We start from the raw sequence: 57,671 nt of genomic DNA, 5'->3' as shown, positions 1-57,671 counted from the left end.
TAACTTCAAAGACATTTGCGCGCGTCTGGAACAGGCGAGCGGTCTTATCACCGTTACCGATGCCGAAAGCCTTGAAAAAGAGGTTTCCTCTTTGCTGGGCGACGCGGATTACCGCAGTTTCTATGGCCGTCATGCCGTTGAGGTCCTGTATCAGAACCAGGGCGCGCTGCAGCGCTTGCTACAACTCCTGGAGCCGTACCTGCCACCGAAAACGCATTGAGGATGATTATGCAAAAACGGGCAATTTATCCGGGCACTTTCGATCCCTTCACTAACGGTCACCTTGATATCGTGACCCGCGCAGCCTGCATGTTCGATCGGGTGATCCTCGCCATTGCGGCCAGCCCCAGCAAAAAACCGATGTTCGACTTAAACGAACGCGTTGCCCTGGCCCAGCAGGCTACCGCGCACCTGGGCAACGTCGAGGTACTCGGGTTCAGCGATTTGATGGCCAATTTTGCCCGCAGCCAGCAGGCCAATATTCTGATTCGCGGCCTGCGCGCCGTGGCCGACTTTGAATACGAAATGCAGCTAGCGCACATGAACCGCCACCTGATGCCTGAACTGGAAAGCGTCTTCCTGATGCCGTCAAAAGAGTGGTCGTTTATTTCATCGTCGCTGGTGAAAGAGGTCGCGCGCCACGCCGGTGACGTGACGCACTTCCTGCCACAGCACGTGCATCAGGCGCTGATGGAAAAGCTTAAGTAACAACGCGTCAACGCTGGCCGGGCATCGCCCCGGCGGGCGCTACTTCTGACACTGTCGACAATAAAACGTCGCCCGCTGCGCATGTTTACTGGCAATAATTGGCGTACCGCACACCCGACACGGCTCGCCTTTCCGTCCGTACACCTGTAGCTCCTGTGCAAAATAGCCCGGCTTACCGTCGCTTTGCAGGAAATCCTTCAGCGTGGTTCCGCCCTGCTCAATCGATCGTTGCAGCACGGCTTTGATCGCCGCGACCAGCCGCTCGCACTCTTCCGCCGATAACGAACAGGCCAGCCGATCAGGATGGATCCGTGCGGCAAACAGCGATTCGCTGGCGTAAATATTACCCACGCCCACCACCAGCTTGTTATCCATCAGCCAGGGCTTAATCGCCGTTTTCTTCTTCGCGCACTTCGCCAGCAGGTAGCCCGCGTTAAATTCGTCGCTGAGCGGCTCAGGGCCCAGATGAGCGAGCGCGCTGTGGCCTTCCAGCACCGGCGTCCATAGCCAGGCGCCAAAACGGCGCGGGTCGGTGTAACGCAGCACTTTGCCGTTACTCAACACCAGGTCTACATGATCGTGTTTTTCTGCCGGTAGCTCGTGCGTCAAAATTCGCAGGCTCCCCGACATCCCCAGATGGATAATAATCCAGCCGTCAGGCAACTCCAGCAGCAGGTACTTGGCGCGTCGCTGGACGCTGAGTACGGGTTTATCGCTCAGGCGGTAGATTTCATCGGAGACGGGCCAGCGCAGGCGACCGTTGCGAATGACAGCATACTGGATGGTCGCACCGACCAGGTGAGGCTCAATACCCCGGCGGCTGGTTTCTACTTCGGGTAATTCAGGCATAGCGTCTCCGTCACAAATACAGATGCTTCTATTATGGGGACGCGCAGAAAACAAAAAACCCCGCCGAAGCGAGGTTTTTCGTGACATCGAAACTAAAATTATTTGATTTTAGCTTCTTTGTACAGAACGTGCTGACGGACAACTGGATCGAACTTTTTCAGTTCCAGTTTTTCCGGTTTAGTACGTTTGTTCTTCGTGGTGGTATAGAAGTGACCAGTACCAGCAGAAGAAACCAGCTTGATTTTCTCACGAATACCTTTAGCCATGATTTATTTCCTCTAAGTACTTAGTACTTTTCGCCACGGGCACGCAGTTCAGCCAGGACTGAATCGATGCCTTTTTTATCGATTACACGCATACCTTTAGCAGATACGCGCAGGGTGACAAAACGCTTCTCGCTCTCAACCCAGAAACGGTGAGAGTGCAGGTTCGGCAGGAAACGGCGTTTAGTCGCGTTCAGTGCGTGGGAACGGTTGTTACCGGTCACCGGACGCTTGCCAGTAACTTGGCAGACTCGGGACATGTCTATTCTCCAAAAATCAAATTAGCTCGAGCTTCGTATGGGGTATCGGCGCCTCGTCAGGCTGTAAAGCCCGGTCACGACGGTTCTAAGTGAACCCCCGATTGCCAGGCCCAAATGCCAAACCCGAGATTCTCAAAGGTGGCGTAGTATACGCTGACCCGGCGATATGCTCAAGTCCCGAACAGACAAAGATCCCGGTGGATCGCGTAATAATCCGCTAAATCCAGCCGCGTTCGGCAAAAGAAACGTATTCACCGCGGCCAATAACCAGATGGTCCAGCACACGTACATCCATGAATTGGCAACATTTTACCACCCTTTCGGTAATAAGTCTGTCTGATTTACTGGGTTCTGCATTACCCGATGGATGATTATGTGCAAGGATCACCGCCGCCGCGTTCACTTTGATGGCTTCTCGTACAATTTCGCGCGGATGCACCTCAACATGGCTCAAGGTGCCAGAAAAAAGTCGGCAGTGCTTGAGCACCTTATGCTGGTTATCGAGGAAGATAACCACAAAAATTTCTCGTTCTTCGTCGGCAAGCTGGCTTTGCAGAAACTCGCGGGTCATCTCCGGGCTCAACAGCGACTCCTCTGACAGCACGCGCAGGCTAAAGTAGCGGCGCGCCAGTTCGGCAATGCCCTTCAACTGAGCATACTTGGCAATCCCCATACCATCGATATGCGTTATCTCTTTTTCCGACGCCGAAAGCAGGCCGTACAGCGATCCAAAATGGCGCAGCAGGTCATGAGAGTAGCGCATGACGCTTTTTTCACGCGTGCCGGTGCGTAAAAAAAGCGCTAATAATTCAACATCCGTCAGCGTCTCAATACCGTATCGCTGCATTTTCTCGCGCGGCATCATGGTCGTAAGCTCTCCATTTCAATAGGGCTGCCTTCATCCTGACATCGCAGGGCCAACGCGGCGAGGCGAAGATTCCGGCCTTGCGTAACGCCTCGCAAAGTGTCGTTGCCGTAAGCGCACGACCCCGCCAGGATTGTGATAAAATGCGCGAATTCTGGTGTCCCTCTAACAGGAAAGAATCATGATGAGCCTGGCCGGTAAGAAAATTGTTCTTGGCGTCAGCGGCGGTATTGCTGCTTATAAAACGCCAGAACTGGTGCGTCGCCTGCGCGAACGCGGCGCAGATGTGCGCGTTGCCATGACCGACGCGGCGAAAGCCTTCATCACCCCGCTGAGCCTGCAGGCGGTTTCCGGCTACCCGGTCTCCGACAGCCTGCTCGATACGGCCGCAGAAGCCGCAATGGGCCATATTGAGCTGGGCAAATGGGCGGACCTCGTCATCCTCGCCCCCGCCACGGCCGACCTGATTGCCCGCGTCGCCGTCGGGATGGCGAACGACCTGGTATCGACCATCTGCCTTGCCACGCCATCGCCGGTGGCGGTAGTGCCGGCAATGAACCAGCAGATGTACCGCGCCGCAGCAACGCAGCACAACCTTAGCGTACTCGCCTCGCGCAATTTGCTTATCTGGGGGCCGGATAGCGGCAGCCAGGCCTGTGGTGATATCGGCCCCGGCCGAATGCTCGACCCGATGACCATCGTCGACATGGCCGCCGCCCATTTTGCCCCCGTCAAAGATCTGCAACATCTGCATATCATGATTACCGCCGGCCCGACTCGCGAGCCGCTGGACCCGGTGCGATACATCACCAACCACAGCTCCGGCAAGATGGGGTTTGCGATTGCCGAAGCCGCCGCCCAACGCGGGGCGAACGTTACGCTGGTCAGCGGGCCGGTGTCGCTGCCGACGCCAGCCTTCGTGCAACGTATTGATGTGACAACGGCTGAAGAGATGAACGCCGCCGTCCAGGCTGGCGTTACGCAGCAGCAGATTTTTATCGGCTGTGCCGCCGTTGCAGACTATCGTGCGGCGGTCATTGCAGAAGAAAAAATTAAGAAACAAGATACCCAGGGTGATGAATTCACAATAAAAATGGTGAAAAACCCGGATATCGTCGCCGGCGTTGCAGCGCTGAAAGAGCACCGTCCCTATGTCGTAGGGTTTGCCGCCGAAACGCATAATGTGGAAGAATATGCGCGGCAAAAGCGTAGCCGCAAGAACCTTGATCTGATTTGCGCCAATGATGTATCGCAGTCAAATCAAGGCTTTAATAGCGATAACAATGCATTGCACCTTTTCTGGCAGGACGGCGAGAAGCGTTTACCGCTCGCCAGTAAGTCACTCCTGGGCCAACTATTATTGGACGAGATCGTTACCCGTTATGATGAAAAAAATCGACGTTAAGATTCTGGACTCGCGTATTGGCCAGCAGTTCCCGCTGCCGACCTATGCCACCGCTGGCTCAGCAGGCCTCGACCTGCGCGCCTGTCTTGATGACGCCGTAGAGCTGGCGCCGGGTGAAACCACCTTACTGCCGACCGGTCTGGCGATTCACATTGCCGACCCGTCTCTGGCAGCAGTAATGCTGCCGCGCTCCGGCCTGGGTCACAAGCACGGTATCGTGCTGGGTAACCTGGTGGGGCTTATTGACTCTGACTACCAGGGTCAGCTGATGGTGTCTATCTGGAACCGCGGTCAGACGACTTTCACCATCGAGCCGGGCGAGCGCGTCGCGCAAATGGTATTTGTTCCTGTCGTACAGGCCGAGTTTAATCTGGTCGAATCGTTTGAAGCCACCGACCGTGGCGAAGGTGGCTTCGGCCACTCCGGGCGTCAGTAAACCGCCCTCAGGCGCATCACGCAGGATGTGATGCGCCCGTTTTTTACGTATCTCACGGCGTCATAATGTAAAAACAACACTGCACGTTATGGTTGCGGTCACCGTGTGGATGCTCGCCTGACAAGTGTTTTATTTTCAGGGGTATTTTAGAACATGGCAGAAAAGCAAACTGCGAAAAGGAATCGTCGCGAGGAAATACTTCAATCCCTGGCGTTGATGCTGGAGTCCAGCGATGGTAGCCAGCGCATCACGACGGCAAAACTGGCCGCTTCCGTAGGCGTTTCCGAAGCGGCGCTATACCGGCATTTCCCAAGCAAGACCCGCATGTTCGATAGCCTTATCGAGTTTATCGAAGATAGCCTGATTACCCGTATCAACCTGATTCTGAAAGATGAAAAAGACACCACTGCGCGCTTGCGGCTGATTGTGCTGTTGATTCTGGGCTTCGGTGAACGCAACCCTGGACTCACCCGCATCCTGACCGGCCACGCGCTCATGTTCGAGCAGGATCGCTTACAGGGCCGCATTAATCAGCTCTTTGAGCGCATTGAGGCGCAGCTGCGCCAGGTACTGCGCGAGCGGAGAATGCGCGAAGGGGAAGGCTATGAAACCGATGAAACGCTGCTGGCAAGCCAGCTGCTGGCCTTCTGTGAAGGGATGCTGTCGCGCTTTGTGCGCAGCGAATTTAAATACCGGCCCACGGATGATTTTGACGCCCGCTGGCCGCTGATTGTCGCTCAGCTGCAATAGCGCAAAATGGCCCGCGCAGTGCCGGATGGCGTCGCAAGCGACTTATTCGGCCTACAAAGGATGTCGATTTCAATCAGTTAGGCAGTCCGCGTAGGCCCGATAAGCGTAGCGCCATCGGGCATTTCGGGCTTTGTCATCAGTCTCAAAAAAATAGCCCGGCCTGCGCCGGGCTATTTTTTTACACGCCGTATGCTTCGCGATAGGCGCGCACGGACGCCAGATGCGCCGCCATTTCTGGCTTCTCTTCCAGATAGGCAATCAGATCTTTCAGGGTGATTATCGAGATGACCTCACAGCCATAGTCGCGCTCCACTTCCTGAATGGCTGAAATGTCGCCGCGGCCGCGTTCCTGACGATCTAACGAGATCAGCACGCCAGCGAGCTGCGCACCGTTAGCCTGAATAATTTCCATCGATTCGCGGATTGCCGTCCCGGCGGTGATCACGTCATCCACCAGCATCACGCGGCCGGTCAGCGTGCTGCCCACCAGATTGCCGCCTTCACCGTGGTCTTTGGCCTCTTTACGATTGAAGCAGTACGGATAATCACGATCGTGGTGTTCCGCCAGCGCGACGGCGGTCGTGGTGGCAATCGGAATGCCTTTATACGCCGGTCCAAACAGCAGATCGAACTCGATACCGGAATCCACCAGCGCTTCGGCATAAAAACGGCCTAACAGTGCCAGATCGCGCCCGGTATTAAACAGCCCGGCGTTGAAGAAATAGGGGCTCTTGCGCCCGGATTTCAGCGTAAATTCGCCAAACTTAAGTACCTGCTTGTTAAGCGCAAACTCAATAAACTGGCGCTGATACGGTTTCATGGATTCGCTCCTCATCTCACTTATTTCAGACAAAAAAAAGGGCGACTACGTCGCCCTTAAAAATCAGTTTTCTAACGCCGCCTTCTGCGTCGCAATAATAGATTCGATTCCCCCTCTGGCGAGGGCCAATAGGGTGAGTAGCTCTTCGTGGCTGAACGGCTCGCCTTCGGCGGTGCCCTGCACTTCAATAATGCGGCCGTCTTCGGTCATCACCACGTTCATGTCGGTTTCTGCCGCAGAATCTTCGACGTATTCCAGGTCACACAGCGCTTCACCACCCACAATGCCCACGGAAACCGCCGCGACCATCCCTTTCATCGGATTGGTTTTCAGCTTGCCCGCAGCAACCAGTTTACCCAACGCATCCGCCAGCGCCACGCAGGCACCGGTAATGGACGCGGTGCGGGTGCCGCCGTCGGCCTGAATAACGTCACAATCCAGCGTAATGGTGAATTCGCCCAGCGCTTTCAGGTCAACTGCGGCGCGCAGCGCGCGCGCAATCAGGCGCTGAATCTCCATGGTGCGGCCGCCCTGCTTGCCTTTTGCCGCTTCGCGGGCGTTACGGGTGTGAGTCGCGCGCGGCAGCATGCCGTATTCCGCGGTGATCCAGCCCTGGCCCTGGCCTTTCAGGAAACGCGGTACGCCTTCGTCAATCGAGGCGGTGCACAGCACTTTGGTATCACCAAATTCGACCAGCACGGAGCCTTCAGCGTGTTTTGTATAATTACGGGTCAGGGTGACGGGACGCACCTGGTTGGCACTACGACCTGCTGGACGCATGATAGAAATCTCCGGCTTGAAACGAATGTGGCTGCGCATTATACACAAAATCATTCCCGCTGTATCAGGGCAGCAGGGGAGCAACGAATTCATCGGGCGCGAGCCGTGCGAAGCGTGCAGGAATGGTGAAAAGGATGGCGCATCACGGGTATTAAAGGTGCTTATTCCTATCCTGATAAGCCCTCGAAGGCTATAATCCCCCCATCTCTCCTTTAGAAACAGGAACGTCTATGATCCGCAGTATGACCGCCTATGCCCGCCGTGAAATCAAGGGCTCGTGGGGCAGCGCCGCCTGGGAACTGCGCTCGGTTAACCAGCGTTATCTCGAAACTTATTTTCGTCTGCCGGAACAGTTTCGCAGCCTCGAGCCTGTTGTGCGCGAGCGCCTGCGTACCCGTCTTACGCGCGGGAAAGTAGAGTGTACTTTGCGCTTTGAGCCCGATGCGAGCGCGCAGGGCGAGATGATCCTTAACGAAACGCTGGCTAAACAGCTGGTTAATGCCGCGAACTGGGTCAAAATGCAAAGCGACGAAGGTGAAATTAATCCGGTCGATATTCTGCGCTGGCCGGGCGTCATGGCCGCTCAGGAACAAGATCTGGACGCCATTGCTGCCGAAATCCTGACCGCGCTCGATGCGACGCTGGACGACTTTATCGTTGCTCGCGAAACCGAAGGCCAGGCGCTGAAAGCGCTGATTGAGCAGCGCCTCGCAGGCGTCAGCGATGAAGTAGCGAAAGTGCGCGCACATATGCCGGAAATTCTGCAATGGCAGCGCGACCGCCTTGTCGCCAAGCTGGAAGACGCAGAGGTGCAGCTGGAAAACAACCGTCTGGAACAAGAGCTGGTGCTGATGGCGCAGCGTATCGACGTGGCCGAAGAGCTGGACCGCCTGGAAGCTCATGTAAAAGAAACCTATAACATCCTGAAGAAAAAAGAGGCTGTGGGTCGCCGTCTGGACTTCATGATGCAGGAATTTAACCGTGAGTCGAACACCCTGGCATCAAAATCGATCAATGCCGATGTCACAAATTCCGCCATTGAGCTGAAGGTGTTGATCGAGCAAATGCGCGAACAGATTCAGAATATCGAATAAAAGCAGACGGTTAAACTGAAACACCATGCCCGCCACGTTGCGGGCATTTTTATATCAGGTAGTTTCTTTTTTTTCACCGTCATTGCATGATGAGCCACCCTTCCAGGAAGGGCGATTATGGAAAAGATACGATATTGCAGAACGGTATTGCTCAGATAATTTCGCCGCACCTTTATCCCTTTAGATAATGGGCTTATCTGTTTTTACGCCCTGATATCGATCTAATTATATCTTAAGCATTGGTCGCTAAACTGGCCGCCTTTACTGCAAATAAAGTTAAACTTATGCAATTCACGACTACTCAGAGTACGCCAGCTTTCAGTTGGAAAGCCCTTGGCTGGGCCGTATTGTATTTTTGCTTCTTTTCTACCGCCTTACAGGTTGTCATCTATGCCACAGGCTACAGCGGTTCCACCGGCCTGAGAGATTCCATTCTCTTTAGCCTGTTATGGCTGGCGCCGGTATTCCTCTTCCCGAATAAAACCCGCCTTATTGGTGCGGTTATTGGCGTCATACTGTGGGCCGCATCACTTGCCGCAATCAGCTATTACGTCATTTATGGGCAGGAGTTCTCGCAAAGCGTTTTATTTGTGATGTTTGAAACCAACACCAATGAAGCCGGAGAATTCTTCAGCCAGTATTTCAGCCTCAAGATTGTGCTGGTTGCGCTGGTGTATACGGCGGCTGCCATTTTGCTTTGGACACGTCTGCGCCCGGTGTACATCCCAACGCCCTGGCGCTGGCTGGTCTCCTTTGCACTGGTGTATGGTCTGATTCTGAACCCCATTGTTAACGGGGTCGTGATGAAAGATAAGCCCCTTGCCGACGTTCTGGACGGCGTATCAACGCGTCTGGCACCTGCTGCACCGTGGCAATTTATTACCGGCTACTATCAGTATCGCCATCAGTTGAATAGCCTGACGCAGTTGCTGAACGACAACCACGCTCTGCCGCCGCTGGCAAATTTAAAAGACAGCACTGGCGATGCGCCGCGTACGCTGGTATTGGTGATTGGCGAATCAACACAGCGTGGCCATATGAGCCTTTACGGCTATCCTCGTGAAACCACGCCGGAGCTGGATGCGCTGCATAAATCAGATCCGAACTTCACGGTCTTCAATGACGTCGTGACGTCTCGTCCTTATACCATTGAGATTCTGCAACAGGCACTGACCTTCGCTAACGAGCAGAACCCGGATCTGTACCTGACTAAACCGTCGCTGATGAACCTGATGAAACAAGCGGGCTATAAGACCTTCTGGATCACCAACCAGCAGACGATGACCTCGCGCAATACCATGCTGACGGTCTTCTCACGGCAGACGGATCAGCAGTTCTACATGAACCAGCAGCGTACCCAGAGCGCCCGCGAATACGATACCAACGTCCTGGCACCGTTCAAGCAGGTACTGGCCGACCCGGCACCGAAGAAGTTTATTATCGTTCACCTGCTGGGCACGCATATTAACTACGAGTACCGCTACCCTGAAAGCTGGAACAAGTTCGCGGGTCGAACTGACGGCATGCCGGCTGGGTTGAGTAAGGATCAGCAAGATACCTACAACAACTACGACAACGCCAACTTGTATAATGACTTTGTCGTTTCCAGCCTGATTAAGGACTACAAGGCGACAGATCCAAACGGCTTCCTGCTGTACTTCTCCGATCACGGGGAAGAGGTTTACGACACGCCGCCGCATAAAACGCAGGGTCGTAATGAGCAAGATCCTACGCGCCACATGTACACCATTCCGTTCCTGCTGTGGACATCAGAAAAGTGGCATGCCGCGCACCCGCGTGATTTCTCACAGGACGTCAACCGCAAATACAGCAGTTCAGAGCTGATCCACACCTGGTCCGATCTGGCCGGTCTGAGCTACGACGGTTTTGATCCAACCCGCGCGCTGACCAGCCCGCAATTTGTAGAAAGCACCCGCTGGATTGGCAACCCTTACAACAAGAAAGCGTTGACGGATTACGACAAGCTGCCGTACGGCGAGCAAACCGGTAATCAGTAATCTTCATTCAGGCCACTTCAACAGAAGTGGCCTTTTCATCTCGCCGGCGCAATGAAAACTTATATTTTCTAATGATGAAAATCATCATACAAGAACACAAAACCCCATACCACAACGCCAACCAAGCCAGCATGAATTAGTTTTACTAATCTAAATTAACTCACCTTAGAAAATCTCAATCGTGACCAAGCGCACAAATCGCTACTCTCCGCTCGTTCATTTTGGGAGCCTCTATGTTACTGCATATCCTTTATTTGATTGGCATCACCGCCGAAGCCATGACCGGCGCACTGGCTGCCGGACGTCGCCGCATGGACACGTTTGGCGTCATTATCATTGCCACAGCCACCGCTCTGGGCGGCGGGTCGGTACGCGATATGCTGCTGGGGCACTATCCGCTCGGCTGGGTACAACACCCTGAATACATCATCATCGTTGCCGTCGCCGCGGTGCTCACCACTATCGTCGCGCCAGTGATGCCGCACCTGCGCCGCCTGTTCCTGGTGCTCGACGCCGTCGGGCTGATTGTCTTTTCGATCATTGGGGCGCAAATCGCGCTGGATATGGGCGAAGGCCCGATTATCGCCGTGATTGCCGCCGTTGTTACCGGCGTATTCGGTGGCGTACTGCGCGATATGTTCTGCAAGCGTATCCCGCTGGTGTTCCAGAAAGAGCTCTATGCGGGCATTTCCTTCGCCGCCGCCGTGCTCTACGTGGCGCTACAGCATTATGTCAGCAACCACGACGTGGTGGTGATTTCTACGCTTCTGTTCGGCTTTACCGCCCGTATGCTGGCGCTGAGATTACGTCTTGGCCTACCGGTATTTTACTACCGGCACGAACCACACTAATCAAACCCCGCTACGCCCAGCGCACGCAGTTTCGCCGCCAGCGACACGATGGTGGGATGATGAAGAAAAGCCACCAGGCTACGCGCTTTCTCCCAGCCAACGCCGGGTAGCGTTTGCCAGCTCAGTTCATCCCGCGCGATGAGCTGCCGCCATGAGGCGTCGCCAGACGCCCTGAGCGCCGCCTCAGGCAACGGTACACCCAGCGCCCTCACCCACTGGCGAAAGGGCTGGCGACGAGCCATATCAAAACGGTGCCACAGCATACCGGCACGTTCCGGCGTCATTCCCGGCGTCGCCTTGAGCTCCGCAACCGTCAGCTCAAGCCATGAAAACAGGTGGCTGAACGGCTGCGCTATCATCAGCCGACGCCATGCCGACTCGCCCATCCCTGGGAAATTAAGCGCCTGTGGAGAAGACAGCCAGCCCAGGCGAGCGAGAAACTGCGCTCGGCAGCTGTCCGTCAGGAAATAACAGGTTAGCGAATGATATTCCCCCGTCGGCGGCTCGGGTTTGGTGCGATCCAGCCCGCGCCAGACCACGCGATCCAGCCGTGGAATGCCCTGCCCGGCCAGACTGACCAGCAGCTGATCGCCGACGGTGAAATCGAGGCCTCGCCAGCGCGATACCGAACCCACATTCACCCTCCGTACCCATTTATCATCCAGCAGCACCGGTTCCAGCGTTGCCACTACCGAGACTTTCCCGCTGCGCCCAATGGCAAAGCGGATGCCGTTAACCTGCGCGACCTGGCCAACCGGCGAGTATTTCCACGCCGCGACCCAACTCCCCTTTGTGGGCTGCCATTGAACGCCGGCCGGCTCTTTGTCCGTGCGCAGTACAATACCGTCGGTAGCGAACGGCAGCGGAGTAGTTACCCAGCGTGCACGCCAGTCCACCGCGTCCTGAGCGCGGGCAAGGGGATGAGAATAACGCTGAGCTAGTTCGAATCCGGACTCGGCCAGCAACCTCAGGCGCTCGGACATCGCCGTGGGGCCGTCTGGCCACGCCCAGATAAACAGCGACAGCATGGAAAGTGGCGTATCCTGCCCACGGCGCATCAGCAAACCGGCGACCTTCGCGCGCGCGTTCATCCCGCCCATTTGTTGCTGCACATGCCCTTCGGCGCGTAAAAATATCTCGCCCTGTAAAACGCTGTTTGCCAGCGCCCCTTGAACCCGCTTCGGTAACGATGGGATACGCCTGGCCTGCGGCGTCCAGTCCTCACCCGCCAGACCGTCTCCCCGGCTGATGGCCTGATATAGCAGCCCATCGCGATAAACCAGCGTCACCGCCACGCCGTCGACCTTAGGCTGCACCCACAGCCCCGTTTTACCCTGCATCCACTGCTTTACCGCACGCTCATCGGCCAGCTTACGCACGCCCGTATGGGCAACGGGGTGTCTCAGCGTTCCGTTCAACGGCGACAGCGTGTCGCTTTCCGGTGGCCCTGCGCCAAAACAGCGCTGCCACTGCGCCAGACGCGCCGCAAGCTGATCGTAAACGTCGTCGTTTACCTCACTGGCGCCTTGCCGCCAGTATGCCTCGTTCCAGCGCGCAATTTGCCCCTGTAGCAGGGCGATTTCCTGCCCGGCTCGCGCGGGCGACCAGGCGGGACAAACGGCCTGCGCCGGTCCCATTAACAGCATAACCAGACCCATAATCCATGGCTTCATATGTGTTCTCCGTCGATACGAACGCGCCGTTTGTAGCGCAGCCGTTTTCAGGGAGCGAGCGTCCGTGCGCCGTTTTCCGAGCAGGCTTCAGAGAAAATGGGTTTATTGCTGCAACGCAGGGATAATTCAGGAAAGCAACGCGCAAAATGAAAGAAACTGGCGCAAAAAGTGTGACAAAGGCTACGTCGTGCAGCGCCACCGTGTATAATAGGCCCGTATGTAAGTTCTCTTTCGATAATCACATACAAAAGACACACCATGGCTCAAGGCACGCTCTATATTGTTTCCGCCCCGAGTGGCGCGGGTAAATCCAGCCTGATTCAGGCTTTATTAAAAACCCAACCGTTGTACGACTCCCAGGTTTCTGTTTCACATACCACGCGCGCGCCGCGTCCGGGTGAAGTGCACGGTGAACACTATTTCTTTGTTAATCACGACGAATTCCGTTCGATGATTGGCGAAGGTGCGTTTCTGGAACACGCGGAAGTTTTTGGCAACTATTACGGCACCTCGCGTCAGGCTATCGAGCAGGTACTGGCGACCGGCGTTGATGTCTTTCTCGACATCGACTGGCAGGGCGCGCAGCAAATCCGTAAAAGCATGCCGGGCGCGCGCAGCATCTTTATTCTGCCGCCGTCTAAACTTGAGCTGGACCGTCGCCTGCGTGGCCGTGGCCAGGATAGCGAAGAAGTCATCGCAAAACGTATGGCTCAGGCAGTTGCAGAAATGAGCCATTACGCGGAATATGATTACCTTATCGTCAATGATGATTTCGATACCGCGCTGGGTGATTTTAAGACCATCCTTCGCGCTGAACGTCTGCGTATGAGCCGCCAAAAGCAGCGACATGACGCTTTAATCAGCAAATTATTGGCAGACTGAACCCACTTTCAGTATCATGCCCAGTCATTTCTTCACCTGTGGAGCATTTAAAGTATGGCACGCGTAACTGTTCAGGACGCTGTAGAGAAAATTGGTAACCGTTTTGACCTGGTACTGGTCGCCGCGCGTCGCGCTCGTCAGATGCAGGTAGGCGGCAAAGATCCGCTGGTACCGGAAGAAAACGATAAAACCACCGTAATCGCACTGCGCGAAATCGAAGAAGGTCTGATCAACAACCAGATCCTCGACGTGCGCGAGCGCCAGGAACAGCAAGAGCAGGAAGCCGCTGAATTACAAGCTGTTACCGCTATTGCTGAAGGTCGTCGTTAATTACATAGCGGGTCGCCCTTGTATCTGTTTGAGAGCCTGAATCAGCTGATTCAAAACTACCTGCCGGAAGACCAGATTAAGCGTCTTCGGCAGGCCTATCTCGTTGCACGTGACGCTCACGAGGGGCAAACACGTTCAAGCGGTGAACCCTATATCACGCACCCGGTAGCGGTAGCCTGCATTCTGGCCGAGATGAAACTCGACTATGAAACGCTGATGGCCGCCCTGCTGCACGACGTGATAGAAGATACCCCTGCCACCTACCAGGACATGGAGCAGCTCTTTGGTAAGAGCGTTGCTGAACTGGTAGAAGGGGTGTCTAAACTTGATAAGCTCAAGTTCCGCGATAAGAAAGAGGCGCAGGCCGAAAACTTTCGCAAAATGATCATGGCGATGGTGCAGGATATCCGCGTCATCCTCATCAAGCTTGCCGACCGTACCCACAACATGCGCACGTTGGGCTCATTGCGCCCGGACAAACGTCGCCGCATCGCCCGTGAAACGCTCGAAATCTATAGCCCGCTGGCCCACCGTTTAGGTATCCACCACATCAAAACCGAGCTCGAAGAGCTGGGCTTTGAAGCGCTGTACCCTAACCGTTATCGCGTCATCAAAGAAGTGGTGAAAGCCGCGCGCGGTAACCGTAAAGAGATGATTCAGAAGATCCTTTCTGAAATTGAAGGGCGTTTGCAGGAAGCGGGCATCCCGTGTCGCGTCAGCGGTCGCGAGAAACATCTGTACTCCATCTACTGCAAAATGGTGCTGAAAGAGCAGCGTTTTCACTCGATCATGGATATTTACGCGTTCCGCGTAATTGTCAACGATCTGGACACCTGCTACCGCGTGCTGGGCCAGATGCACAGCCTGTATAAGCCGCGTCCGGGTCGCGTAAAAGACTACATCGCGATTCCAAAGGCGAACGGCTATCAATCGCTGCACACCTCCATGATTGGGCCGCATGGCGTCCCGGTTGAAGTCCAGATCCGTACCGAAGACATGGATCAAATGGCAGAGATGGGTGTGGCCGCGCACTGGGCCTACAAAGAGCATGGCGGCGAAAGCAGCACTACCGCGCAAATCCGCGCTCAGCGCTGGATGCAGAGCCTGCTGGAACTGCAGCAGAGCGCCGGCAGCTCGTTTGAATTTATTGAGAGCGTTAAATCCGATCTCTTCCCGGATGAGATTTACGTTTTCACCCCGGAAGGCCGTATTGTCGAACTGCCCGCTGGCGCTACGCCGGTGGACTTTGCCTACGCCGTGCATACCGATATCGGCCATGCCTGCGTCGGCGCGCGCGTCGACCGCCAGCCTTACCCGCTGTCGCAGCCGCTTTCCAGCGGCCAGACGGTAGAAATCATCACCGCGCCGGGCGCTCGCCCGAACGCCGCGTGGCTCAACTTTGTCGTCAGCTCGAAAGCGCGCGCCAAAATTCGCCAGATGCTGAAAAACCTCAAGCGCGACGATTCCGTCAGCCTGGGTCGCCGTCTGCTGAACCACGCGCTGGGCGGCAGCCGTAAGCTTGCGGAAATCCCGCCGGATCATGTTCAGCGCGAACTTGACCGCATGCGTCTTGCCACCCTTGACGATCTGCTGGCTGAAATCGGCCTCGGCAACGCCATGAGCGTGGTCGTGGCGAAAAATCTCCAGCAGGGGGAAGCCACGCCATCGGCACCGGGCGCCTCCGGGCACACCCATCTGCCAATAAAAGGCGCTGACGGCGTACTGATCACCTTTGCCAAATGCTGTCGTCCTATCCCCGGCGACCCGATCATCGCCCACGTCAGCCCGGGTAAAGGGCTGGTTATCCACCATGAATCGTGCCGCAACATTCGCGGCTATCAGAAAGAACCTGAGAAGTTCATGGCAGTCGAGTGGGACAAAGAGACGGCGCAGGAATTTATCACCGAAATTAAGGTCGATATGTTCAACCACCAGGGGGCGCTGGCCAACCTGACGGCAGCCATCAATACCGCGACGTCCAACATTCAGAGCCTGAATACGGAAGAGAAAGACGGCCGCGTTTACAGCGCCTTTATCCGCCTGACCGCGCGCGACCGTGTGCATCTGGCGAATATCATGCGCAAAATCCGCGTAATGCCGGACGTTATCAAAGTCACCCGTAACCGAAACTAGCTTTATGAATCTACAGCGTTATGCGCGTATCCGTGAGATGCTCGCCAGGCGTCAGCCCGATCTGACCGTCTGCATGGAAGAGGTCCACAAACCTCATAATGTTTCGGCGATCGTCCGTACCGCTGATGCTGTAGGCGTTCATGAAGTTCACGCGGTCTGGCCCAGCACCCGAATGCGCCCTATGGCATCGGCAGCGGGCAGCAACAGCTGGGTACAGGTGATAACCCATCCCACTATTGGCGATGCGGTCGGCCATTTAAAGGGCCAGGGCATGCAAATCCTGGCAACACACCTGTCAGACAAATCGGTCGATTTCCGTGAAATCGACTACACCCGCCCGACCTGTATTCTGATGGGGCAGGAAAAAACCGGTATCACCCAGGAAGCGTTAGCGCTCGCAGACCAGGACATCATTATTCCAATGATCGGCATGGTGCAGTCGCTCAACGTCTCCGTCGCCTCCGCCCTCATTCTTTACGAAGCTCAGCGCCAGCGTCAAAACGCGGGCATGTACAGCCGCGATAACAGCATGCTGGCTGACGAAGAGCAGCAGCGTCTGCTGTTTGAAGGCGGCTATCCGGTACTGGCGAACGTCGCCAAACGCAAAGGCCTTCCCTACCCCCACGTTAACGAGCAGGGCGAAATCGAAGCCGATGCTGCGTGGTGGTCCACTATGCAGGCCACGGAGTAACCGCTATGCAAAGCCGTCTGCTGGATGCCGTTCCGCTCAACACGTTGACCGGCGTAGGCGCCGCGCAGAGCAGCCGGCTGGCAAAAATTGGCCTGCACACGGTGCAGGATTTGCTCCTGCACCTGCCGCTGCGCTACGAAGACCGCACCCAGCTTTATCCTATCGGTGAACTGCTTCCCGGCATCTACGTGACCGTGGAAGGCGAAGTCCTGAACTGCAATATCACCTTCGGCGGCCGCCGGATGATGACCTGCCAGATTAGCGACGGCACCGGCATCCTGACGATGCGCTTTTTCAACTTCAACGCGGCGATGAAAAACAGCCTCGCCACCGGGCGACGCGTGCTGGCCTACGGCGAAGCGAAGCGCGGTAAGTACGGCGCGGAGATGATCCACCCGGAATATCGGGTGCAGGGTGACCTCAGCACGCCGGATTTACAGGAGACCTTAACGCCGGTCTATCCCACCACCGAAGGCATCAAACAGGCCACGCTGCGTAAACTGACCGATCAAGCGCTGGATTTACTCGATACCTGCGCCATCAGCGAGCTGCTGCCGCCGGAACTGGCACAGGGGATGATGAGCCTGCCGGAAGCGCTGCGCACGCTGCACCGCCCGCCGCCGACGCTCCAGCTCGCCGATTTAGAAACCGGTAAACACCCGGCGCAGCAGCGTTTAATCCTGGAAGAGCTGCTGGCGCACAATCTCAGCATGCTGGCCTTGCGCGCGGGCGCGCAGCGTTTTCACGCTCAGCCTCTCAGCGCAAGCCGCGAGCTGAAAGATAAGTTTCTGGCTAATTTGCCGTTTAAGCCTACCGGTGCGCAGGCGCGGGTGACGGCTGAAATTGAACACGATATGGCGCTGGATATACCGATGATGCGCCTGGTGCAGGGTGACGTCGGCTCCGGTAAAACGCTGGTTGCCGCGCTGGCGGCGCTGCGCGCGATTGCCCACGGCAAGCAGGTCGCGCTGATGGCGCCGACCGAGCTGCTCGCCGAACAGCACGCTAATAACTTCCGCAGCTGGTTTGCGCCACTCGGCATTGAAGTCGGCTGGTTAGCGGGCAAGCAGAAAGGTAAAGCCCGTCAGGCACAGCAGGAGGCCATTTCCAGCGGCCAGGTGCAGATGATTGTCGGCACCCACGCCATTTTCCAGGAACAGGTGCAGTTTAACGGCCTGGCACTGGTCATCATCGATGAACAGCACCGCTTCGGCGTGCATCAGCGTCTGGCGCTGTGGGAAAAAGGCCAGCAGCAGGGCTTCCACCCACATCAGCTGATCATGACCGCTACGCCAATCCCGCGTACGCTGGCAATGACCGCCTACGCCGATCTCGACACGTCAGTCATTGATGAGCTACCGCCTGGCCGAACGCCGGTCACCACCGTCGCCATCCCGGATACCCGCCGTCATGACATTATCGACCGCGTACGCAACGCCTGCACCAGCGAAGGCCGCCAGGCCTACTGGGTGTGTACGCTGATTGAAGAGTCGGATCTACTGGAAGCCCAGGCGGCGGAAGCCACCTGTGAAGAGCTGAAGCTGGCGCTGCCGGAGCTGAATATTGGCCTCGTCCACGGGCGCATGAAGCCCGCCGAAAAGCAGGCCGTCATGCAGGCCTTCAAGCAAGGTGAACTGCATCTGCTGATTGCCACCACCGTCATTGAAGTGGGCGTGGATGTCCCCAACGCCAGCCTGATGATTATTGAAAACCCGGAGCGCCTGGGTCTGGCGCAGCTCCATCAGCTGCGTGGCCGCGTCGGCCGTGGTGCGGTGGCATCCCACTGCGTACTGCTGTATAAAGCGCCGCTGTCGAAAACCGCGCAAATGCGTCTGCAGGTGTTGCGCGACAGCAACGACGGCTTCGTGATCGCCCAGAAGGATCTCGAGATTCGCGGCCCCGGCGAGCTGCTCGGCACCCGCCAGACCGGCAATGCCGAATTTAAGGTGGCTGACCTGCTGCGCGATCAGGCGATGATCCCCGAAGTTCAGCGCCTGGCACGCCATATTCACGACCGTTATCCGCAGCAGGCTAACGCGCTTATTGAGCGCTGGATGCCGGAAACCGAACGTTATTCCAACGCGTAGCGATACCCACAGCCCGTTAAGGGCTGTGCTAAACTTCGCACAATTTCACTTCCCTGGACGAGTTTGTAATGAGACGAGAACTGGCTATCGAATTTTCGCGCGTCACCGAAGCGGCGGCGCTGGCAGGCTATAAATGGCTGGGCCGCGGCGACAAGAACACCGCCGACGGCGCGGCGGTCAACGCCATGCGTATTATGCTCAACAAGGTCAACATTGACGGCACCATCGTCATTGGCGAAGGCGAAATCGATGAAGCGCCAATGCTCTACATCGGCGAGTCCGTCGGTACCGGGAGCGGCGATGCGGTAGATATCGCCGTTGACCCCATCGAAGGCACCCGCATGACGGCGATGGGTCAGGCCAACGCGCTGGCGGTGCTGGCGGTAGGCGATAAAGGCTGCTTCCTCAACGCGCCGGACATGTACATGGAAAAGCTGATTGTCGGCCCTGGCGCGAAAGGGACTATCGACCTCAACAAACCGTTGGAAGAAAACCTGCGTAATATCGCCCGCGCGCTGGATAAGCCGCTGAGCGAACTGACGGTCACCATTCTGGCGAAACCGCGCCACGATGGCGTGATTGCCGATCTACAAAAACTGGGCGTGCGCGTGTTCGCCATTCCGGACGGTGACGTTGCGGCCTCGATTCTGACCTGCATGCCGGACAGCGAAGTCGACGTGATGTACGGTATCGGCGGTGCGCCGGAAGGCGTTGTCTCCGCCGCGGTCATTCGCGCACTGGACGGCGATATGCACGGCCGCCTGCTAGCCCGCCATCACGTCAAAGGCGATAGCGAAGAGAACCGCCGCATTGGTGAAAACGAACTGGAGCGCTGTAAAGCGATGGGCATTGAGGCCGGTATCGTACTGACGCTGGACGACATGGCGCGCAGCGACAACGTGATTTTCTCCGCGACCGGCATTACCAAAGGTGACCTGCTGGACGGCATTACCCGCAAGGGCAATATCGCCACCACCGAGACGCTGCTGATTCGCGGTAAATCCCGCACCATCCGCCGCATTCAGTCGATTCACTACCTCGATCGCAAAGACACTGAAATCCAGCGTCACATTCTTTAACCCGTTTGATCAATTGAGCTTTCCAGCCTTTTCGGGCTGGAAATCTTCTCTCGTCGCGGTGAAGATAAGATAACGAGAATGAGAGGAGATTCGCCATGGCAGATTGGGTTACGGGCAAAGTCGTTAAAGTACAGAACTGGACCGACGCACTGTTTAGCCTTACCGTCCACGCGCCGGTTCACCCGTTTACCGCCGGACAGTTCGCCAAGCTGGGGCTCGACATCGACGGCGAGCGGGTACAACGCGCCTACTCTTACGTTAACGCCCCCAGCAATCCCGATCTTGAGTTCTATCTGGTCACCGTTCCGGACGGCAAGCTCAGCCCACGCCTGGCCGCGTTAAAGCCGGGTGATGAAGTGCAGGTCGTCAGTGAAGCCGCAGGATTTTTCGTGCTGGAAGAGGTGCCCGACTGCGAAACCCTGTGGATGCTGGCAACCGGTACGGCGATTGGCCCCTACCTCTCGATTCTCGAAGAAGGGAAAGACCTGGAACGCTTTAAAAATCTGGTGCTGGTCCACGCCGCGCGCTACGCCGCCGACCTCAGCTACCTGCCGCAGATGCGGGCGCTGGCAGAGCGCTATGCCGGAAAGCTACGCATTCAGACGGTCGTCAGCCGCGAAACAACGCCGGGGATGCTGACCGGGCGCGTTCCCGCGCTGATTGAAAGCGGTGCGCTGGAAGCCGCCGTTGGTTTACCGATGAATGCGCAGACCAGCCATGTGATGCTGTGCGGTAACCCGCAGATGGTGCGCGATACCCAACAGCTGCTGAAAGAGACCCGCCAGATGACCAAGCACCTGCGCCGTCGGCCGGGCCACATGACCGCCGAACACTACTGGTGATCGGCGCGGTACTTCACGGCCTGCGTGTCTTTACCGTATTTATTTTCGCCCTGGGTGCCAACAAATGCGCCCAGGTCTATCAGCATCATGACGATAATCAGCGTAGGAATAAACCGCCCTACGCCCCACTGCCATACGCCGGGCAGCATTGACCAATTACCCGCCAGCAGCATCCACGCCAGCACCATCAGTAGCGCCCAGAGGCCTGATTTCCCGCGGTCATGCAGACGCTTAATCGTCACCGCCGCTGTCGGCCACAGCAGACACACCAGCATAAATGCCGCCGTTTGCAGATCGACCAGCCCGCCGCCGGCAAGGCTGAACAGCGCCACCATCGTGACGGCCCATATGGCAATCCAAATCCAGAAGTCGCGGCGCCCAATACGCCCTTTAATGGAAAACAACCATTGCTGTAGAGTCATGTAGCCTTTCCTTTATCGTTGTGCCGCGTAGTTTACCCCGAAGTGGGCACATTTTGACAAGCGAGGCGGTTCCCGTTTTAATCGTCATCTGCAAAGAAGAGGACAATTGGCATGAAACACTGGATCACGCTCTGTCTGGCAGGGCTCATCACGCTGAGCTTCAGCCAGGCTTCGCTGTCGGCGGAAAAGCCCGCCGCCGTTGCCCCATACCTGTTGGCGGGCGCTCCGGCGTTTGACCTCTCCATCAGCCAGTTCCGGGAACAATTCAACACGCAGAATCCCGGCCTGCCGCTCGGTGAATTTCGCTCGATTGCCTCCAGCCGGGACCAGCTCACGATTACCCGCGCCGCCAGCAAGATAAATGAAAACCTCTACGCCTCAACGGCGCTGGAGCGCGGCACCCTGAAGATTAAATCTATCCAGATAACCTGGCTGCCCATTCAGGGGCCGGAGCAGAAGGCGGCAAAAAACAAAGCGCTGGAGTACATGAGCGCCCTGATGCGCGCGGTCCTCCCGACGCTAACCAAACCGCAAAGCCAGCAAAAACTGCAAAAGCTGCTATCGCAGGGGAAGGGAAAACATTACTTCGCCAGCACTGAAGGCGCCGTGCGCTATGTTGTCGCAGATAATGGCGAAAAAGGGCTGACCTTCGCCGTTGAACCGATTAAGCTGGCGCTATCTGAAAATCTTGAAGGGGACAATAAATGATAAAAAGCAAAGCCTTCAAAGCGATCAATCTCTATACTGTTTCACAGACCATGCTGCCCTGACGGGTGGCCATATTCCTTAATTCGCTGACAAGCGTGGAGAATCGAAATGCGACATCCTTTAGTGATGGGTAACTGGAAACTGAACGGCAGCCGCCACATGGTACACGAGCTGATTGCTAACCTGCGTACCGAGCTGGCCGGCGTAGCTGGCTGCGGCGTGGCTATCGCGCCGCCGGAAATGTATATCGATATGGCTAAGCATGCCGCTGCCGGCAGCCACATCCACCTGGGCGCGCAAAACGTTGACCTGAACCTGTCCGGCGCATTCACCGGTGAAACCTCCGCTGAAATGCTGAAAGATGTTGGCGCAACCTACATCATCATCGGTCACTCTGAGCGTCGTACCTACCACAAAGAATCTGACGAGCTGATCGCGAAGAAATTTGCCGTGCTGAAAGAACAGGGTCTGATCCCGGTTCTGTGCATCGGTGAAACCGAAGCTGAAAACGAAGCGGGCAAAACTGAAGAAGTGTGCGCACGTCAGATCGACGCTGTGCTGAAAACTCAGGGCGCTGCGGCCTTCGAAGGCGCGGTTATTGCTTACGAACCGGTATGGGCTATCGGTACCGGCAAATCTGCTACCCCAGCTCAGGCTCAGGCGGTTCACAAATTCATTCGTGACCACATCGCGAAAGCTGACGCGAAAATCGCTGAACAGGTTATCATCCAGTACGGCGGTTCCGTGAACGCGGGCAACGCGGCAGAGCTGTTCACCCAGCCGGACATCGACGGCGCGCTGGTTGGCGGCGCATCCCTGAAAGCAGACGCTTTCGCGGTGATCGTCAAAGCAGCAGAAGCGGCGAAAAACGCGTAAGATTTTGAACCTGGCCACCGCGCCAGGTTTTAATAAACCGGCCCTATGGCCGGTTTTTTTGTAGGCCGGATAAGCGCAGCGCCATCCGGCAGATGCTCATAGCTTGCCCAGCACCTGATACCACACATAGTCCAGCGGCAACAGCAGCAGATAACTCACCGCTGCCAGCGCCAGACACAGCAACATCCCCGCGCGCGCGGGCACTTTCCCTAGCGCCATCGCCACCACAATCGGTGATGCCTGATACGGCAGCAGCGGCGTCGAGTAGCCCAGTACCTGAATCATGATCACGCTCAGCAGCGGGAAGCCGGTGGCATCCGAGAAGCTCTGAGCAAAGGTGGTATACAGCGCCGGTACGCCGTTGGCGGTCATAATAAAGTTCAGCGCGCTGGTAATGCCGGTCAACGCCAGGAAGCTGGTAAACGGCGCATCCTCACTCAGCGGCATAATATGCAGCAGCGCATTGCCCACCTCATCGCCAATTCCCGTTTGGGTAACGGTGATCGCCAGCCCAAGGATCCCGGCCACATAAATACAGGTACGCATATTCACGCCGCTGGCAAATTCATCGCCGGAAATAAACCCAACGCGCGGCAACAGCGTGACAACCGCCGCCACCAGCCCCGTCCAGGCGGGCCCAATGCCGTGCCAGCTCTCCGTCACCCACAACGTCAGCACCACCGCCAGCAGCCACGCCAGACGCTTCTCGTCACCGCTCATCGGCGGCAGCGGCTCAAGATCGCGGGGCGGATGCGGTTTACCGGGAAACAGCCAGCAGATCAGGCCAATCAGCACCGCGCCTTTCAGCCAGCCCAGCACCGGAGTATGCAGCAGCAGATAAGGTACATAGTTCAGGTGGATCCCATAGGCCCCTTCCGCCGCCCCGCTCATCACCAGGTTAGGTACGTTGGCGGGCAAAATAGTGGCCGAAAGCTGGAAAGTACCGAAACCGACCGCCAGCGCCAGGCCGTACCACGCACGGGTACCGTCCTCAATACCGGCGCGTTTCGCCATCGCCGCCACAATCGGCATCAGCAGCGCGATACGTCCCATATTGGAAGGCATCACAAACGCCAGCGCATAGCTCAGCAGCACGACGCTCGCGACCATCAGTGGCCAGGAGTCCGTCAGCCGCGCCGACAACGCCCGCGCCGCCCGGTCGGCCAGCCCCGTCTTGCGGATGGCAATGCCGAGCACAAACCCGCTAAAAACCAGCCAGAAGGCCGAAGAGGCAAAGCCGCCAAAAATAACGTCCGGCGGGGCAATTTTCGCCGTCATCGCTGCCGCGAAAAACAGCAGCGCGGTAATAAACTCCGGCAGCAGCGACGTCGCCCACAGCAGGATAGTCACGCCAACGATCAGTGAAGGGAGGAAAAGAGGGTGAGAAAACCAGAGCGACATACCTGTCTCCTGTCGTTTTTTTCAGCAAGCATACGACGACAGGCCAGACAGGTAAACGCCAGATTAGGTGGGGTTATTGCAGAATCTCGCAGCGATGATCCTGGATTTCTTCGGCGGAGGCGCGGTTCAGCGTCAGCAGGTTGCGCTCGGTTGCCAGCAGCAACAGCGAGTCATCGCTTTGCTTAACCAACGCCAGCGCAAAACGCCCCATATGATCACGTGCTTCCGGTACTTCTTCCGCCAGCATCAGGAACGGGCTACGCTGCGCCAGCTCATTTTCGGTGACGCGACGCGCCAGATATTCATGCCCCATCAGCCCACCCGGCAGCGGTAGCCAGCGGCTGCTAATGGCGGCGATATCGCCGTCTAACTGCTCACGAACGTCTTTGCGCAGGCAGGAAATATGGATATGAAAATGGTTTTGCGTCCGCCCGGTACGGGAGTTTATGGTCAGAGAGATCGCGCTATCGGGGACTTCCGCGCCCCGCTTGTCGCTCATGATCATACGACGCTGCCACGCTTGCCAGAAAAAGTTCGGCGTCAGCGGGTCAAGCAGCAGCGGGCTTTCAGTACCATTGATACGGTAGGTTGGCATCAGCAGATACTGCAACGGACCGTTGCGATCTTTAAACAGCACGTAGCCACCCTTCGGGTTCACGTCAGCGCACGGCTTCGGGGTCTGATGCTCGAGCTGGTTGGGTACGCACTGCTCCAGCACAATCTGGCGTAGGGCGTCCGGGTTGCCGGCGTTCAGCCAGTACCAGCCGCCGGCGCCTGCCGCAATGGCCATCACCAGCAGCGCGGCCAGCAGGTATTTTAACCTTGTCATGTGTTCTCCCCATGTTAAATCGAGGGGGAAGAGTAACGCAGTTTTGTGACCAACAGAACATTGGCAGTCTGGCGTGCATTGCCGGATGGCGGCGTAAACGCCTTATCCGGCCTACGAGGCACAAAAAAATGCCCGGCAGATTAGCCGGGCGTTTTTCGAGATTAACGCTTACTGATTTGGTCGAAGGTGCCGCCGTTGGAGAAATGCTCTTTCTGCGCTTTCGTCCAGCCGCCGAACTCATCGTCGATGGTAAACAGCTTCAGTTTCGGGAACGCGTTTTCATACTTCTTCGCCACCGCCGGGTCACGCGGACGGTAGAAGTTCTTCGCCGCAATCTCCTGGCCTTCAGGCGAGTAGAGGTACTTCAGGTAGGCTTCCGCCACCGCGGTCGTGCCTTTTTTCTCCGCCACTTTGTCGACCACGGAAACGGTCGGCTCGGCGAGAATCGACTCGCTCGGGGTGACTATCTCGAACTTGTCTTTACCCAGCTCGGTTGTCGCCAGCAGCGCTTCGTTTTCCCACGCAATCAGCACGTCGCCAATGCCGCGTTCTACGAAGGTGTTGGTGGAGCCGCGCGCGCCGGAGTCCAGCACTTCCACGTTCTTATACAGCGCCTTCACGAAGTCCTGCGCTTTAGCCTGGTCGTTGTTGTTGTGGTGCAGGGCGTAGCCCCAGGCCGCCAGGTAGTTCCAGCGAGCGCCGCCGGAGCTTTTCGGGTTCGGGGTAATCACGGAAACGCCCGGTTTGATCAGATCGTTCCAGTCATGAATCTGTTTCGGGTTGCCTTTACGCACCAGGAACACGATGGTGGAGGTGTACGGCGCAGAGTTATCCGGCAGGCGTTTGATCCAGTTTTTGTCAATACGCCCGCGCTCGGCGATGGCGTCAACGTCATAGGCCAGCGCCAGGGTCACCACGTCGGCATCAATACCGTTGATGACGGAGGTCGCCTGCTTACCGGAGCCACCGTGGGACTGACGAATCAGCACGTTATCACCGGTTTCTTTTTTCCAGTGCGCGCTGAACGCCTTGTTATATTGCTCATACAGTTCACGCGTCGGATCGTAAGACACGTTCAGTAATTGAATATCCTTAGCCAGTACGCTGGTGGAAGCCAGCAAAAGAGTCAACCCTACGCCCCACTTGTTCATCGCCCGCTCTCTTATCTGTTGTGTTGTAATGGGGCTAGCCTGCCAGAAATCTAACCAATGATTAAAGAATAAAAAAAGATTGATTATGCAGTTTTGAAATATATGAAAACGGACTCAGCGCGGATGCGCGAAATCACTCAGCGGGGGAAAATCAGAAGGTAAAAGCTTCCCCAGGAAGTTAGCAACCGCCCGGGGAGAGGTGGAATCAGACTTCTTCCATGCGGCCCAGCAGCGCCTGCAGACGATCCTGCCAGCCGCTCTGCTGTTCTTTCAGCTGGTTGTTTTCACGTTCCAGCTCTTCACGGCTATGCTGTGCAGCCTGTACATCCTGCGCCAGCGTGTTGTTCTTTTCTTTCAGCTCTTCGATTTCCATCTGCAACAGCGTGATGGTATCAATCGCCTGCTGAACTTTCGCTTCCAGTTTCTCAAACACTTCTAATGACATCGTCATACCTCTCCTGATCTTGCAAGGCGTTGATATCGTCCCGGAACCCCGGTGACGCCTTAACGTAAATAAGCGCACGGCTTGTGGTCGATTGTATGAAGCCCAGTAGCCCCTGTCCAGCGCCAGAGCCTGTAGATTGCGGTTCTCCGCAATTTTCGGTCTAGACCTGGAGCATAGACATCAATACTCATTAAATTGTTTACTGTTTAACAAGCGAAATGTTCCCTTCCTCACACTTTTCGTTCCAAAACTGTGCGTTTTTTGGCGCGAAAACGCTCATTTCTTGACGTGACACACACATTTCAATTTCGATATTTCTCGTTTACGCTCGTTAACGATAAATTAACACTATGCCTACAAGGCAACATGAGCGTCGCGAACGCTTATGCACACAATAATCATCAATTAGTCTTCAGGATTCCGATTATGAGCCAGACATCAACCTTAAAAGGCCAGTGCATCGCAGAGTTTCTCGGTACCGGGTTGTTGATATTTTTCGGCGTGGGATGTGTTGCTGCGCTGAAGGTCGCCGGTGCGAGCTTCGGCCAGTGGGAAATCAGTATCATCTGGGGTCTGGGCGTGGCGATGGCCATCTACCTGACCGCTGGGGTTTCCGGCGCGCATCTTAATCCGGCAGTGACCATTGCCCTGTGGCTGTTCGCCTGCTTCGACGGCCGCAAAGTTGTGCCGTTTATCGTTGCCCAGTTTGCTGGCGCCTTCTGCGCCGCCGCGCTGGTCTACGGTCTGTACTACAACCTTTTCATCGACTTCGAACACACGCACAATATGGTGCGCGGCAGCGTAGAAAGCCTTGAGCTGGCGGGTATTTTCTCCACCTATCCAAACCCGCATATCAATTTTGTGCAGGCATTCGCGGTAGAAATGGTGATTACCGCTATCCTGATGGGCGTTATCCTGGCGCTGACCGACGATGGCAACGGTATTCCGCGTGGGCCGCTGGCACCGCTGCTGATTGGCCTGCTGATTGCAGTTATCGGCGCCTCCATGGGCCCGTTGACCGGCTTTGCGATGAACCCGGCGCGTGACATTGGGCCAAAAGCCTTCGCCTGGCTGGCAGGCTGGGGCGACGTCGCCTTCACCGGCGGCAAAGATATCCCGTATTTCCTGGTGCCGCTGTGTGCGCCAATCGTGGGCGCGGCGCTGGGCGCATTCAGCTACCGCAAGCTGATTGGCCGTCACCTGCCCTGCGACACCTGCGAGGTTGAAGAGCCGAAAGCGGCCTCCAGCCAGAATCAACACAATGCTTCGCTGTAATCTGACTACGGAACGTTCATTATGACTGACAAAAAATATATCGTTGCGCTCGACCAGGGCACCACCAGCTCCCGCGCCGTCGTTATGGATCATGACGCCAATATCATCAGTGTTTCACAGCGCGAATTTGAACAAATTTATCCAAAGCCAGGCTGGGTTGAGCATGACCCTATGGAGATTTGGGCGACCCAGAGCTCCACGCTCGTCGAAGTGCTGGCAAAAGCCGACATTAGCTCTGACCAGATTGCCGCTATCGGTATTACCAACCAGCGTGAAACGACCGTCGTGTGGGAACGCGAAACCGGTAAGCCGATTTACAACGCCATCGTCTGGCAGTGCCGCCGTACGGCGGATATCTGCGAGCAGCTCAAGCGCGACGGTATGGAAGAGTACGTGCGTAGCGCCACCGGCCTGGTGGTCGACCCGTACTTCTCCGGAACCAAAGTGAAGTGGATCCTCGACCACGTTGAAGGCTCCCGCGAGCGCGCAAGACGCGGCGAACTGTTGTTCGGCACCGTCGACACCTGGCTTATCTGGAAAATGACCCAGGGCCGCGTGCACGTTACCGATTACACCAACGCTTCGCGCACCATGCTGTTCAACATCAACACCCTTGAGTGGGATGACAAAATGCTGGACGCGCTGGATATTCCGCGCGCCATGCTGCCGGAAGTGCGCAAGTCATCCGAAGTGTACGGCCAGACCAACATCGGCGGCAAAGGCGGTACCCGTATTCCTATCGCCGGGATTGCCGGTGACCAGCAGGCGGCGCTGTTCGGCCAGCTGTGCGTGAAGGAAGGGATGGCGAAAAACACCTACGGCACCGGCTGCTTTATGCTGATGAACACCGGTGAAAAAGCGGTGGCTTCCAGCCACGGCCTGCTAACCACCATCGCCTGCGGCCCGCGCGGTGAGGTGAACTACGCGCTGGAAGGTGCGGTGTTTATGGCTGGCGCTTCTATTCAGTGGCTGCGCGACGAGATGAAGCTGATTAGCGACGCCTTCGACTCCGAATACTTCGCCACCAAAGTGAAGGACACCAACGGCGTGTACGTGGTACCGGCGTTTACCGGCCTCGGCGCACCGTACTGGGACCCGTACGCTCGCGGTGCCATCTTCGGTCTGACCCGCGGCGTGAACTCGAATCACATTATCCGCGCGACGCTGGAGTCTATCGCCTACCAGACGCGTGACGTGCTGGAGGCAATGCAGGCCGACTCCGGCATTCGTCTGCACGCCCTGCGCGTCGACGGCGGTGCGGTTGCCAACAACTTCCTGATGCAGTTCCAGTCCGACATTCTGGGCACCCGCGTAGAACGCCCGGAAGTCCGTGAAGTCACGGCGCTGGGCGCGGCCTACCTTGCTGGCCTGGCGGTCGGCTTCTGGCAGAATCTGGATGAGCTGCAGGAGAAAGCGGTCATTGAGCGCGAATTCCGCCCGGGCATTGAGACAACCGAGCGTAACTTCCGCTACAGCGGCTGGAAAAAAGCGGTGAAACGCGCGCTGGCGTGGGAAGAGCACGAAGAATAAGACAACGTGCAGAGGTATGTAGGCCTGATAAGCGAAGCGCCATCAGGCAAAAAAATGCCGGAGCCGACCTCCGGCATTTTCACATTAAGCAAACATCGGCAGCATCAAATACAGCTTAATCACCAGGGCATTGACGATATCAATAAAGAACGCGCCGACCATCGGCACCACCAGGAACGCCGTATGCGACGGTCCAAAACGCTCGGTAATAGCCTGCATATTGGCAATCGCCGTAGGCGTCGCGCCTAAACCAAAACCACAGTGCCCCGCGGCCAGCACCGCCGCATCGTAGTTTTTGCCCATCATCCGGTAGGTCACGAAAATGGCGTACAGCCCCATTGCCATTGCCTGCGTGGCCAGAATCACCAGCATCGGCAGCGCCAGCGACGCCAGCTCCCACAGCTTCAGGCTCATCAGCGCCATCGCCAGAAACAGCGACAGGCTCACGTTGCCCATCACCGAAACCGCGCGTTCAAACACGCGATAAAAGCCCAAAAGCGCCATCCCGTTGCTGAGGATCACCCCCACAAACAGCACGCAGACGAAGGTTGGCAGCTCCAGCGCCGTGCCTGCCAGCAGTTGCGCAATGACTTTACCTGCCGTCAGACAAATAGCGATCATGGCGATCGTTTCAATCAGCACCAGCGAGGTAATGCTGCGCCCGACGTCCGGTTTTTCAAACGCCGTCGGTACGGCCTGGTCATCCGGCGTTCCATTCGGCGACGACGAATGCTTCACCAGATAACGCGCCACCGGGCCGCCAATCAGGCCGCCGAGCACCAGACCAAACGTGGCACAGGCCATCGCCACTTCGGTAGCATTGGCAAACCCGTAGCGCTCGATAAACAGTTTACTCCACGCCGCGCCGGTACCATGACCGCCGGAGAGAGTAATAGAACCGGCCAGCAGACCCATCAGCGGGTCCAGCCCCAGCAGCTTCGCCATACCGATGCCCAGCGCGTTTTGCAGCAGCAGCAGCCCGACCACCACGATCAGGAACGTACCCAGCACTTTGCCGCCCGCGCGCAGGCTGGCGATATTAGCATTCAGGCCAATGGTGGCGAAGAACGCCAGCATAAGCGGGTCCTTCAGGCTCATGTCGAAGTCAATCTCCCAGCCGATACTCTGCTTTAATACCAGCAGCGCGAGCGCGACCAGCAGGCCGCCCGCAACGGGCTCGGGGATAGTGTATTTTTTGAGAAGGGGGACACTCTGGACCAGCTTGCGTCCGAGCAGCAACACCAGCGTTGCGGCAACGAGCGTCGATAAGGTATCAAGATGAAACATAATTACAGCTCCTTACTAAACGCATGATCCATTCATACGCGACCAATTTCCGATGTCGAGATCGCCTCCTCATGAGACGTCGGCCCAAAGTTTAAGCTCGAAAAGCGCGAAAGTGATAGAAAAAGGTACTATTTGTCCTCATTTTCGTTAAGCGACCCGATTAAGCCCTGCTTTTTGTCCGCCTATTTTCCGCAATTTTTCATGGTTACTGAATGCAACCGTTTGCTTTTACCAACCAGTCGGCTAAAATCGCCACTTTTCCACCACGAGATAGCCTCTGAGATGTCCTCTAACACACTCGATCAAGCCAATGCGCAACCGATTGCGCATAAGCAAACCAGCGAACTGATTTACCGCCTGGAAGACCGTCCGCCGCTTCCGCAAACCCTGTTTGCCGCGCTCCAGCACCTGCTGGCGATGTTTGTGGCGGTGATCACCCCAGCGCTGCTGATCTGCCAGGCTCTCGGCCTCCCGGCTCAGGATACCCAGCACATTATCAGCATGTCGTTATTCGCTTCCGGTGTGGCATCTATCATTCAGATTAAAGCCTGGGGCCCGGTGGGTTCCGGTCTGCTGTCGATTCAGGGCACCAGCTTCAACTTCGTGGCGCCGCTGATTATGGGCGGCACGGCGCTGAAAACCGGCGGTGCGGACGTGCCAACCATGATGGCAGCGCTGTTCGGTACCCTGATGCTGGCCAGCTGTACAGAGATGGTGTTATCTCGCGTACTGCATCTGGCACGTCGCGTGATTACGCCGCTGGTCTCCGGCGTGGTGGTAATGATTATCGGCCTGTCGCTGATTCAGGTCGGCCTGACCTCCATCGGCGGCGGCTACGCGGCGATGGCCAACAATACCTTCGGCGCGCCGAAAAACCTGCTGCTGGCGGGCGTGGTGCTGGGCATGATTATTCTGCTTAACCGTCAGCGTAACCCGTACCTGCGCATCGCCTCACTGGTCATCGCCATGGCGGCGGGCTACCTGCTGGCATGGTTCCTCGGCATGCTGCCGGAAAACACCACGCCGTCGAACACCAGCCTGATTATGGTACCGACGCCGTTGTACTATGGCTTAGGCATCGACTGGAACCTGCTGCTGCCGCTGATGCTGGTGTTTATGATCACCTCGCTGGAAACCATCGGCGACATTACCGCCACCTCTGACGTTTCCGAGCAGCCGGTCTCAGGCCCGGTCTATATGAAACGCCTGAAGGGCGGCGTGCTGGCAAACGGCCTCAATTCCTGCGTCTCTGCGGTGTTCAATACCTTCCCGAACTCCTGCTTTGGCCAGAATAACGGTGTGATTCAGCTAACCGGCGTCGCCAGCCGCTATGTGGGCTTCGTGGTGGCGCTGATGCTGATCGTCCTCGGCCTGTTCCCGGCGGTCAGCGGCTTTGTGCAGCACATTCCGGAACCGGTACTCGGCGGGGCAACGCTGGTGATGTTCGGCACGATCGCCGCGTCGGGCGTGCGCATTGTCTCGCGCGAACCGCTGAACCGCCGCGCCATCCTGATTATTGCGCTGTCGCTGGCCGTGGGTCTGGGCGTTTCTCAGCAGCCGCAGATCCTGCAGTTCGCCCCGGACTGGCTGAAAAACCTGCTTTCTTCCGGCATCGCAGCCGGCGGTATCACCGCTATTATCCTGAACCTGATCTTCCCGGCCGAAAAAGAGTAACCCTCTGCGCGGCAGTGGCAACGCCCACTGCCGCCGACATCGAATAATACGATTCCCGCCTTGAGGATTGCGCATAAATCATGCATAACAGGTTTATGTGCCCTTCTCAGGACGGAAGATCATGAAATTTCTTGGAAAGCTCATTATCTGGCTGCTTATCGCCCTGCTGCTGGTGATTCTGGCCTTCTACTTTCTGCTGCAAACGCGCTGGGGCGCGCGCCATATCAGCCAGTGGTTAAGCGACAACACGGCATGGCAGGTGACGTTCGACGCCATGGATCACCGCTTCTCCTCCCCTTCGCACATCCTGCTGCAAAACGTCACCTTTGGCCGCGACGGTAAACCCGCCACGCTGGTCGCGAAAAGCGTGGATATTGGCCTGAGCTCACGGCAGATTACCGATCCGCTGCACGTCGACACCATTCTGTTACAGGACGGTACGCTGAACCTGTCGCCCGCCGCCGCGCCGCTGCCGTTTGCCGCCGATCGCCTACAGTTCAGTAATATGGCGCTAAACAGTCCGGAAACCGGTTGGGCGCTCAGCGCACAGCGCGTTTCGGGCGGCGTGATGCCGTGGGCGCCAGAAGCGGGTAACGTGCTGGGGAAAAAAGCGCGGATTCAAATGAGCGCCGGTTCGCTATCGCTGAACGGCGTGCCCGCCACCCAGGTACTGATTGAAGGCGAGATTAACGGCGGCGAAGTCACCCTGGCCACCGTCGGCGCGGATATTGCGCGCGGTTCACTCACCGGCAACGCCCGCCGTAGCGCCGACGGCAGCTGGGTCGTGGACAATCTGCGCCTCAACGACATCCGCATACAAAGCGATAAACCGCTGCGCGACTTCCTTGCTCCCCTGGCCACCGTGCCATCGCTACAGATTGGCCGCCTCGACGTCACCGATGCCCGCCTGCAGGGGCCAGACTGGGCGGTGACCGACCTCGACCTGAACCTGCGCAACCTGACGCTCAGCCAGGGCAGCTGGCAGAGCACCGACGGTAAAATCTCACTCAACGCCAGCGAATTCATTTACGGCTCGCTGCACCTGTTCGACCCGATCCTCAACGCCGAATTCTCGCCGCAGGGCATTGACCTGCGCCAGTTTACCTCACGCTGGGAGGGCGGCATGGTGCGCAGCGCTGGCCACTGGTACCGTAACGCCAATGCGCTGGTGCTGGATGACGTGGTGTTCGCCGGGCTGGAGTACACGCTGCCGGAAAACTGGAAAACGCTGTGGATGGAACAGCTGCCGCCGTGGCTGGAGAGCGTCACGCTGAAAAAATTTGGCGCCAGCCGCAACCTGGTGATTGATATCGACCCTGACTTTCCATGGCAGGTGACCGCGTTAGACGGCTACGGCGCCAATCTGCAGCTGGTGAAGGGCCACCGGTGGGGCGTATGGGGCGGTAGCGCAACGCTCAACGGCGCGGCGGCAACCTTCAACCGCATTGACGTGCGTCGCCCGTCAATGACGCTGAACGCCGATGCGTCGAACGTGAATATCAGCGAACTGAGCGCCTTTACCGAGAAAGGGATTCTGGAAGCCACCGCCACGGTATCACAGCAGCCGCAGCGCCAGACAAGTATCACGCTCAACGGCCGCGGCGTACCGCTGAATATTCTCCAGCTGTGGGGGTGGCCTGCGCTGCCTATCGACGGCGATGGCAATATTCAGCTTACCGCCAGCGGCAGCGTACAGGCGGACGCGCCGCTGAAACCCACGGTGAACGCAAAGCTGCATGCGGTGAATATGGCGAAGCAGGAAGTTACCCAGCAGATGCAGGGTGGCGTGGTTTCGGTCGCTGCCGGCGCGCCGGTTACGCCATAGCCTAAGGGGGCGGAAACGTCCCCACCCTGCGCGATTGACTATCCAATCAGTGCGGTTTAGCGCTAGCGCGGCAATCAGTGCTATCTTTCACTAATAAGCCACATAGATAGCACTTTCCTCTTTATTTTAATCGCCCTTATCGTGGTTAAACCAACATCAATCACGAATCCAGTGTCAACCGCCAACACAGAAAAGCAAACGTTTGCTTTTGGGTCTGGATCACAACCATCCCGATGACGATAATCGCAGCCCTGCACGCTGCCGCCGCGTCTACCAACCCGCGGCGCACGCGCACTTTTCTTTTTTTATCTCTGTAGACAAGGTATTAGCATGAAGACGTATCGGGCAGCAGGTGCCGTCAAACCATCACGATTCGCCGGTGGTCTCACCGCCCTGGCCGCACTTGCCGCACTGGCGCTTCCCGCCAGCGCAGAAGCCGCCCTCTCCTTTAAGCCCGACAGCGCCTGTTTTGATGCCGAAGGCAACGTCAGCAGCCTGAGCGACGCATTCAGCTGCGGTAAAGTCAGCGGCAGCGTTCGTGCGCTGTATTACACCACCCACAATGCGTACTTCGCCAAAGGGTTTAACCAGGACACCGTGAGCTACGGCGGCTTCGTGAAGTATGAAACGGCCCCGCTGTATGGCTTCAACGTTGGCGTTAGCGGCCTGTTCCTGCGAGGGATCGACCACCCGCCGGAAGATCGCGTCATCAGCGATATCGGCGACAACCAGACCAACATCGGTGAAGCCTACCTCAACTGGCGCTACGGTGATTTTCGTCTCACCGGCGGCAACCAGCGCCTGGATTTACCGTTTGTCGGCGATTACGACTGGCGCATCACGCCAATTCTCTATCAGGCGCTGGATATGCAGTACGGTAGCGGCGACGACTTCCTGCGCGCCACCAAAATCTGGCGTTACAAGGGCTGGGGGAGCGACCAGGTTCAGCGCACCACCGCCTACAGCGACGTGACCGAAGAAACCAACGGCATGTGGGCCGTCGGCGCGGGCCGTCACCTGATGTGGGATGACAAAAAGCTGACCGGCCAGATGTGGTACGAAAGCTACGCCGACTTCTCCAACATCTTCTACACCGAAGGCCACCTCCAGTGGCAGCAGGCGCTGTTTACGCCGGACGTGGCGCTGCAATACATTCGCGGCACCAGCGAAGGCAAAGCGCTGGCGGGCGAAGTAGACAACCATTCTTACGGTGCGCAGCTGTCGCTGAACTTTACGCCTTCACTCTCCTGGGCGGCGGGTTATAACCACATTGCCGCCAGCGGTGACAGCTATGGTAACGGCTCGCTGGTGACGCCCTATGCCCACAACAGTTCATCCGGTCCGTACTTTGCACAGCCGTACTTCACCAGCACCCAGGACCTGGGCAGCGGCGATGCCTATGCCACCAACGTGAACTGGAATGCGAACGACAACCTGACGCTGGGCGCACGCTACTCCTGGATGGATCTGACGCCAACGGTGAATTCCAGCAGCCTGCGCCAGTCCGAGTACGTGATGTACTTTATCTGGAATTTCCAGGGCGCGCTGAAAGGGCTGAGCCTGAACGATTTCGTCGGCGTGCAGACGTCGCCGCTGTATGAGAAGGATTTCTGGCAGAACCGCTTAACGCTGCAATATGACTTCTAACCGGCGCTAAACAATCCCCTCTCCCCACCGGGGAGAGGGTTAGGGGGCTCACAGAATTAGAGCGTAATCACCAGCTCATTGCCCTGCGCGGTCACCACCACGCCCAGCTCGCTGCCTGCCGGGCTTCCGCCCTGCACGCCCGCTACCTGCTGGATATTGCGCAGGCACAGCGTCCAGCCGCTGGCTTTGCCGTTGCCTTTCACCGTTATCACCTTACCCTGACGTCTCGCGCTCAGCGTATACACCACGGTGCCATCGGCCGCAGGCACTTCACATACCGCTTCATGCCCGTCCTCAAGGTGGAACAGCTGGAACGCGGTGCCTTCATGCCATGCGTAGTTCGGCACCTGGCTGTTATTACCCAGCGCCAGCAGGGTGTTGTCGCGCACATAGACCGGCAGGCTCATAAAATCATGCTGCTGTTTATGCCAGCGGCTGCCCTGCACTTCGTCGTTGTGCCACAGGTGCGTCCAGCGGCCTTCCGGCAGGTAGAACTGCACGTCGCCCGCCTCCGAGAACACCGGCGCCACCGCCAGCGAGTCGCCGAGCATGTACTGGCGGTCGAGGTAATCGCACGCCGGGTCGTCCGGGAACTCCAGCATCATCGCACGCAGCATTGGCGTGCCCTGCTCGTTGGCCAGCGCCGCCTGACGATACAGGTACGGCATCATGCGGCACTTCATTTCGGTAAAGTAGCGCACCACATCGCAGGACTCTTCGTCATACGCCCACGGCACACGATAGGATTTGCTGCCGTGCAGGCGGCTGTGGCTGGAGAACAGGCCGAAGGCGCACCAGCGTTTATAGACATCCGCCGGGGCAGTGTTTTCGAAGCCGCCAATATCGTGGCTCCAGAAACCGAAACCGGACAGGCCAATCGACAGGCCACCGCGCAGGCTTTCCGCCATCGATTCGTAGTTGGCGTAGCAGTCGCCGCCCCAGTGCACCGGGAACTGTTGCGCGCCCACGGAAGCGGAACGGGCGAACAGCACAGCCTCTTCCACACCGACGGTCTCTTTGAGCACGTTCCACACCAGTTCGTTGTAGATATAGGCATAGTGGTTGTGCATTTTCTGCGGGTCGGCGTCGTTGAACCAGCGCACGTCGGTCGGGATGCGTTCGCCAAAGTCGGTCTTGAAGCAGTCCACGCCCATCGCCACCAGGCCTTTCAGCTTGTCGGCATACCACCGGCAGGCTTCAGGGTTGGTGAAGTCATAAATCGCTAGCCCCGGCTGCCATTTGTCCCACTGCCAGACGGAACCGTCCGGGCGCTTGAGCAGATAGCCTTTCTCTTTCAGCTCTTTGAATATTGGCGATTTCTGGCCAATATACGGGTTAATCCACACGCAGACCTTCAGCCCTTTGTCTTTCAGGCGCTGAATCATGCCTTTCGGGTCCGGGAAGGTCACCGGGTCCCACTCGAAGTCGCACCACTGGAAGGCCTTCATCCAGAAGCAGTCAAAGTGGAAGACGTGCAGCGGCAGGTTGCGCTCGGCCATACCATCGATAAAGCTGTTGACCGTCGCTTCGTCGTAGTTGGTGGTGAACGAGGTGGTCAGCCACAGGCCGAAAGACCACGCCGGCGGCAGCGCCGGGCGGCCGGTGAACTGGGTATAGCGGTTCAACACCTCTTTCGGGGTTGGGCCGTCGATGACAAAGTATTCCAGATACTCGCCTTCGACGCTGAACTGCACTTTGGACACCTTCTCTGAGCCAACCTCAAAGGAGACGTTTTCCGGGTGATTCACCAGCACGCCGTAGCCGCGGTTGGTCAGGTAGAACGGGATGTTTTTGTAGGACTGTTCGGTGCTGGTGCCGCCGTCTTTATTCCAGGTTTCAACGTTCTGGCCGTTGCGCACCAGCGCGGTAAAGCGCTCGCCCAGGCCATACACGGTTTCGCCGACGCCCAGATCCAGACGCTCGAACATGTAGTTGCGATTGTCGTTGCTGTCCTGCACATAGCCGTTGTTTTTCAGCTGGCTGCCGGTGATCCGCACGCCGTTGCGCAGGAAATCCAGCGACCAGAACTCACCTTTGGTCACGCGCACGCTGAGGTTGCCGCTTTTCAGCTCGGCAAACCCGGCGGTGTTTTGCATCTGTACCTTCACGTCTTTCAGCACGTTCAGCGGGTAGTGCGGGCCGTTATCCAGCGCGCCCTGGAAATGCTCGATGCGTACGCCCACCACGCCCTCTTGCGGTGAGAAAAAACGCAGGGTAAACATCGGTGTATCCAGCTGCCACGTGCGCTCGCGGACGTCGCGCGGCGCCACGTAGACCACCATTTCATTCCCTTGCTGTTCAACATCAAACACCTGAACAGGATGAATTAAATTCAGACCCGGCTGGGTCAACCAGTTTCCATCACTGATCTTCATGGTTCGTCCTCTTAATTGCCTGTGTTCTGATTTGTAGGTACGCGCCATTGCTGCCGTTCGCGGCGCGCTGATACCGGTTACACTTTTGTAAACCATCCGCTCAGCAAGGTGAATTGCGATATCTCGTTATCAAATTACGTTTCTTGATTTATGTGATCTGGGTTGGCGAGAAGAGTATGTACAGGTGTAACTCACTGATTTATAAGATATTTCTCACACCAACCTACGCAGGTGAGTAAAAAGATGCTGAAAAATGTAAGTAAAGATGTGGTAAGCGGTTGAAAGTAGCTATAATGCGCCCCGCCTCCATGTAGCAATCGAGGCGCGGAAGATCGTCGTCTCCGGTGAGACGATTGGACTTCATTTCCAGTGGTAGCCGCCTGCGGCTCCCGGCAGGTTCGACTCCTGCGGTCTCCGCCAAAATTCACGCGTATCTCCCCCAAATCATCTCCCCGTTTTATCTATACGCTTTCTTAGCGATACCCTTTGTGACTGATACTGTCCCGGTTCGTTTACGCCGTAAGCCTGCGCGTCCAGCGGTCTATAAACACGAGGCTAAATGCCCGCCAGAGGGTCAAATATTCGGTCATCGTGATGTTTTTTACGCCATTCAACGGGCAAGACGTGCGGTAAAGCGCGCGCTGCGCGGCAGACGAAAAATGTAACCATAGGAAAAATAATGGTTTTATCTGGAATGCCAGAGAGCGCAACGGCAACAGGGCGAAAAATGTGCCCTTGGGGGATGTGGTAAATGATTGAAAGTAGATATAATGCGCCCCGCCTCCATGTAGCAATGTAGGCGCGGAAGATCGTCGTCTCCGGTGAGGCGGCTGGACTTCAAATCCAGTTGGGGCCGCCAGCGGTCCCGGGCAGGTTCGACTCCTGTGATCTTCCGCCAATTAGCCTCTCCTGAACTCCCTCGAAGTCAATAAAACCACTATAATGCCTGATAAAACAAGAAAAATAACCCCACCATTGTCGCCTGAAGGTAATCGGCATCAAGTCCTTTATGGGGGTACATTAGGGGGTGTTATTTTCCTTTAAAATATCAGCACCCCCAAAATTGTAAAAATGTGATATATAACAAAGGGTTTTAACGACACCTTTGTTATACAAGGGTTGCATTGGGGGTATCAGGTTAGTCACTGGCGGAAATCCCCTAGAGGATGGATTCATCAAATAGCCGGAGAATGTAATGGCGCTAACCGATGTTAAAGTGAAAACCGCGAAGCCAAAAGATAAGCCCTATAAGCTGACAGATGGCGGCGGCATGTATCTGCTGATTAACGCTAATGGTTCCAAATACTGGCGAATGAAATACCGCTTTGCCAGTAAAGAAAAGATGCTTTCCATTGGCGTATACCCTGATGTTTCCCTGGCTGACGCACGCGAAAAGCGCAGTGAGGCCAGAAAAATACTCTCCGCTGGAGGCGATCCGGGTGAAGTAAAGAAAGAAGAAAAAATCGCCCAGCAAATGAGCCACAAGAATACGTTCGAGGCCATTGCCCGCGAATGGCATCAGACTAAAGCCGATCGCTGGTCATTACGCTACCGCGATGAAATCATCGACACCTTCGAGAAAGATATCTTCCCTCATACGGGAAGACGCCCTATCGTCGATATTAAGCCGATGGACTGGCTTGAGATTCTTCGTCGCCTTGAAAAGCGCGGCGCTTTAGAGAAAATGCGCAAAGTCCGCCAGCGTTGTAATGAAGTCTACCGTTACGCTATCGTTACCGGGAGAGCTGAATATAACCCCGTGTCAGATCTTGCTACAGCTCTGGCAACGCCAAAGAAAACACATTTCCCGTTCCTCACAGTCGAAGAGTTACCACACTTCCTTAAAGATCTGGCCGGATACACCGGTAGTGTTATCACCAAAACCGCCACGCAGATCATTATGTTAACCGGCGTGCGTACACAAGAGCTGCGTTTCGCTCGCTGGGAAGATATCGATTTTGAGAAGAAATTATGGGAGATCCCGGCAGAAGTTATGAAGATGAAACGGCCTCATATTGTGCCGCTCTCAGAGCAGGTTATTACGCTGTTTAAGCAGCTTGAACCAATCTCAAAACATCACCCTCTGGTCTTTATCGGCAGGAACGATCCCCGCAAGCCAATCAGTAAGGAAAGCATTAACCAGGTTATTGAGTTACTGGGGTATAAAGGCAGGCTGACAGGGCATGGTTTCCGCCACACAATGAGCACTATTCTGCATGAGCAGGGCTTTAACTCAGCGTGGATTGAAACGCAGCTTGCGCACGTCGATAAGAACGCGATTCGCGGGACGTATAACCATGCGCAGTATCTTGATGGACGTGGGGAGATGATGCAGTGGTATGCGGATTATATTGGTGAGCTGGGGAAAGGTGGGGCTGTTATAGAAGGGACGTTTGGGAAAACAGCATAAATTAATTAAATAGCCATCTAGCGGTAAAGATGGCTATTTAAATTTTCATGACGCGCATTTCCGATGGGCTGTTTCTGTCAGTCACCAGTGCAATACGGACGGGAGGATACTCAACGCGGGTCTGTAATCGATCCTAAAGTTTGACTATTTTTTTAGCAGAATGGCAGAAGCAGGGTTATTCCTTCCTGGCCTCTACCAAGCCCTAATTCTGCTACAGAATACTACCAGTTTGAGACGCACTAAAAAGATAATTAGTGTGGTACAGATCGCCAAATCTTACCAAATTCAAACTGGTAGCTATCGGTAGTAGGTTTATCTGAGTTTCGCCGAACATACCCACTTTTTAAAATCCGTCAGAAAAAGCTTTTTGGTTGAGCGTGTTAAATAAAGGGATAACATCTTTCAACCCCGCCATAGCATTTGAACGTATTTTTTGAATGACATTTAGCTTCCTCAAAAACTCCATTTGGAGATGATCTGGCGGACAGATAATAGGAAAATTTTCAATGTGTTCCTTGTTTAATTGTCTTTTATCTATTCCACCAACACAAACTTCTCGAATGTGTTCACGATATTCATTTGAGGTTAAAATATATACAACAAATTCATGTGACACTCTTTTTTTTAGTCTTATTAAATAAACGTGACCATTGACATTTGCACTGTTGTCTTCCCCCAAAAACAAAGCCGCACGACCAAGGCTGCTATTTTCTGTATTGAACCGCCCCGTTTTAGTCATCAATATATCTTTATGTTTTAGACTACTTTTCTTTAGACTGTAATGGGTTTTTTCATCAATGTATGCGACATCATCTAGTCTGATATCATTTTTCCAAACATTTTGGCTTCTAAAAAAGGTAATACCTTTATCAACATAAACTTTGCTACCACCTTTAGGTGTTGAGCCACTAGCTATTTTTACAGAGAGCTCCTTTAAAGGTTTTACCTTCCATCCCTTTGGATTGGATACAGGATCGCCAAACATCTTCAGAAACGTAGCGCGCAAAAAATCATCAGACAGGTTGATGGCTTGTTCACGTTTACGATAAATGCTATATCCTTTATTTAGAGCCGCCACACTTTTTTCTTGCTCGCATATTGATGGCAGATAAAATTGATATTCTTTCAGGTAATCAACAGAGACCCGTTTTTGTCCCGCGCTACCTGTCATTTCTCTTGCTGCAGCAATACGGAACTTCTTATTCCAGATGAGATAAAAAATATATTCAGGAAGGATTAACTCTGGAATTGCTCGTAAGACATGAAATTCTGTAGAACCAAAACCAATTTGAGTGTTTAAATTATTTGTTAGGGTTGCTTTACCGTTTTCGAAACAAGGTGTGATTTTTGCCAGTAATACATCACCACGCTCAAAATAAGTAAAACCTTTTTTTGTTTCATGGAGAATACGAGTTTCTTGTAATGAAATTTCACCTTTCTCACTCACTGCTGCCATGGCAAGGAAAGTAACTTCCTGCTCAGGATCAACATTTTTGGGTAGGCGTGGATTTATCGTACATACATCCCCTAACTTCACCATTGACCCACTCACAGCATCTCCTCCAACTCATCCAGATCCGCCAAAATCTCTTTTTCAAGGTCTTTTAACCGCTTTAGTATCACTTGCGGATCTTCATATTCCTCGGCCTGATACACCACTTCTTTATAACGATTGATGGAGAGATCATACTTCTGCGCAGCGATATCTTCTTTCGGCACTACAAACGCCGTCTGTGTGCGATCTTTAAAATCAACGCCCACATCAATCCCTTCCGGGAGCTGTTGTTTCAGCAATGTGGCTAACTTCTCGCCCATAAAGTTATCTACCGGCAAACCACGCAAAGCACGATAGTGCTTCCAGCTCGCCAGCAGATGCGGCAGGTCGTTGTCTTTTATCGAGTTGCGCTTGTCATCCAGGCTGTAGCCGTCATTGTGCAGATCGTAGAACCAAACCTCATCCGTCTGACCGCCTTTGGTGAAGATCAAGATCGCCGTCACCACACCCGCGTAAGGTTTAAATACACCGGAAGGCAGGTTGATCACAGCTTCCAGTTGGTTATCTTCCACCAGCGTTTTACGCAGCGACTGGTGCGCCTTGCTGGAGCCGAACAGCACGCCCTGCGGCACGATAGTGGCACTGCGTCCGCCCACTTTCAGCATTTGCAGAATACGCGCCAGGAACAGCAGCTCAGTTTTCTTGGTTTTCACCATCGCCGACAGCGTTGAATCGATATCTTCCTCATCCAGTGAACCGGTAAACGGCGGGTTCGCCAGTATCAGGTTAAAAGCGTTTTTACTGGCCTGCGGAAAATTGGCGCTGAAACTCTGGCTCATGGTGTCCTGATAGTGAATATCCGGCGCTTCCACGCCGTGCATAATCAGGTTCATGGCGGCGATACGCAGCATGGTGGTGTCGAAGTCATAACCGTGGAACATGTTGTTATCCACATGGTCACGCCACGGTGTCAGCAGATCACCAGTAAAGATTTTTTGCTCTTCCAGTTCACCACGTTCGTTGCTTCCAATTTCGGTATGAATGGATTCCAGTGAGCTGTATTTTTCCAGCAGATATTCATAGCAAGTCGCAAGGAAACCACCTGTACCACACGCCGGATCGCAAATCGTCTCACCACGCGCTGGGTTCGGCTCCATCATCTCAACCATGGTACGAATGATGTGGCGTGGTGTGCGGAACTGACCGTTGATCCCGGCAGTGGTCAACTTGCTTAACAGGTATTCGTAAAGATCGCCTTTAGTATCACCACGATCCAGTGGCAGGTTTTTAATGACCTCCACGGCTTTAGTTAGCAATGAAGGTTTGACGATCTCCAGCCGGGCATCTTTCATAAAGTTGCCTAGCAGCGTAGCCTTCGTTTTATCCGCTTGCCCAAGTTGACGAAAGTGTTGGAATACGCCGTCGCGTACTACGTCCATCATTTCATCTGAGCCCAGATTACTGTAGTGGCTGAAGCGGAACTCCTGCTGCTCTGGTGCGAAGCGCGGTTTAAAATCAATGCCTGCGATTTGTTTACGCTTCTCGTCTCGTTGTTCCTGGGTATCCAGCATCCGGGAGTACATCAGATAGGTGATCTGTTCGATTACGGTCAACGGGTTGGTAATACCACCCACCCAGAAATCTTCCCACAGGCCGTCAATTTTACTTTTTAAGTCACCAGTGATCATTACTAACGTCTACCCTGTTATAAATACAAAAGCCCCGCTGCCGGGGCTTATCATGTGCGTATTATACCGTCGCTGCGTCGGTCACAACACCCAACTCTTCAACTATCTTTTGCAAGCGAGCAATTTGTGCCACGTCCGGGAATACGCCCGCAACGCCTCCCTGGTGAATATGCGTGAACGGCTGTTCAAAGAGCTGCTTCATCTCAATAGTGCCGTAATCACGGATATGATTTTTCAGCAGCGAAAGAAAACGCAGTTGTGGGCTGGTCAGGCTGTTATCGGCGGCGAATTGCGCAAAACGTACCTCCACCGCGTCGCTGTCCATACCTATAATGGTACGTAACAGTTTATCCAAGCTGGCGGTTGCCTGCGGGTAGAACTCTTTCAGCGCCCGGATATCGACGTTAGGATTCTGGATCAGCACCAGTTTTGCTAGTTCGTCCAACTCACTTTGCGCTACCGGCTCGCCGTTGCGAATTTTCTTCAGCACCGGGTTTTGCTGGAACAATGGTTCCAGTGCGCCCTGAACCTGCTGGCGATAAAGTTTGAAATCAATAGAGCGAACGTTGGTTTTACGGGTTTCCGTTTGAATCTGGCCTACATCTTCGGTGATATCCACCTGCACCGGACTGAGACGGGGTGTCGGATCTTTTTCCATCAGATGCATTATACCGCGCAGGTGAATACGAATATCTTCCAGCTCTTCCAGACTGGCCTGCTTCCACCAGCTTAAATCATGAAGCTGATTAATCCGCTGTCCCTGCTGTTGCACCTGTGCCAGATGCGGCGGCAGACGTTCCACTTTCTCGACGATGACCGGCCAGAGCACATCCAGTTCTTCCGGGTTGGTATAACGGGCAGTTTGCGCCGCCAGAATATCCATATCAAAACGCATAGCGTCGCTTTGCCCACGCACGTCCAACCACTGCATCAGTGGGGCCAGGACAGATAGCAAATCCTGCTGCGTTTTCGGGGAAAGCTGGCGCAGCACTTTTTCATCGCTGTACTGCGCTTTTTGCTGCCACTTCTCCTGCACGGCAACCGACTTTTCATCCAACGCGTTGATCTGCTCACGGAGCTGGTGAGCAACTAAATCCACCGCCAGTTTGTCGAACTTACGCTGAGCAGCGGTCCCTAGCGAAATCCATGCTTCGAAGCGTTTTTGCGCCAGCGATTTTGTCGCTGTGGCTTCGGCCTCTTCGGTATGCAGCTCGTGATACTCAAAATTGCCCCAGTGATCGAAGATACGGAATTTCTGTTTATCCAGCGGTTTGCCGTTTTCATCGTTGCCGTATAGCCCCGAACAGAGGCGTGTACCACGGCCAATCATCTGCCAGAATTTCACTTTCGATTTGACCGGCTTGGCAAAGACCAGATTCACAATTTCCGGGACGTCAATGCCGGTATCGAGCATGTCAACGGAGATTGCAATGGTCAGCTCTTTGTTGGTGCTTTCATCCAGCCCTTTGAAATCGTCAATCAGTTGCTCGGCGCGGGGATCGTAGTTGTCGATGACCTGGCAGAAACGTCCGGCAAACTGCGGATACATATCGTCAAACAACTCATTCAGCAGCAGCGCGTGTTTGTGGTTACGGGCAAAAATAATCGTCTTACCGGGAAGTTGCCCATCCGCATCCTTCAGGCCATTTCCCATCAGATTACGCAGAATATGGCGGTTGGTGTCTTTGTTGTAGATCGCGTCATCCAGCGACTTACCCTCAAATTCCAGCGTATTGGGATCAATACCCTGTTCTTCCAGTTCACGGATTTGCGTATCGCTTAACTTCTCCCGTTTAATACCTTCGCGCAGAAATTCTGTGGTGTGCGTGACCACTTCATACGGCACCAGATTATTATCAGCAATGGCATCTTCTAGACTGTAGTTCGCGGTAGGAATGCGCCCCTCACAGCCGAACAGACCGAAAGTGGTTTTGCTGACCATATCGATCGGGGTTGCCGTCAGGCCAATCTGGAGGGCATCAAAATACTTAAAGAGATCGCCATAGACGTTGTAAATAGAGCGGTGGGACTCATCGGCGATGATCAGATCGAAATAACCGACATCAAAATGATCCATGATTTTCATCATACCAGGATAAGTGGCGATGTAGATCCTGGCGTTCTGCCTGTCTGCTTTTTTCGATTTTCCAACTACATACAGCGGCTCATTGGTGAATTGATTAAAGGCATTTGCCGCCTGTTTACGTAGCTCTTTGCGGTCACAAAGAAACAGGACGCGTTTTACCCAGCGGGCATCAATCATCAGTTTGCTTAGCGCAATTGCCACGCGGGTTTTGCCTGTACCTGTCGCCTGAACAATTAACGATTGTCGGTACTTGTTGGTAAACCGTTCGCTGACGCGGGCAATGGTTTCAAGCTGATATAGACGCCCGGCAACAGCTTTACCTTCTTTGTCTTTAACGTGCGGCACGCTGTTTAATGGCAGACGGGTTTCACGTTGTTGAATAAGATATTGCAGGCTTTCCTTGCTGTAGAAGCCAAATACCCGGCGCGGCGGATAGCCGTGAATTTTATGGTCATCCCACAGCCAGATATCGTAGCCATTGGTGTAAAAAATGACCGGACGCTGACCGTATTCTTTTTCCAGCCAGTCGGCGTACAGTCGGGCCTGCATTCGCCCCTGCTCAGCATTGACGCTGGTTTTTTTAGCTTCCACCACCGCCAGCGGTTTGTGTGCCTCATCCCACAAGACATAATCCGCATAACCATCACCGGTTGCGGTAGGCTGTTCTTTAACAGGGTGTTCCTGCGTCACCTGATCGGTATTCTTAAGCTCTTCACCTACATTCCAGTCGGCGGCAAGCAGGCGGGAGTCAATCAGGCGGCGGCGGGTTTCCGCTTCGTCAATGGAGAGGATATCGGCAACATGCTGGTTACGAGCTCTGGCTTCATTCAGGCGCTGAGTGAGGTGTTCGGCCTTCTCCTGCTCCTGTTGTAATGCACGTTGTAATGCCAGTTCGCGCTCGCGGCTTTCATCCTGAGCCCTGATTGCATCTTCCAGACGTTGTTCATCTGCACGACCTGAAGATTGTGTTAACGGAGGGAGAGAAAATTTGGGACAGTCATCAACATTCCCGTGGGCGTAGCGAACATACAGCCAAATCCCCAACAAATACGCTTCTTTGAGCAGCCAGTAGGTATCTTTGGCTTTGATACGTCCACCGTGCGCGGCACGGTTGCCGTGGATACGCAGTGCATCCATTTTCATGATGATGGCGTCCGGCATCATGCTGGTGAATACATCGGCATTCATTAAATCGTACAGATTCGCTTTGATACCTTCCGGCAGTCGCTCCTGACGATATAACCAACGCACCATCAATTCGGTGTAGTTACGCAGTTTCACCAGACAGCTTTCTGGATCGGTGTGAACATAACGTTCCGCCATTAATCCCAGCTCAGCCAGTTCCGGCCACTGGCTGCGCAACATTTCAAAATTGAGAGACTGCTCCATCAATCATCGCCTTATGTCGTGGATACAACAGGATTTCTGGAAAGAATATCACACTAATTTGGCTGGCAAAGTGAGCCCGATGACATATGGCAGGAATGAATAGACTGGTGGAGAAGTTCTCTCTATGGCAAAGAGAGGAAAAGCTAACTTATTAAGTTTAAAAGGCTAATAACGCGTAAAAACCACATACTCATCCATCAGCTTCGTCAACACCGCATTTTTCTCCTGTCGTTGCCCCAGCCAGAAGCAAATATCCACATGATTCATCCGCTTCAGGTTCTCCAGCCAGTCGGTCATCGAAGCCCCCAGCATCAAGTCGTACCAGCACAACCAGATCAGCTTATGACGAATCTCACGCGCCTTAAATCGTGCGGAAAGGCTGATCAACTTATTGGCTATGCGGCTTTGCTTCAATCTGACACACTCACTCAGTAAAACCCCTTCAATCCCGGCATGGGTGAACAGAAGTTCATTTTCGGTTTCAAAACTCATTTGCAAATCGTTCTGGATGGTCAACGGTTCTGGCCGTGCTTTACCATAAATAATTCGGTAGAGGCATTGCGGCACGACCGCAGCCACTGCGCCAGTCTCTGGAAAATGTAACGTTGAGAGCGTAAGAAGATGGCTCGATTGAATATCCGGATGGCACATGCCGTTTCGGACTGCGATATTGGTTAAATCGGCCAACCAGCGTTGGTAGGTGTTAAGTAAATGGTCGTAACGGGCAATGGTTTCTTTCATCGGTAAAGAATCCTTCATCTCTGTAAAACAGACAGCCAGAAACCTCCGCAGCAGGCGGATCGTTAAGCTGGCTGGGGAATATGTGGCAAACACAGGAAAGCGTTACTGACGAGATTGAGCGATACGCTCCTGTAGCCATGCTTCCACTTCACTCTGTAGCCATCGTGAACTTCGCCCCAATTTGATAGGTTTGGGGAATATGCCACCTTTGATGAGTCGGTAAATCCACTTATCACTGACCCCCAGCAGGCGGGTGATGAAAGCCATATCAACAAAGCGATCTTCGAGTAGGGTTGGTTTAACTGCCATGATTTGATTCTCCGGTGGCTAAATAGAAACCGGAGTCGGGGTTATTCTGCTGCCCGCTCCGGCATAGCAACCGGTGGTGCTGTAAAAAATTCGTTATCTTATTTGGCTGTTCTTGGTCTGCCCTGTCGTGCAGGGGCAGGAACCTCATTACATCCCCAAATCAGATTTCCGTTCTTCTGGGATTCTTTCGTCAGATAACTGGCAATACGTCTCAGGCTATTAACGTCTTCGTCGTTGTCATAACCAACGACGTTATTGATATCGTCCTGGTAGCAGTCCTTTGGTTTGCAACGTTCGTATTTCCCTTCGCCGTTCGTTATCTTCAGCCACAATTCACCAGTCTGTTGAATAACCGGAAATGACTTCTGATGCTTCTGCCCTTTAAGATAAAAAATGGCATGAGCATGGATAGCATTTGTCTTTGTCCATTCCAGCACCCAGAAACAACCACAGAGTTGAGGCATTTGCATTACAGCCTGGGTTAACTCCCGAAGGTCATCCTGTATCTCAAATGAGGAATTACGAATGAATCGGTTGGTACCTCGCTGATAATCAAAATCCATTCGAAATGCCAGTATTTTGGAGTGACACATCAGAATCTGATTAAGATGGTGATTGATCATATTCAGGAGGAAATCATTTGGGGTGATTTTTTTAAAATGTGGGTAATGTCTTTGCATTGTTTTATTCCTTTGAATGAGTACAAAGGAACAGCAGGAACTGTTTTTTTGTAATGTAACCGGGGATGTTACCTACCTGACAGATCCAGTTCATTACTATCAGCAATGCGCTCTCCCCTGGTGGGATGGTTGTTATATGCTGAGATCTACTTCCCTATTCCCTATAATACCAATTAACCTTAATTATCAAAAATGCGTTTAAGAACTAGAATACTGCAACGATTTATAACCGGGATATGAAGAGTTTAACGTTATCGAAAGGGGGGCCAGTTCGTAAGGTATGACTGGCGCTCTTGTGATAAGCGGATGTCGGAAACCATATTGACGAGGGAGGTTATTCCGCAAGCAATGTGAAGCACTACTGTAGCAATTCGATGCTCCAACTTATCGACCACATAAAGCACATGCTGAAGGCGGAGCTCTGGCTCAACATCATTCAGTTTGCACGTACCGGCCAGACTGAAGCGAGAGCAATATTGGGGCTCCCACATCAATATCGCCAACACGATTCTCTGATGGCTCCATTTAACCAGAACCCCCATTCCACAGGTGACGCCGAGTGTTTCCGGTAAAACTGCGGGCAATGGTGGTTATGTCACTACCCGGTATACGTTTACCTCTGTCAGTTGAAAATACCCACCGTTCTGCCAACAGAGATGAGCAGTGATTGACTACCGTGAAATAATCGGAGCAAAGCATGGTGTATCACAGCGATGACTGGCACCCGTGACGGGTTGTGAATTGCTGCTGCTCTCTCCGGCATAGGTACCGGTGCAGTTGTAAAAAAGCGGTAGAGATCATTTGTAGCTTTGTTTGGCTAGGCGAGTTGATGAAGCCGCTTCATTACATGTCAGATTCAGTGACCTGTAGCCTGCACTACGTGAGAAAGACGATTACTTGTAACGTTTTTTTGCCTAACAGTATTGATGCCTGCATTGATATAGTATTACTCTGTCTATTTATCGCATAACTTGCTTGTAACTCATTGATTTTTTATTTTTACCATCTAAATGCAACCTACGATTTTACTACGTTTTTATTTTGTTTTTTATGTGATTTTAAATCAATTATTAGTCATTATTTCTATTGTTTTTTTACGATTTCAATACGTAAAATAATCAAACTAAATCACAATGGTTGGTGAAAAAATGAACGAACACAGAAAGGAGTGCGTTGAAGAAAGCCGAGCATGGGAAAAAGAGCGTGCCGAAAAAGAGCGCATCAGGCTCGAAAAGCAATCTTCAGAAAAGTACGCATGGTTGAAAAACAAGCTGAAGTGGTTAAATAAAGAACCAAGGGCTGCATTTTTTTTCTTTTTTTCCCTGGGGATTAATTTCCAAAAATCCAGAAGTGACAGCGTTGTGCCGAAGGCTGAAAACTATGCTGATCCATTATCAGCAGAGGCTCTCGGTACCAAATCACTTAAAATGGCTATTGATAAAACACCAGTTCGGCAACCAGAAGAAAGGGCTACGATTGGTGGGATCACACCGGATTTCGATTTTAATTTTCACCAGGACAAATCTGAATCAGATGCACAGGAGATACTGGAGGTACAAGAAACATCAGAAAAGAACAGTTTGATGAAGACAACACCCAGCACTCAAGAAAATCTGAAAGAAGATATAAATGAAATTATTAAAAAATTGAATGTTTCCAGATTGAATAATAAACCTGCTAATGGGGTTTCCTTCCCTCACTTTGCCCAATATTTTACAGGCGTAGAAGATATTCCTGATTATATCATAAAGACTCTTTCTCGCTTCGATATAGAGAAAGTTATTATTTTTATAAAAGAAACTAAAGACGCTTGGGTAAGCGTTCAGGAGGAATTTCAACAGGCTTTTTCATGGGTGGATATTAAAAATGAACAACAGTGCATTTGGGTTTGGAATACCATGAAGGATAAGGGTGTTTGCCCTCCAATTAATCCACTTAATAATTTTCAGCGCTGGCACTTTATCTGCGCAACCTTCGATTTATGGCAGGGATGGACGAATGAACAGCTGGATGAACTAACGAGAGGTCATAAAAAAATAAGTCCTCAACGCCTTGAGTTAAAGTCATCACTTTGCCCTCCAGGGAAGCATAAGGCAGTCTTGATGGACGAACTGGAAAAAGCATGGGCACTGAAACTATTTCGCAAAAAGAAAAAAGAACATCAGGCAGTTCTGAAACTCCCGGCTAAAATAAAAAAGAAACTCACGAGGCTTTCAGAGAAATACGAGATTTCTGAGTTGGATATGATGGCCCTGCTTATTGAAAGTGAGTGTGTCAGGAATGATCTGTAGAAAATAAAATGCTTTTGTTTATTTAAAAAGAATTCAAATATATATCATCTCCCTGAACATACCTCATTAACGGCAGAACCTAACGATTCTGCCGTTTTTTGTTTTCTTTATCTCAGGAGATGTCATGAAAAATCAGGAAGGCCTGCAGCCCCTGCAGCAATCGCTTTCTGGCCTGCCACAGTGGGCGTCGGAGCGTATTCTGCAGCAGATAAACCAGCTTACTCACTATGAACCAGTGATCGGCATTATGGGTAAAACTGGGGCGGGAAAGAGCAGCCTGTGCAATGCCCTGTTTGCTGGTGAGGTGTCGCCGGTCAGCGATGTGGCGGCCTGTACCCGTGTCCCCCTGCGCTTTCGTTTGCAGGTTGGCGAGCGCTTTATGACTATTGTTGACTTGCCTGGGGTCGGTGAAAGCGAAAGTCGTGATGCGGAATATGCCACGCTGTACCGGCAACAGCTTCCCCGGCTCGACCTGGTACTGTGGCTGATTAAGGCTGATGACCGGGCGCTGGCTGTGGATGAACATTTTTACCGTAAAGTAATTGGTGAGTCATATCGGCATAAAGTGCTGTTTGTTATCAGTCAGTCGGATAAAGTCGAACCTAGAAGCGGTGGTGAACAGCTATCCACAGAGCAGAAACAAAATATCAGCCGAAAAATCTGTCTGTTGCATGAGCTGTTCCAGCCCGTGCATCCGGTGTGCACAGTGTCGATTCGTCTGCAATGGGGGCTTCGTGTGATGGCTGAACGGATGATCCGCTGCCTGCCACGCGAGGCCAGCAGTCCGGCAGCGGTACAGCTCAGTGCGTCACTTCGTACCGATGCCGTTAATAAAAAAGCCCGTGACGATTTTGGTGAAACAATCGGTTCGGTACTGGATACAGTGAGTTCCCTGCCACTGATACCGGCCCCGGTTCGGACAATCATTCAGGCTGTACGCGATACCGTGGTATCGGTCGCCCGTGCCGTCTGGAATTTCTTCTTCTGAATATTTAACCCCTTACATCGTTGTTCTCTGAGCCCTGTCGCGATTGTGCGGCAGGGCTTTTTTGTCTTTGTTTTCCATCATGAGGAGTCTCTTATGACCCGTCTGGCTTCGCGCTTTGGCGCAGCAAATGTTATCCGTCGTGACCGCCCGTTAACCCGCGAGGAGCTGTTTCGTACGGTACCCAGTGTCTTCAGTGAAGACAAACACGCTTCACGCAGTGAGCGGTATACCTATATTCCAACCATCACCCTGCTGGACAGTCTGCAGCGCGAAGGCTTTCAGCCGTTCTTTGCCTGCCAGACCCGGGTGCGCGACCCGGGACGCCGTGAGCACACGAAGCACATGCTACGCCTTCGTCGTACGGGGCAAATCACCGGTAAACAGGTACCGGAAATCATTCTGCTCAATTCACACGATGGCACCAGCTCGTATCAAATGCTGCCGGGGTTATTCCGTGCTGTCTGCACGAACGGGCTCGTCTGCGGTGAATCGTTCGGTGAAGTGCGGGTGCCGCACAAAGGCGATGTGGTGAGTCAGGTGATTGAAGGTGCGTATGAAGTGCTGGGGATTTTTGACCGCGTGGAAGAGAAGCGTGATGCGATGCAGTCGCTGATGCTGTCGCCCCCTGCACAACAGGCGCTGGCACAGGCTGCACTGACGTACCGTTTCGGGGAAGACCACCAGCCGGTTGCACCGTCACAGGTGCTTTCTCCGCGCCGCTGGCAGGATGAAAGTAACGACTTGTGGACCACGTATCAGCGTATTCAGGAGAACCTGATTAAAGGCGGGCTCAGTGGCCGGAGTGCGAAAGGCGGACGAACGCATACCCGTGCGGTGCACGGCATTGACGGTGATGTGAAGCTTAACCGGGCACTGTGGGTGATGGCGGAAGCCATGCTCAGTGGTTTCCGGCCTGCGTGAGTTCACATTTTACCTCTGGCATGGTTATGAAAATGTGAATAAATGACACACCCTGTCATTTCGGGTGCACAGAACTTGCCGGTTAAATCATCCGAAATCCGCGCAGGCTTGATAATCACAGGCTTCATGCACTTCCCAAAATAGTTCCCGCCGTGGACATATCCTGTCAACGCCCTCCTTTAGAATCTTATTTCTTTCAGTCAGTTAACAATACGGAGGAACCACCATGCCACTGACAGAGCGCCGCTACGACAGGCTGGCGGTCAGACTGTCGCTGATTATCAGCCGTCTTGTGGCGGGTGAAACATTAGAGCTGCAAAAACTGGCGACCGAGTTTGATGTATCGGTCCGTACCCTGTACCGGGATTTTCGCGAACGACTGATGTATCTGGACCTCGAATGTCATCAGGGATGCTATCGCCTGCGGACCGGTGCAGGTCCGCAGGGTGAACTGGATGTGCTGACCTTTGCATACCGGGCCGGGTTGGCCGGTATCTTTCCGGGGCTGGACCGGCGTCTGGCGGGCGCACTGCTGGCATCGGATGGAACCCCCTGCCTGGTGTGGCAGTCACCACAGCCGATAACGGCCACCAGCCCGCTGGTATTTTATCGGCTGGTCAGCGCCATTACCGGCAGCCAGCGGGTACTGCTGCTGGCCGACGGTGAACGTTGTGACGGACTGGCCCCGTACCGTCTGATATTTCTCGACGGCTGCTGGTACCTCACCGGTGAACTTAACGGGCATATAACCGTGCATCCTCTGGCGACCATCCATGCAGTGACAATCCTGAACACCACTTTTACCCAGCGAAAACGTCTCAGCCTGTTAACCACTCAGGCAGGCTTTATCCGGGCACTTCCTCACTTCAGCTGTATCCGTGAAGTTTTGTCACAGGCTGCCGATAACGGGGGATCGGGATGAGCTTTGGTTTGATGACCTCTGTTAACAAGGAAAAACAATGACCTGGCATTACGAGATAAATGGCGTACGTCACGACAATGTGACCGAAGACGACATCACCGGCCTGATTGTTCACGGTGAACTGACTGCCGCTACTCTGGTTTGGCGACAGGGAATGACGGAGTGGCAACCGGTCTCCGCCCCCCCACTAGCTTCGGTGCTACTTCAGAGCGCCATACGCCAGCATATGCCCACAGCCCCTGACGCATCAGGGGCTTTATAAGGAGTCTTATAATGAAAAGAAAATCTTTCTCTGCAAATGTGAAATGGAGTTGGTTGGCATTGTCTGTGGCACTGATGGCCCCGACTGCAGCCCAGGCAACCGCCAAAACGGCGGTAGAAGCCAAGAACTGTCAGTCAGAAAACAATACCTGCCCATATTCTTTCGACCTGTACAAAACCGACCCAGCGTACAAAAAGTCGTTTGATGAGACCATGAATCAGAATGGTTTACCGGCGATGCTCGACGAGATGAATGGTCCAGCGGGTCCGATGGAACCAGTAAAAATTGACGGTAAAGTCTACCTGAAAGGTTTTATGTGTGAAGACGGTAACTGTGGTAACCACAATCTGACATTCTTGTACCAGCCTGACCTCAATAACTTCGTGGGCTTCTACAGCAACGGTAAAGATGGGCAGTGGGTTAACACCCCAAGTGATGGTGAGTTGAAAGTTTTACGTGCATTAGTCAATGGGACTGCGGAACCAACACACACGCCAACCGCCACTACCACGTCCAATGATGCACCACCAGCGAATACCATCTGGGAATTTACCGGGGGTAACGGTGACACTCTGTGGAACATGTGCGGCGGTAAACATAACAGTTGTGTGATTGTTGGTAATACCAAACACGTGGCCGCCGTGTTAAATCACAAATCTGCAAGTGGGTGTTCATTAGGTGATTTTTACATCATTGACAAGGATGACCGTTCCTGGCAACAGCGAGATACTGGAACCTGTAGTCCAAATGCCTGGGTGCGCAAAGGCTCCATTAAAGGTGGTCAATATCTGTCTGTTGACATCGGCGTTGGCAACGAAACGGTAATACAATATCCGATCGGGTACTGGTCAGATGTGAAAGAGTTCACTGGCCCAAACCGACCATCCTGGGAAAAAGCAAAACAGGCAGCTAAGCAGTAGGGTTATCGTTACGACACGAAACATACCCTATTTTTCCTTCCTCTCTTTCAGTCCCCTGTCGCTTTTGCGACAGGGGATTTTGCTTTTAAGGTACACCGAATGCCTGAATCTCACATGTTGCCACCAGGACCTTTCACCCGACAGCAGGCTGAAGCTGTTACCCACCGGTATCACGACATCGCCATTGAATACGACCAGGGCAGTCACTTCCTTCTGGTGGTTTGCGACCCTGAAGGCCGGATGGTCTGGCGGGCGTGGAACTTTGAACTGGATGCCGGTACGGCCCTTAACCGGTATATCGGGCAAGATTGCATCCGCAGAGTCTCAGCCACCGACTGACCCCGGCCATTCACTTTACATCCCCGAACGCCCTTTATATACGCCAGCCATCGCCGCTGGCGTTTTTTTTGACGGAGAAACCTTATGACAACACAGACACAGTACGAGCTTGTTCCCGCTAACGAACCGCAGTTCACCCTCAGTGCCACGCAGGTACCCGACGAACAGCGTATCAACTTCTGGCCACAGCACTTCAGCTCCATTCCGCAGTGGATAACGCTGGAGCCGCGTATTTTCTCCTGGATGAACCGCTTCTGTGACGAGTACAGCGGTGGCATCTGGCAGTTTTACACGCTCAGCAATGGCGGAGCGTTTATGGCCCCAGATGCTGATGCTGACGATAAATGGCATCTTTTCAACGGTATGAACGGCAATGGTGCGGAAATGAGCGCGGAAGCTGCAGGCATTGCTGTCTGTCTGATCGAATACAGCCATCACGCCTGTCGCACCGTATGCGATGCCATGACTGAGCATTATTACCGCCTGCGGGACTACGCCCTGCAGCATCCAGAAGCCCACGCCATTCTGCGTATCATCGACTGACTGGAGGAACAACGAATGAAACAGCCTTCCTTTTTACCCGGCGAGATAACACCACAGGACCGGCGTCTCATACAGCGTGCTCTCAGGGTTCTGGACAGGCATCTGCATGAGCCCGGGGTGGCCTTTACCTCCACACATGCTGTCCGTGAATGGCTGCGACTGCATATGGCCGCGCTTGAGCGGGAAGAGTTCCGGGTGCTGTATCTGGACAACCAGAATCAGCTTATTGCCCATGAGACGCTCTTTAGTGGCACGATTAACCGCACCGAGGTCCATCCCCGGGAAGTGGTCAAACGTGCACTGCACTTCAATGCGGCGGCGGTGATACTGGCGCATAACCATCCTTCCGGCGAGACAACGCCCAGCCAGGCTGATAAAGCCCTCACGCAGCGGCTGGTACAGACACTTCAACTGGTGGATATCCGCGTACCTGACCATCTGATTGTTGGTGGCAGGCAAATCTACTCGTTCGCAGAACACGGTCTGCTGTGAGGTATTACATGAAAATTATCAGTAAACGCCGGGCAATGACGATATACCGCCAGCATCCGGCCTCCCGCATTTTTCGATTCTGCACTGGCAGATACCAGTGGCATGGCAGTGTCTGTCATTACACCGGCAGGGACGTTCCGGATATCACTGGAGTCCTGGCTGTGTACGCCGAACGCCGCCAGGACCGCAACGGGCCTTATGCCTGCCTGATGAGTATCACCCTGAACTGACAATAAAGAGGTTATAAATGAGCAACACCACATGGGGCCTACAGCGGGATATCACGCCGCGCCTGGGAGCACGTCTGGTGCAGGAGGGCAACCGGCTGCACTATCTGGCTGACCGGGCCAGTATTACCGGTAAGTTTAGTGATGCCCAATGTCTTAAGCTGGATGTGGTATTTCCACATTTTATCAGCCAGATAGAGTCGATGCTGACCACTGGCGAACTGAATCCCCGTCATGCCCACTGCGTTACCCTGTACCACAATGGTTTCACCTGCGAAGCCGACACCCTTGGCAGTTGCGGCTATGTATACATCGCCGTCTATCCCACTCAACGATAACTAATTTCACGAGAATAAACATGAAAACTCTACCTGCAAAGTCTTTGCGGGCGGCTGAGCCATGCCCGTCACCAGCGATTGTCTGGAAAATATTACTTTCACGCCTGCTGGATCAGCACTATGGCCTGACACTGAATGACACCCCATTCAGTGATGAAACGGTTATTCAGGAACATATCAACGCCGGTATTACGCTGGCTGATGCCGTTAACTTTCTGGTGGAAAAGTACGAACTGGTTCGTATCGATCGCAGAGGGTTTAACTGTCAGGAGCAATCACCTTATCTTCGGGCAGTAGATATTTTACGGGCAAGGTGATCTTGACCCGCCATTTCCGGACAGCTTTTGTATCTTAAGTTAACGATGCCCG

At 54.3% G+C, this 57,671-nt stretch carries 54 protein-coding genes, 2 tRNA genes and 2 pseudogenes (1 of these 58 running past the window's edge); 37 read left to right on the top strand and 21 right to left on the bottom strand.

Features of this window, described 5'->3' with window-relative positions:
- Together waaA and coaD are read left to right on the top strand one after the other, a co-directional pair.
- Positions 1–220, top strand: the 3' portion of a protein-coding gene (waaA, locus tag V6942_RS07880; protein WP_106924956.1) for a lipid IV(A) 3-deoxy-D-manno-octulosonic acid transferase. Its footprint begins 1,058 nt before the window's first position; only the last 220 of its 1,278 coding nucleotides appear in the window; its start codon lies beyond the left edge, outside the window; it ends in the stop codon at positions 218–220.
- An 8-nt stretch (positions 221–228) separates the two neighbouring features.
- Positions 229–708 carry a pantetheine-phosphate adenylyltransferase gene (gene coaD / locus V6942_RS07875; RefSeq protein ID WP_106925183.1) on the top strand — a complete coding sequence of 160 codons (480 nt, stop codon included), beginning with the start codon at positions 229–231 and terminating at the stop codon, positions 706–708.
- A 39-nt stretch (positions 709–747) separates the two neighbouring features.
- Here coaD and mutM read toward each other — a convergent pair whose 3' ends face one another.
- From mutM to radC, 4 genes are all read right to left on the bottom strand, one after another.
- Positions 748–1,557 (bottom strand): bifunctional DNA-formamidopyrimidine glycosylase/DNA-(apurinic or apyrimidinic site) lyase, encoded by an 810-nt coding sequence (gene mutM / locus V6942_RS07870; protein WP_106924955.1) that lies wholly within the window; start codon positions 1,555–1,557, stop codon positions 748–750.
- A 98-nt stretch (positions 1,558–1,655) separates the two neighbouring features.
- Positions 1,656–1,823: a 50S ribosomal protein L33 gene (gene rpmG / locus V6942_RS07865; protein ID WP_003024094.1), complete on the bottom strand. Its 168-nt coding sequence runs from the start codon at positions 1,821–1,823 to the stop codon at positions 1,656–1,658.
- 20 nt (positions 1,824–1,843) lie between these two features.
- Complete coding sequence (rpmB, locus tag V6942_RS07860; protein ID WP_106924954.1) at positions 1,844–2,080, bottom strand: 50S ribosomal protein L28; 237 nt, start codon at positions 2,078–2,080, stop codon at positions 1,844–1,846.
- Positions 2,081–2,297: 217 nt separating this feature from the next.
- Entirely contained in the window at positions 2,298–2,945 is a 648-nt protein-coding gene (radC, locus tag V6942_RS07855; RefSeq protein ID WP_106924953.1) for a RadC family protein, read from the bottom strand.
- Positions 2,946–3,129: 184 nt separating this feature from the next.
- Here radC and coaBC point away from each other — a divergent pair, with 184 nt between their 5' ends.
- The 3 genes from coaBC (at position 3,130) to slmA (ending at position 5,536) form a co-directional block, all read left to right on the top strand.
- Positions 3,130–4,350, top strand: a complete 1,221-nt coding sequence (coaBC, locus tag V6942_RS07850; RefSeq protein WP_333501109.1) for a bifunctional phosphopantothenoylcysteine decarboxylase/phosphopantothenate--cysteine ligase CoaBC — start codon at positions 3,130–3,132, stop codon at positions 4,348–4,350.
- Positions 4,328–4,786: a dUTP diphosphatase gene (gene dut, locus V6942_RS07845; RefSeq protein WP_035895829.1), complete on the top strand. Its 459-nt coding sequence runs from the start codon at positions 4,328–4,330 to the stop codon at positions 4,784–4,786. Before coaBC ends, dut begins: the two co-directional genes overlap by 23 nt.
- Positions 4,787–4,939: 153 nt before the next feature.
- Positions 4,940–5,536, top strand: a complete 597-nt coding sequence (gene slmA, locus V6942_RS07840; RefSeq protein WP_106924952.1) for a nucleoid occlusion factor SlmA — start codon at positions 4,940–4,942, stop codon at positions 5,534–5,536.
- 178 nt (positions 5,537–5,714) lie between these two features.
- On the opposite strand, the gene pyrE is transcribed toward slmA, so the two are convergent.
- Both pyrE and rph read right to left on the bottom strand, forming a co-directional pair.
- Positions 5,715–6,356, bottom strand: a complete 642-nt coding sequence (gene pyrE, locus V6942_RS07835) for an orotate phosphoribosyltransferase (protein ID WP_106924951.1) — start codon at positions 6,354–6,356, stop codon at positions 5,715–5,717.
- Between the two features lie 63 nt (positions 6,357–6,419).
- Positions 6,420–7,136 carry a ribonuclease PH gene (gene rph, locus V6942_RS07830; protein WP_106925181.1) on the bottom strand — a complete coding sequence of 239 codons (717 nt, stop codon included), beginning with the start codon at positions 7,134–7,136 and terminating at the stop codon, positions 6,420–6,422.
- A 230-nt stretch (positions 7,137–7,366) separates the two neighbouring features.
- Here rph and V6942_RS07825 point away from each other — a divergent pair, with 230 nt between their 5' ends.
- The 3 genes from V6942_RS07825 to V6942_RS07815 all read left to right on the top strand — a co-directional run bounded on the left by V6942_RS07825 (position 7,367) and on the right by V6942_RS07815 (position 11,099).
- Entirely contained in the window at positions 7,367–8,230 is an 864-nt protein-coding gene (locus V6942_RS07825; protein WP_106924950.1) for a YicC/YloC family endoribonuclease, read from the top strand.
- A gap of 284 nt (positions 8,231–8,514) precedes the next feature.
- Positions 8,515–10,248, top strand: a complete 1,734-nt coding sequence (locus V6942_RS07820) for a phosphoethanolamine transferase CptA (RefSeq protein ID WP_333501063.1) — start codon at positions 8,515–8,517, stop codon at positions 10,246–10,248.
- 233 nt (positions 10,249–10,481) lie between these two features.
- The gene (locus tag V6942_RS07815) at positions 10,482–11,099 is read left to right on the top strand and encodes a trimeric intracellular cation channel family protein (protein WP_106924949.1); all 618 of its coding nucleotides are present in this window, start codon (positions 10,482–10,484) and stop codon (positions 11,097–11,099) included.
- Here V6942_RS07815 and ligB read toward each other — a convergent pair.
- On the bottom strand, positions 11,096–12,772 hold the full coding sequence (ligB, locus tag V6942_RS07810) for an NAD-dependent DNA ligase LigB (RefSeq protein WP_333501062.1): 1,677 nt from the start codon (positions 12,770–12,772) through the stop codon (positions 11,096–11,098). The genes V6942_RS07815 and ligB overlap by 4 nt on opposite strands.
- A 258-nt stretch (positions 12,773–13,030) precedes the next feature.
- Between ligB and gmk the strand changes: the two genes are divergently transcribed.
- The 7 genes from gmk to fpr all read left to right on the top strand — a co-directional run bounded on the left by gmk (position 13,031) and on the right by fpr (position 20,816).
- Positions 13,031–13,654 (top strand): guanylate kinase, encoded by a 624-nt coding sequence (gmk, locus tag V6942_RS07805; protein ID WP_106924947.1) that lies wholly within the window; start codon positions 13,031–13,033, stop codon positions 13,652–13,654.
- 54 nt (positions 13,655–13,708) lie between these two features.
- The gene (gene rpoZ / locus V6942_RS07800) at positions 13,709–13,984 is read left to right on the top strand and encodes a DNA-directed RNA polymerase subunit omega (protein WP_000135058.1); all 276 of its coding nucleotides are present in this window, start codon (positions 13,709–13,711) and stop codon (positions 13,982–13,984) included.
- A gap of 18 nt (positions 13,985–14,002) precedes the next feature.
- Positions 14,003–16,117, top strand: a complete 2,115-nt coding sequence (gene spoT, locus V6942_RS07795) for a bifunctional GTP diphosphokinase/guanosine-3',5'-bis pyrophosphate 3'-pyrophosphohydrolase (protein WP_106924946.1) — start codon at positions 14,003–14,005, stop codon at positions 16,115–16,117.
- 4 nt (positions 16,118–16,121) lie between these two features.
- Complete coding sequence (gene trmH, locus V6942_RS07790; RefSeq protein ID WP_106924945.1) at positions 16,122–16,808, top strand: tRNA (guanosine(18)-2'-O)-methyltransferase TrmH; 687 nt, start codon at positions 16,122–16,124, stop codon at positions 16,806–16,808.
- A 5-nt stretch (positions 16,809–16,813) separates the two neighbouring features.
- The gene (gene recG / locus V6942_RS07785; protein WP_106924944.1) at positions 16,814–18,895 is read left to right on the top strand and encodes an ATP-dependent DNA helicase RecG; all 2,082 of its coding nucleotides are present in this window, start codon (positions 16,814–16,816) and stop codon (positions 18,893–18,895) included.
- Positions 18,896–18,963: 68 nt separating this feature from the next.
- Positions 18,964–19,974, top strand: coding sequence for a class II fructose-bisphosphatase (gene glpX / locus V6942_RS07780; RefSeq protein WP_333501061.1), 1,011 nt, complete (start codon positions 18,964–18,966; stop codon positions 19,972–19,974).
- Between the two features lie 95 nt (positions 19,975–20,069).
- Positions 20,070–20,816, top strand: coding sequence for a ferredoxin--NADP(+) reductase (fpr, locus tag V6942_RS07775; RefSeq protein ID WP_106924942.1), 747 nt, complete (start codon positions 20,070–20,072; stop codon positions 20,814–20,816).
- Here fpr and V6942_RS07770 read toward each other — a convergent pair.
- On the bottom strand, positions 20,807–21,238 hold the full coding sequence (locus tag V6942_RS07770; protein ID WP_106924941.1) for a DUF805 domain-containing protein: 432 nt from the start codon (positions 21,236–21,238) through the stop codon (positions 20,807–20,809). The two genes, fpr and V6942_RS07770, sit on opposite strands and share 10 nt — an antisense overlap.
- A 111-nt stretch (positions 21,239–21,349) precedes the next feature.
- On the opposite strand from V6942_RS07770, the gene V6942_RS07765 reads away from it, so the two are divergent.
- Entirely contained in the window at positions 21,350–21,946 is a 597-nt protein-coding gene (locus V6942_RS07765; RefSeq protein WP_106924940.1) for a DUF1454 family protein, read from the top strand.
- Between the two features lie 108 nt (positions 21,947–22,054).
- Entirely contained in the window at positions 22,055–22,822 is a 768-nt protein-coding gene (gene tpiA, locus V6942_RS07760; RefSeq protein ID WP_106924939.1) for a triose-phosphate isomerase, read from the top strand.
- Between the two features lie 96 nt (positions 22,823–22,918).
- On the opposite strand, the gene V6942_RS07755 is transcribed toward tpiA, so the two are convergent.
- The 4 genes from V6942_RS07755 to zapB all read right to left on the bottom strand — a co-directional run bounded on the left by V6942_RS07755 (position 22,919) and on the right by zapB (position 26,654).
- A complete protein-coding gene (locus V6942_RS07755) occupies positions 22,919–24,223 on the bottom strand; it encodes an SLC13 family permease (protein WP_182966744.1) in 1,305 nt (434 codons plus the stop codon).
- 73 nt (positions 24,224–24,296) lie between these two features.
- Positions 24,297–25,052, bottom strand: a complete 756-nt coding sequence (locus V6942_RS07750; RefSeq protein WP_106924937.1) for a CDP-diacylglycerol diphosphatase — start codon at positions 25,050–25,052, stop codon at positions 24,297–24,299.
- A 161-nt stretch (positions 25,053–25,213) separates the two neighbouring features.
- Positions 25,214–26,203, bottom strand: coding sequence for a sulfate/thiosulfate ABC transporter substrate-binding protein Sbp (gene sbp / locus V6942_RS07745; RefSeq protein ID WP_182929805.1), 990 nt, complete (start codon positions 26,201–26,203; stop codon positions 25,214–25,216).
- Positions 26,204–26,408: 205 nt separating this feature from the next.
- Positions 26,409–26,654, bottom strand: a complete 246-nt coding sequence (zapB, locus tag V6942_RS07740) for a septal ring assembly protein ZapB (protein WP_106924935.1) — start codon at positions 26,652–26,654, stop codon at positions 26,409–26,411.
- 420 nt (positions 26,655–27,074) lie between these two features.
- Between zapB and V6942_RS07735 the strand changes: the two genes are divergently transcribed.
- Positions 27,075–27,923 (top strand): MIP/aquaporin family protein, encoded by an 849-nt coding sequence (locus tag V6942_RS07735; protein WP_106924934.1) that lies wholly within the window; start codon positions 27,075–27,077, stop codon positions 27,921–27,923.
- 21 nt (positions 27,924–27,944) lie between these two features.
- On the top strand, positions 27,945–29,453 hold the full coding sequence (gene glpK, locus V6942_RS07730; protein ID WP_106924933.1) for a glycerol kinase GlpK: 1,509 nt from the start codon (positions 27,945–27,947) through the stop codon (positions 29,451–29,453).
- An 84-nt stretch (positions 29,454–29,537) separates the two neighbouring features.
- On the opposite strand, the gene gltS is transcribed toward glpK, so the two are convergent.
- Positions 29,538–30,740 (bottom strand): sodium/glutamate symporter, encoded by a 1,203-nt coding sequence (gene gltS, locus V6942_RS07725; protein ID WP_106924932.1) that lies wholly within the window; start codon positions 30,738–30,740, stop codon positions 29,538–29,540.
- Between the two features lie 282 nt (positions 30,741–31,022).
- Here gltS and V6942_RS07720 point away from each other — a divergent pair, with 282 nt between their 5' ends.
- From V6942_RS07720 to V6942_RS07710, 3 genes are all read left to right on the top strand, one after another.
- Positions 31,023–32,414: a nucleobase:cation symporter-2 family protein gene (locus tag V6942_RS07720; protein WP_106924931.1), complete on the top strand. Its 1,392-nt coding sequence runs from the start codon at positions 31,023–31,025 to the stop codon at positions 32,412–32,414.
- Between the two features lie 121 nt (positions 32,415–32,535).
- Positions 32,536–34,239 carry an AsmA family protein gene (locus V6942_RS07715; RefSeq protein WP_333501060.1) on the top strand — a complete coding sequence of 568 codons (1,704 nt, stop codon included), beginning with the start codon at positions 32,536–32,538 and terminating at the stop codon, positions 34,237–34,239.
- Positions 34,240–34,569: 330 nt separating this feature from the next.
- On the top strand, positions 34,570–35,886 hold the full coding sequence (locus V6942_RS07710) for an OprD family outer membrane porin (protein ID WP_333501059.1): 1,317 nt from the start codon (positions 34,570–34,572) through the stop codon (positions 35,884–35,886).
- 56 nt (positions 35,887–35,942) lie between these two features.
- Here V6942_RS07710 and yicI read toward each other — a convergent pair whose 3' ends face one another.
- Entirely contained in the window at positions 35,943–38,261 is a 2,319-nt protein-coding gene (gene yicI, locus V6942_RS07705) for an alpha-xylosidase (protein WP_333501058.1), read from the bottom strand.
- Between the two features lie 326 nt (positions 38,262–38,587).
- Between yicI and V6942_RS07700 the strand changes: the two genes are divergently transcribed.
- The 3 genes from V6942_RS07700 to V6942_RS07690 all read left to right on the top strand — a co-directional run bounded on the left by V6942_RS07700 (position 38,588) and on the right by V6942_RS07690 (position 40,671).
- Positions 38,588–38,681 (top strand) — tRNA-Sec (locus V6942_RS07700).
- Between the two features lie 383 nt (positions 38,682–39,064).
- A tRNA-Sec gene (locus V6942_RS07695) sits at positions 39,065–39,159 on the top strand.
- 297 nt (positions 39,160–39,456) lie between these two features.
- Positions 39,457–40,671, top strand: a complete 1,215-nt coding sequence (locus V6942_RS07690; protein ID WP_063616627.1) for a tyrosine-type recombinase/integrase — start codon at positions 39,457–39,459, stop codon at positions 40,669–40,671.
- Positions 40,672–40,714: 43 nt separating this feature from the next.
- On the opposite strand, the pseudogene V6942_RS07685 reads toward V6942_RS07690, so the two are convergent.
- The 7 genes and pseudogenes from V6942_RS07685 to V6942_RS07655 form a co-directional block, all read right to left on the bottom strand.
- Positions 40,715–40,804: pseudogene (locus V6942_RS07685) on the bottom strand (5'-nucleotidase); the annotation flags it as partial.
- Between the two features lie 210 nt (positions 40,805–41,014).
- The gene (locus V6942_RS07680; protein WP_333501057.1) at positions 41,015–42,223 is read right to left on the bottom strand and encodes a restriction endonuclease subunit S; all 1,209 of its coding nucleotides are present in this window, start codon (positions 42,221–42,223) and stop codon (positions 41,015–41,017) included.
- On the bottom strand, positions 42,220–43,854 hold the full coding sequence (locus tag V6942_RS07675; protein ID WP_313080510.1) for a class I SAM-dependent DNA methyltransferase: 1,635 nt from the start codon (positions 43,852–43,854) through the stop codon (positions 42,220–42,222). Before V6942_RS07675 ends, V6942_RS07680 begins: the two co-directional genes overlap by 4 nt.
- Before the next feature lie 61 nt (positions 43,855–43,915).
- Complete coding sequence (locus V6942_RS07670) at positions 43,916–47,329, bottom strand: DEAD/DEAH box helicase family protein (protein ID WP_333501056.1); 3,414 nt, start codon at positions 47,327–47,329, stop codon at positions 43,916–43,918.
- Between the two features lie 165 nt (positions 47,330–47,494).
- The gene (locus V6942_RS07665) at positions 47,495–48,070 is read right to left on the bottom strand and encodes a hypothetical protein (RefSeq protein ID WP_313080513.1); all 576 of its coding nucleotides are present in this window, start codon (positions 48,068–48,070) and stop codon (positions 47,495–47,497) included.
- Between the two features lie 102 nt (positions 48,071–48,172).
- Positions 48,173–48,379, bottom strand: a complete 207-nt coding sequence (locus tag V6942_RS07660; RefSeq protein ID WP_313080514.1) for an AlpA family transcriptional regulator — start codon at positions 48,377–48,379, stop codon at positions 48,173–48,175.
- Between the two features lie 98 nt (positions 48,380–48,477).
- Positions 48,478–49,059, bottom strand: a complete 582-nt coding sequence (locus V6942_RS07655; protein ID WP_313080516.1) for a rolling circle replication-associated protein — start codon at positions 49,057–49,059, stop codon at positions 48,478–48,480.
- Between the two features lie 1,148 nt (positions 49,060–50,207).
- Here V6942_RS07655 and V6942_RS07650 point away from each other — a divergent pair.
- From V6942_RS07650 to V6942_RS07595, 12 genes and pseudogenes are all read left to right on the top strand, one after another.
- The gene (locus tag V6942_RS07650; protein ID WP_089617490.1) at positions 50,208–51,350 is read left to right on the top strand and encodes a hypothetical protein; all 1,143 of its coding nucleotides are present in this window, start codon (positions 50,208–50,210) and stop codon (positions 51,348–51,350) included.
- 124 nt (positions 51,351–51,474) lie between these two features.
- Positions 51,475–52,338 carry a GTPase family protein gene (locus V6942_RS07645; RefSeq protein WP_333501055.1) on the top strand — a complete coding sequence of 288 codons (864 nt, stop codon included), beginning with the start codon at positions 51,475–51,477 and terminating at the stop codon, positions 52,336–52,338.
- A 93-nt stretch (positions 52,339–52,431) separates the two neighbouring features.
- Complete coding sequence (locus V6942_RS07640) at positions 52,432–53,259, top strand: DUF932 domain-containing protein (protein WP_063617010.1); 828 nt, start codon at positions 52,432–52,434, stop codon at positions 53,257–53,259.
- Positions 53,260–53,485: 226 nt separating this feature from the next.
- On the top strand, positions 53,486–54,181 hold the full coding sequence (locus V6942_RS07635; RefSeq protein WP_063617011.1) for a hypothetical protein: 696 nt from the start codon (positions 53,486–53,488) through the stop codon (positions 54,179–54,181).
- A gap of 37 nt (positions 54,182–54,218) precedes the next feature.
- Positions 54,219–54,413: pseudogene (locus V6942_RS07630) on the top strand (DUF4339 domain-containing protein); the annotation flags it as partial.
- A 41-nt stretch (positions 54,414–54,454) separates the two neighbouring features.
- Complete coding sequence (locus V6942_RS07625; RefSeq protein ID WP_063617013.1) at positions 54,455–55,363, top strand: Ivy family c-type lysozyme inhibitor; 909 nt, start codon at positions 54,455–54,457, stop codon at positions 55,361–55,363.
- A 99-nt stretch (positions 55,364–55,462) separates the two neighbouring features.
- Positions 55,463–55,702 (top strand): DUF905 family protein, encoded by a 240-nt coding sequence (locus tag V6942_RS07620; RefSeq protein WP_063617014.1) that lies wholly within the window; start codon positions 55,463–55,465, stop codon positions 55,700–55,702.
- 84 nt (positions 55,703–55,786) lie between these two features.
- Positions 55,787–56,245 (top strand): antirestriction protein, encoded by a 459-nt coding sequence (locus V6942_RS07615; protein ID WP_063617015.1) that lies wholly within the window; start codon positions 55,787–55,789, stop codon positions 56,243–56,245.
- Between the two features lie 15 nt (positions 56,246–56,260).
- Positions 56,261–56,737, top strand: coding sequence for a JAB domain-containing protein (locus V6942_RS07610; protein ID WP_063617016.1), 477 nt, complete (start codon positions 56,261–56,263; stop codon positions 56,735–56,737).
- An 8-nt stretch (positions 56,738–56,745) separates the two neighbouring features.
- Entirely contained in the window at positions 56,746–56,967 is a 222-nt protein-coding gene (locus V6942_RS07605) for a DUF987 domain-containing protein (RefSeq protein WP_074174356.1), read from the top strand.
- A gap of 17 nt (positions 56,968–56,984) precedes the next feature.
- Positions 56,985–57,302, top strand: a complete 318-nt coding sequence (locus tag V6942_RS07600; protein ID WP_333501054.1) for a type IV toxin-antitoxin system YeeU family antitoxin — start codon at positions 56,985–56,987, stop codon at positions 57,300–57,302.
- Between the two features lie 20 nt (positions 57,303–57,322).
- Entirely contained in the window at positions 57,323–57,619 is a 297-nt protein-coding gene (locus tag V6942_RS07595; protein WP_333501053.1) for a TA system toxin CbtA family protein, read from the top strand.
- Positions 57,620–57,671: the final 52 nt, after the last annotated feature.

The organism is Kluyvera genomosp. 2 (genome assembly GCF_036759865.1).
Taxonomy (GTDB): Bacteria; Pseudomonadota; Gammaproteobacteria; order Enterobacterales; family Enterobacteriaceae; genus Kluyvera; species Kluyvera ascorbata_B.
Note: the sequence above shows the minus strand (reverse complement) of the source record. Positions and strands in the feature narration are given on the sequence as shown.

Bases quoted from the DNA above. Each gene is read 5' to 3' on its own strand.
- coaD (WP_106925183.1), top strand. From the start codon at position 229: ATGCAAAAACGGGCAATTTATCCGGGCACTTTCGATCCCTTCACTAAC.
- mutM (WP_106924955.1), bottom strand. From the start codon at position 1,557: ATGCCTGAATTACCCGAAGTAGAAACCAGCCGCCGGGGTATTGAGCCT.
- rpmG (WP_003024094.1), bottom strand. From the start codon at position 1,823: ATGGCTAAAGGTATTCGTGAGAAAATCAAGCTGGTTTCTTCTGCTGGT.
- rpmB (WP_106924954.1), bottom strand. From the start codon at position 2,080: ATGTCCCGAGTCTGCCAAGTTACTGGCAAGCGTCCGGTGACCGGTAAC.
- radC (WP_106924953.1), bottom strand. From the start codon at position 2,945: ATGATGCCGCGCGAGAAAATGCAGCGATACGGTATTGAGACGCTGACG.
- coaBC (WP_333501109.1), top strand. From the start codon at position 3,130: ATGAGCCTGGCCGGTAAGAAAATTGTTCTTGGCGTCAGCGGCGGTATT.
- dut (WP_035895829.1), top strand. From the start codon at position 4,328: ATGATGAAAAAAATCGACGTTAAGATTCTGGACTCGCGTATTGGCCAG.
- slmA (WP_106924952.1), top strand. From the start codon at position 4,940: ATGGCAGAAAAGCAAACTGCGAAAAGGAATCGTCGCGAGGAAATACTT.
- pyrE (WP_106924951.1), bottom strand. From the start codon at position 6,356: ATGAAACCGTATCAGCGCCAGTTTATTGAGTTTGCGCTTAACAAGCAG.
- rph (WP_106925181.1), bottom strand. From the start codon at position 7,136: ATGCGTCCAGCAGGTCGTAGTGCCAACCAGGTGCGTCCCGTCACCCTG.
- V6942_RS07825 (WP_106924950.1), top strand. From the start codon at position 7,367: ATGATCCGCAGTATGACCGCCTATGCCCGCCGTGAAATCAAGGGCTCG.
- V6942_RS07820 (WP_333501063.1), top strand. From the start codon at position 8,515: ATGCAATTCACGACTACTCAGAGTACGCCAGCTTTCAGTTGGAAAGCC.
- V6942_RS07815 (WP_106924949.1), top strand. From the start codon at position 10,482: ATGTTACTGCATATCCTTTATTTGATTGGCATCACCGCCGAAGCCATG.
- ligB (WP_333501062.1), bottom strand. From the start codon at position 12,772: ATGAAGCCATGGATTATGGGTCTGGTTATGCTGTTAATGGGACCGGCG.
- gmk (WP_106924947.1), top strand. From the start codon at position 13,031: ATGGCTCAAGGCACGCTCTATATTGTTTCCGCCCCGAGTGGCGCGGGT.
- rpoZ (WP_000135058.1), top strand. From the start codon at position 13,709: ATGGCACGCGTAACTGTTCAGGACGCTGTAGAGAAAATTGGTAACCGT.
- trmH (WP_106924945.1), top strand. From the start codon at position 16,122: ATGAATCTACAGCGTTATGCGCGTATCCGTGAGATGCTCGCCAGGCGT.
- recG (WP_106924944.1), top strand. From the start codon at position 16,814: ATGCAAAGCCGTCTGCTGGATGCCGTTCCGCTCAACACGTTGACCGGC.
- glpX (WP_333501061.1), top strand. From the start codon at position 18,964: ATGAGACGAGAACTGGCTATCGAATTTTCGCGCGTCACCGAAGCGGCG.
- fpr (WP_106924942.1), top strand. From the start codon at position 20,070: ATGGCAGATTGGGTTACGGGCAAAGTCGTTAAAGTACAGAACTGGACC.
- V6942_RS07770 (WP_106924941.1), bottom strand. From the start codon at position 21,238: ATGACTCTACAGCAATGGTTGTTTTCCATTAAAGGGCGTATTGGGCGC.
- V6942_RS07765 (WP_106924940.1), top strand. From the start codon at position 21,350: ATGAAACACTGGATCACGCTCTGTCTGGCAGGGCTCATCACGCTGAGC.
- tpiA (WP_106924939.1), top strand. From the start codon at position 22,055: ATGCGACATCCTTTAGTGATGGGTAACTGGAAACTGAACGGCAGCCGC.
- V6942_RS07755 (WP_182966744.1), bottom strand. From the start codon at position 24,223: ATGTCGCTCTGGTTTTCTCACCCTCTTTTCCTCCCTTCACTGATCGTT.
- V6942_RS07750 (WP_106924937.1), bottom strand. From the start codon at position 25,052: ATGACAAGGTTAAAATACCTGCTGGCCGCGCTGCTGGTGATGGCCATT.
- sbp (WP_182929805.1), bottom strand. From the start codon at position 26,203: ATGAACAAGTGGGGCGTAGGGTTGACTCTTTTGCTGGCTTCCACCAGC.
- zapB (WP_106924935.1), bottom strand. From the start codon at position 26,654: ATGACGATGTCATTAGAAGTGTTTGAGAAACTGGAAGCGAAAGTTCAG.
- V6942_RS07735 (WP_106924934.1), top strand. From the start codon at position 27,075: ATGAGCCAGACATCAACCTTAAAAGGCCAGTGCATCGCAGAGTTTCTC.
- glpK (WP_106924933.1), top strand. From the start codon at position 27,945: ATGACTGACAAAAAATATATCGTTGCGCTCGACCAGGGCACCACCAGC.
- gltS (WP_106924932.1), bottom strand. From the start codon at position 30,740: ATGTTTCATCTTGATACCTTATCGACGCTCGTTGCCGCAACGCTGGTG.
- V6942_RS07720 (WP_106924931.1), top strand. From the start codon at position 31,023: ATGTCCTCTAACACACTCGATCAAGCCAATGCGCAACCGATTGCGCAT.
- V6942_RS07715 (WP_333501060.1), top strand. From the start codon at position 32,536: ATGAAATTTCTTGGAAAGCTCATTATCTGGCTGCTTATCGCCCTGCTG.
- V6942_RS07710 (WP_333501059.1), top strand. From the start codon at position 34,570: ATGAAGACGTATCGGGCAGCAGGTGCCGTCAAACCATCACGATTCGCC.
- yicI (WP_333501058.1), bottom strand. From the start codon at position 38,261: ATGAAGATCAGTGATGGAAACTGGTTGACCCAGCCGGGTCTGAATTTA.
- V6942_RS07690 (WP_063616627.1), top strand. From the start codon at position 39,457: ATGGCGCTAACCGATGTTAAAGTGAAAACCGCGAAGCCAAAAGATAAG.
- V6942_RS07675 (WP_313080510.1), bottom strand. From the start codon at position 43,854: ATGATCACTGGTGACTTAAAAAGTAAAATTGACGGCCTGTGGGAAGAT.
- V6942_RS07670 (WP_333501056.1), bottom strand. From the start codon at position 47,329: ATGGAGCAGTCTCTCAATTTTGAAATGTTGCGCAGCCAGTGGCCGGAA.
- V6942_RS07665 (WP_313080513.1), bottom strand. From the start codon at position 48,070: ATGAAAGAAACCATTGCCCGTTACGACCATTTACTTAACACCTACCAA.
- V6942_RS07660 (WP_313080514.1), bottom strand. From the start codon at position 48,379: ATGGCAGTTAAACCAACCCTACTCGAAGATCGCTTTGTTGATATGGCT.
- V6942_RS07655 (WP_313080516.1), bottom strand. From the start codon at position 49,059: ATGCAAAGACATTACCCACATTTTAAAAAAATCACCCCAAATGATTTC.
- V6942_RS07650 (WP_089617490.1), top strand. From the start codon at position 50,208: ATGAACGAACACAGAAAGGAGTGCGTTGAAGAAAGCCGAGCATGGGAA.
- V6942_RS07645 (WP_333501055.1), top strand. From the start codon at position 51,475: ATGAAAAATCAGGAAGGCCTGCAGCCCCTGCAGCAATCGCTTTCTGGC.
- V6942_RS07640 (WP_063617010.1), top strand. From the start codon at position 52,432: ATGACCCGTCTGGCTTCGCGCTTTGGCGCAGCAAATGTTATCCGTCGT.
- V6942_RS07635 (WP_063617011.1), top strand. From the start codon at position 53,486: ATGCCACTGACAGAGCGCCGCTACGACAGGCTGGCGGTCAGACTGTCG.
- V6942_RS07625 (WP_063617013.1), top strand. From the start codon at position 54,455: ATGAAAAGAAAATCTTTCTCTGCAAATGTGAAATGGAGTTGGTTGGCA.
- V6942_RS07620 (WP_063617014.1), top strand. From the start codon at position 55,463: ATGCCTGAATCTCACATGTTGCCACCAGGACCTTTCACCCGACAGCAG.
- V6942_RS07615 (WP_063617015.1), top strand. From the start codon at position 55,787: ATGACAACACAGACACAGTACGAGCTTGTTCCCGCTAACGAACCGCAG.
- V6942_RS07610 (WP_063617016.1), top strand. From the start codon at position 56,261: ATGAAACAGCCTTCCTTTTTACCCGGCGAGATAACACCACAGGACCGG.
- V6942_RS07605 (WP_074174356.1), top strand. From the start codon at position 56,746: ATGAAAATTATCAGTAAACGCCGGGCAATGACGATATACCGCCAGCAT.
- V6942_RS07600 (WP_333501054.1), top strand. From the start codon at position 56,985: ATGAGCAACACCACATGGGGCCTACAGCGGGATATCACGCCGCGCCTG.
- V6942_RS07595 (WP_333501053.1), top strand. From the start codon at position 57,323: ATGAAAACTCTACCTGCAAAGTCTTTGCGGGCGGCTGAGCCATGCCCG.